The sequence below is a fragment of the Pseudomonas sp. Ag1 genome (genome assembly GCF_000278565.1).
GTDB lineage: Bacteria > Pseudomonadota > Gammaproteobacteria > Pseudomonadales > Pseudomonadaceae > Aquipseudomonas.
This window is the reverse complement of sequence record NZ_AKVH01000104.1, coordinates 1-56,573: the sequence shown is the minus strand read 5'-3', so window position 1 is coordinate 56,573 and position 56,573 is coordinate 1. Positions and strand designations below refer to the sequence as shown.

Genomic DNA, 56,573 nt, shown 5'->3' with positions numbered 1-56,573 from the left:
ATCCTGCGAGTGGAGCCCGGCAAGGTGCGGGTCGAGGATGCCCACGGCCAGCCGCCGACCATTCCGTTCTGGCTCGGCGAAGCACCGGGGCGCAGTGCCGAGTTGTCGTTTGCCGTGGCGCGTTTTCAGGGGCAACTGGACGCGCTGCTGGGCGCCACGCCGGGTAACCTGCAACCGGCGCTCGATTGGCTCACCGGCACCCTCGGCCTGAACCTGGCCAGCGCCGAACAACTGCTGGATTACCTGGCGCGGGCGCGGCTGGCGCTGAGCGCGCTGCCGTCCCAGGACACGTTGATCATGGAACGGTTTTTCGACGAGTCCGGCGGCACCCAATTGATCATCCACACGCCGTTCGGCAGTCGCATCAACCGCGCCTGGGGCCTGGCGCTGCGCAAGCGGTTTTGCCGCACCTTCAACTTCGAACTGCAAGCCGCCGCCAGCGAGGATGCGATCGTGTTGTCGCTGTCCACCAGTCACAGCTTTGAGCTGGATGAGGTGTGGCGCTACCTGAACAGCAACACGGCCGAGCACATCCTGATCCAGGCGGTACTGGATGCACCGCTGTTCGGCGTGCGCTGGCGCTGGAATGCCGGGGTGGCCCTGGCGTTGCCGCGCTACACCGGTGGGCGCAAGGTGGCGCCGCAGATCCAGCGCATGAAGAGTGAAGACCTGATCGCCAGTGTGTTCCCCGACCAGATCGCCTGCCTGGAAAACCTCGCCGGCGAGCGCGAAGTGCCCGAGCATCCGCTGGTGGAGCAAACCCTCGACGACTGCCTGCACGAGGCCATGGACAGCGAAGGCTGGCTGGCCCTGTTGCGGCGCATGGAGCGCGGCGAAATCCGCCTGATCAGCCGTGATCTGCCGGCGCCGTCGCCACTGGCAGCAGAGATTCTCAGCGCCCGCCCCTACACCTTTCTCGACGACGCTCCGCTGGAGGAGCGCCGCACCCAGGCCGTGCTCAACCGGCGCTGGAGCGATCCGCAAAGCACCGATGACCTTGGTGCGCTGGATACCGAAGCGATTGCCGGTGTGTGCGAGGAAGCCTGGCCGGCGCCCAATGGCCTGGACGAGATGCATGAAGCGCTGATGAGTTTGGCGTGCATTGCCGAATCGGAGGTCACGGCGCAGTGGGCAGAATGGCTGCAAGCCCTGGCCGACGGTGGGCGCGCCAGCCGATTGCAGATCGGTACCGGCCAGGCCGTTTGGGTCGCCCTGGAGCGCTTGAGCTGTTTGACGGCGATCTACCCGAATGACCTGCCGCTGTTGCCAGGTTTCGATGAGCCCTGGACCTTCGATGAAGCCTTGGTGGAAGTGCTGCGGGCGCGCCTGAGCGGTTATGGCCCATTGACGCTGATCGAGATCGCCGCGCCCCTGGCCTTGCCGATGGCCGACGTATCACAGGCACTCGCGCGGCTGGAGAGCGAAGGCTACGTGCTGCGCGGCCGTTTCAGCCCCGGCGCCAGCGCCGAACAATGGTGCGAACGCCACCTGCTGGCGCGCATTCACCGCTACACGGTCAAGCGCCTGCGCCGGGAAATCGAGCCGGTGGCGTTGCAGGATTTCATGCGTTTTCTGTTCGACTGGCAGCACCTGTCGAACGGTACCCGCGGCCAGGGCAGCGCGGTGTTACCGCAGATCGTCGCGCAGTTGGAAGGGTACGCCGCAGCCACTTCGGCCTGGGACAGCGATTTGCTCAGCGCACGAATCAAGGATTACGCGCCCCACTGGCTGGACGATTTGTGCCGCAACGGCAAAGTGGTGTGGACACGCCTGAGCAACAAGGCCGGCGCGACGGCCCTGCGCAGCACGCCAGTGGTGCTGTTGCCCCGCAGCCAGGTGCCATTGTGGAGTGGACTGACCGAAGCGCCGGACAGTACCGAGCTGTCGCCCAAGGCACAGAAAGTCCATCAGGCGCTGCGGGAAAACGGCGCGCTGTTTTTCGATGAATTGATCCACGAAGCCCATCTGCTGCGCAGCGAACTGGAAACCGCGTTGCAGGAACTGGTGGGCGCGGGGCTGGCGAACGCCGACAGTTTTGCCGGCCTGCGCGCCCTGACCACGCCGGCGAGCAAACGTCAGGCCCGCAGCAGTCGGCGCGGGCGTGGCGCGTTTGTCGGCGGGATGGACGATGCCGGGCGTTGGGCCCTGGTACGGCGGACGCCGGTGGCGGATGGCACACGTCCGGGGGCTCACTCGGCCGAGACGCTGGAGCATGTCGCGATGACCTTGCTGCGCCGCTACGGGGTGGTGTTCTGGCGCCTGCTGGAGCGCGAGGCGGACTGGCTGCCCAGTTGGCGCGAATTGCTGCGTACGTTCCACCGGCTGGAGGCCCGGGGCGAGATTCGTGGCGGGCGGTTTGTGAGTGGTTTGGCGGGGGAACAGTTTGCGTTGCCGGAAGCGATTCCGCTGCTGCGGGAAGTTCGGCGGCGGCCTCACGATGGAAGCTTGATTGCCGTGTGTGGGGCGGATCCGCTGAACCTGGTCGGTACGCTGCTGCCGGGTAGCAAGGTGCCGGCGTTGAGCGGTAATCGGCTGGTGTACCGGGATGGTTTGCCGGCGGCGGTGGAGATTGCCGGCAAGCAGCAGGTGTTGCTGGAGTTGGATCAGCAGGAGGCCGGGTTGGTGCGGGAAAAACTGATCAGACACTGACTTGTGCAGCGCCCGTAATGACGCCTTCGCGAGCAAGCCCGCTCCCACATTTGACCGCATTCCAAGGGTGGAACCGTATCGAATGTGGGAGCGGGCTTGCTCGCGAAGAGGCCGGCGGCCTCAACACAAAACTATTGGGTTCTTGGCTGCTCGGTAAGCACCACCGACGAAGGCACTTCTTCCTCCGGCTCATCCACCTGCTGCCCGACCCGCTGCGGCAGCATCACCTGCTGTGGATAAGTTTGCGCGAAGTGAACAAAGGCACAGTTATCCACAAGCTTTTTCAAGCGCTGGTTAAACGCGCGGCTCACCGCATATTGCCCGCCCGACACCGTGCGGAACTGCGCCGTCAGCACCACGCCGTTGAGGTCCATCTTGTCGACGCCAAATACCTCCAGCGGCCCTTGCAGGTTGTACTTGAGGAACACGTCGTCGCGGATCGACTGCCCCGCCTCGCGAATCAGTTCCACGGCCTTGTCGACATCGGTGTCGTAGGTGAACTGCACCGAGAAGAACGCATAGGCGAATTGCCGCGACTGGTTGGTGACGGCCTTGATCTGCCCGAACGGCACCGAATGCACAAACCCCTTGCCGTCCCGCAGGCGCAGGGTGCGGATGGTCAGCCCCTCGACGGTACCGGCGTGGCCGGAGTCGAGCACCACCCAATCGCCAATCGACAGGGTGTCTTCGATGATGATGAACAGCCCGGTGATTACATCCTGCACCAGTTGCTGGGAGCCAAAACCAATGGCCAGGCCCACCACCCCGGCGCCCGCCAGCAGCGGTGCGACGTTGATCCCCAGGTTGGCCATGGTGGTGATCGCGCAGATCACCACCAGGACGATTTTCACCGCGTTGCGCAGCAGCGGCAGGATGGTTTTCACCCGCGTGCTGGGCTGGCGGCTGGAGCGTTTGTTGACCGGGGGTTTCAATGCTTCCTGAATCGCCGTGTCGAGCACCACCCAGAACAGCCAGGTCACCAGCAGGATCAAACCGATGCTGCTCAGGGAATCACTGATGGCCCGGCCCACGGAGTTGCGCTGGGCAAACTCAAACAGCGAAACGCCCCAGATACGCCCGAGGATTTCGATAAAGGCGATGGCCATCACGATGCGCAACAGCGCGTGCAGCAGGCTGAGGAAACGCTCTTTGTAGGCGCTGCTGCGCTGCACCGCCACCGTGCTGCGGGACTGGAACAGGTGCTGCAACACCGTGCTGAGGAACACCGTGCCGATCAGCAGGATCGTGGTGAACAGCGCACAGCGCAGGGCTTTCTGGCTGTCGTCGCCGGCGCCGATCAGGTTGATCGCCGACACCAGCACCATCAGCAGGATCGGCCAATACCACAGGCCGGAAAACACCCGCAGGGATTGCTGCACCGCCGGGTGTTTCAGGCGCTGGGCCAGGGGCCGGTTGCGGATCAAATGCGCCACCGGACGGCGCAGGCGAATCACCAGCATGCCGAAGATCACCGAGGCAAACAGCCCGGTGAAGATCGCGACACTGGCGGTGATATTACCCCCCAGTTGGCGGGCGATCTGTGGGCTGGTCAGCGCATCGCTGAGGGCGGCAAGAAAGCCGATCAGGAACAGCGGCTTGGGGCAGTAGTCCCGAATAATCTTCACCGCAGGGCGCTTGTGGCCGACGTTGAACATGACGATCACGCACAACAGGATCGAGGTGGAGAAAATGCCGCTGCTGGTGGCGTAGGCAAAACACAGCGCCAGCGCACGGCCCACCGAGGTGGGCAGGAAGTGGCTGACGTAGAGCGTCAATGGCAGGCAGATAAGCGCTGGTATCGTGTAGGGAATCAGGTAACCCAGCAACGCCTGGAGGCGCTGGCGAGGTGCGATATGCCGTTGCAGGCTCAGGCGCTTGACGATAAAGCGCCCCAGCAGGGTCAGCGCGGCGAACGCGCCGATCCACACCCCGGACAACAACAGGAAATCCCCGGCTACGCTCCACGAGGAACGTTCGGACGGCTGGTTGACCAGCTTGTCCACCTCATCCGCCGCCCGGTCGGCCCGCAGCCGCCAGGCGTCGACCAGGTTCTGGTTGAGGTCGAGTTTGTCCTGCACATCATCGATGCTGGAGCTGATGGCGCCGAGCAGGCCGCCTTCTACCAACAGTTCCGGCTGGGCCGGGGCGGCAGGCGCTGGAGCCGCAGGGGCGGTGGCCGCTTGCAGCGCGCCGCTGCCGCAGAACAGCAGCGTGCCGAGCAGTAGCACAGTCTTTAAATTCAACAAAACACCGGGCTCCTTCAGAAGGGTCTGTAAGGAACTGACGGGTTTGACGCCTGATCGTTCCCCGCAGACTTCGATCCGTGCGCCCCAGGCAAATATCAAATGCCAATACCTGGCTTTTTCCGCACAAGCCGAGCCCCGAGACTGCGCTCCTGATTGAAACCCACCGGAGTTGCAGCCATGCCCATTGCCTTGCTCGCGCTGACCCTCAGCGCTTTTGCCATCGGGACGACCGAGTTCGTCATCGTTGGCCTGTTACCCACCATCGGCGCCGACCTTGGCGTCAGCCTGCCGTCCGCCGGCCTGCTGGTCAGCCTCTACGCCCTGGGCGTGGCCATCGGCGCGCCGGTACTCACCGCCCTCACCGGCAAAGTGCCACGCAAACTGCTGCTGTTGTCGCTGATGGTGCTGTTCACCCTCGGCAACCTGCTGGCCTGGCAAGCGCCGAGTTATGAGTCCCTGGTACTGGCACGGATCGTCACCGGCCTGGCCCACGGGGTGTTCTTCTCGATTGGCTCCACGATCGCCACAAGCCTGGTGCCCAAGGAAAAAGCCGCCAGCGCGATTGCCATCATGTTTACCGGCCTGACCGTGGCGTTGGTGACCGGTGTGCCACTGGGGACGTTTATCGGCCAGCACTTCGGCTGGCGCGAAACCTTCCTCGCCGTCTCGGCCCTGGGCTTGATCGCGTTTATCGGCAGCCTGCTCTACGTACCGAAAAACATCGCCCACAGCAAACCCGCGTCACTGTTGCAACAACTGCAAGTATTAAAACAACCACGGCTGCTGCTGGTGTACGCCATGACGGCGGTGGGTTACGGCGGCTCGTTCATCGCGTTCACCTACCTGGCGCCAATCCTTCAGGACATCTCCGGCTTCAGCGCCGGCACCGTCAGCCTGGTGTTGCTGGTGTATGGCATCTCGGTGGCCATCGGTAATATCTGGGGCGGCAAGCTGGCCGACAAACGCGGCCCGATCAGCGCCCTGAAAATCATCTTTGCCCTGCTCGCTGCCGTGTTGTTTGTACTGACCTTTACCGCAGGCAACCCATGGCTGGCCCTGGCCACTGTGCTGGTGTGGGGCGCGGTCGCTTTCGGCAACGTGCCGGGCTTGCAGGTGTATGTGGTGCGCCAGGCGGAACATCACACGCCGAATGCGGTGGACGTGGCCTCGGGCCTGAACATCGCGGCGTTCAACTTGGGGATTGCCGGTGGCGCGTGGGCCGGCGGCCTGATCGTCGCCCACATGGGCTTGATCCACACGGCGTGGATTGGCGGCTCGGTGGTGTTGGTGGCCTTGGCGCTGACGGCCTGGAGCGGGCGCCTTGACCGGCTGGGGCCGGTGTATGCCGAGAGCTCGACCCGGGTGGTTGGCGGGCACTGATCCCGCAGCGACAAAGAACCCAATGTGGGAGCGGGCTTGCTCGCGAAAGCGGTGTGTCAGTCAACAGAGATATCGACTGACCCACCGCTTTCGCGAGCAAGCCCGCTCCCACATTTTGAGAGGTGCCGTCTGTAGGACCGTCGAAACTTTCTCCCGATCCTCACAGTCATCCAAAAACGGAGGTCACCACACAGTTAACCCACGGGAGTCATCATGGCCGCGATTCATATCGGCATTTCCGGCTGGCGCTACACGCCCTGGCGGGGGGATTTCTACCCCGAGGGCCTGACCCAGAAGCGCGAGCTGCAGTTTGCCTCACGGGCGGTCAACAGCATCGAGATCAACGGCTCGTTCTACGCGCTGCAAACACCCAAGCGCTACGCCGAGTGGTATGGCGACACGCCTGAAGGGTTTGTGTTCAGCGTCAAGGCGCCGCGCTATATCACGCATATCCTGCGGTTGCGGGAGGTGCACAAGCCGATGGCGAATTTCTTCGCCTCCGGGGTGCTGGAACTCAAGGAAAAGCTCGGGCCGATCCTCTGGCAGTTCCCGCCCAGTTTCAAATTCGACCCGCCGTTGTTTGAAGCCTTTCTCGCCGAATTACCCACTACTACCCAGCAGGCCGCCGCCCTCGCCCGCGAGCATGAGCCGCGCCTGAACGGCAAGGCGAGCCTGCAAGCCCGCGGTAAAAAGCCGCTGCGCCATGCGGTGGAGATTCGCCACAAGAGTTTCGCCGTGCCGGAGTTTGTCGAGATGCTCGACAAGCAGGGCGTGGCCCTGGTGGTGGCCGACACAGCCGGCAAGTGGCCGTACCTGGAAGACGTCACGGCCAACTTTGTGTACCTGCGCCTGCATGGGGACAAAGCGCTGTATGCCAGCGGCTATACGTCCGAAGCGCTCAAGCGCTGGGGCGATCGCATCGAACGCTGGAGCCACGGCAAACAACCCGCCGATGCACAGTTGATCGACCCGAAGCACAAACCCCGCGCCCGCAAGCAGCGCGAGGTGTTTTGCTACTTCGATAACGACATCAAGGTGCGCGCGCCCTTCGACGCGCGCCAATTACTGCAGCGTTTTGGCCTGGATCAGGCACTGGCCACCGAACCCGGCAAGTTGCCGGACACGGGGGTGCTGTCATGACCCATCCGGAACTGATGCCAACCACGCCCAGCGAAACCATCACCCGCTTCAGGGTGCTGACGGTCAATACCCACAAGGGCTTCACCGCGCTCAACCGGCGCTTCATCCTGCCCGAGTTGCGCGAGGCGATCCGCAGCGTGGCCGCCGACGTGGTGTTCCTCCAGGAAATCCACGGCACCCACGAGCGCCATCCCAAGCGCTACAGCAACTGGCCGAGCATGCCGCAGTACGAGTTCCTCGCCGACAGTATCTGGCCGCAATACGCCTACGGTCGCAACGCGGTGTATCCCCATGGCGACCACGGTAATGCGTTGCTGTCGAAATTCCAGATCATCCGCTACGACAATCTCGACATCTCCCAGAGCGGGCACGAAAGTCGCGGGCTGCTGCATTGCGTGCTGCGCTTGCCGGGCAACGTGCAGGACGTGCATGCCATCTGCGTGCACCTGGGGCTGCGGGAAGTCCATCGCCAGCAGCAACTGCGCCTGATCGCGCAGCGGGTCGCCGAGATTCCCGCCGACGCGCCGGTGATTGTCGCCGGTGATTTCAATGACTGGCGCCAGCGCGCCGATCTCGCCCACTGCGGGCTGCGGGAAGTGTTTATCGAAACCCACGGCAAGCCGGCCCGCACCTTCCCGGCGCGCCTGCCGCTGCTGCCGCTGGACCGCATCTATGTGCGCAACCTCAAGGTGCATCAGCCCCAAGTCCTGACCAGCCGCCCGTGGTCACACTTGTCGGACCATGCGCCGCTGTCGGTGGAGATCGAGCTATGAACAGCGCACCACTGGAAAAGGTCGCGGTGGAACACATCGCGACCGACCAACCGCCGGACGATGCCGTGGCCCGGGATCTGGATTACGGCTGGCAGAGCGGTAACCAGATCGAGTTGCTGGAGAACGGCGAGGCCTACTTTCCCAAAGTGTTCGAGGCGATGCGCCAGGCCCAGCGGGAGATCTTGCTGGAGACCTTTATCCTTTTCGAAGACAAGGTCGGCCACGAGCTCAAAGGCATTTTGATCGAGGCGGCGCAGCGTGGCGTCAAGGTCGTCGCCAGCCTCGATGGCTTTGGTTGTGGCGAGCTGACACCGGGGTTTCTCAGCGAATTGAGCCAGGCCGGCGTGACCGTGCAGATGTTCGACCCGGCGAGCAAGACATTGGGTTTTCGCACCAACTGGTTTCGCCGCTTGCACCGCAAGATTGTGGTGGTGGATGCCAATGTGGCGTTTATCGGCGGGATCAATTTCTCGGCGGATCACCTGGGGGATTTCGGCCCCGAGGCCAAGCAGGATTATGCCGTGCAGGTGCAGGGCCCGGCAGTCGCCGACCTGCATCATTTCGCCCTCGCACAAAGTGGCCGGCGTGTGCGCAAGCGGCGCGGCTGGCGGCGCGAGCAACGCCCGTCGCCATGGGCTGCCGGCGAAGGCGATGGCCTGGTACGGCTGATCTACCGGGACAATCTGCAACACCGTACCGATATCGAAGAGGCCTACCTGCACGCCCTGCGCAAGGCCGAGCGGCGGGTGGTGATCGCCAACGCCTATTTCTTTCCCGGCTACCGCCTGCTGCGGGAAATTCGTAATGCCGCGCGGCGCGGCGTGCACGTGCAGTTGATCATGCAGGGCCAGCCGGATGTGCTGCTGGCCAAGCTGGCGGCACGCATGCTCTATGACTATTTGCTCAAGGAAGGCGTGGTGATCCACGAGTACTGCCAGCGTCCGTTGCACGGCAAGGTGGCGCTGGTGGATGAAGAGTGGAGCACGGTGGGTTCGAGCAATCTCGACCCGTTGAGCCTGTCACTGAACCTGGAGGCGAATGTGCTGGTTCGTGATCGTGCCTTCAACCAGCAGTTGTTCGAGCGCCTGGAATATCTGAGCCAGAACCACTGCAAGACCATGCCGGAAAACCGCGCGCCTCGCGGCTGGTTCTGGCGGGTGACCGTAGGTTTCGTGGTGTTCCATGTGCTGCGGCATTTTCCGTCGTGGACCGGCTGGTTGCCGGCCCACAAGCCGAGGTTGAAACCCTTCGTTCTTGAGGAGCGTGCGGATCATGACCCAAGCTCGCATCGCTGAAGAAAGCGCTCGCCCCGGCTTCTTGAAACGCTGGAAAAAACCGCTGACGGTGGTGTTTTTCCTGGTGCTGATCGTGTTGTTCACCCTGCTCGCCCGGCGTATCGACTGGAGCGAAGTGCTCGACACCCTGGGCGACTTCAAGCTGCGCACGCTGCTCATCGCGGGTGCGCTGACCCTGTGCAGTTTCCTGGTGTATTCGTGCTTCGACCTGATCGGCCGCACCTACATCCGCCAGCCGTTGGGCTGGAAGCAGATTTTGCCGGTGGGCATCATCAGCTATGCGTTCAACCTCAACCTGAGCGCGTGGGTAGGTGGCATCGCCATGCGCTATCGGTTGTATTCCCGACTCGGGGTGAGCAACGGGAACATCGCGAAGATCCTTGGCTTGAGCCTGGCCACCAACTGGTTCGGCTACATGGCGATCGCCGGCGCGGTATTCAGCAGCGGGCTGGTGACATTGCCGCCGGGGTGGAAGCTCAGCAGCGGTGCGTTGCAAGGCGTCGGCGTGCTGTTGGTACTGGCGAGCCTGGGTTACCTGCTGGCCTGTCGCTTGTCGAAAAAGCGCGCATGGTCGATACGCGGGATTGAAATCAGCCTGCCGTCGCTGCGCATGGCAGTGTTGCAGTTGGCGCTCGGCGCGCTGAACTGGTCGCTGATGGCAGCAGTGATTTTTACCCTGCTGCCCAAGCAGCTGGATTACCCCGTGGTGCTCGGGGTGTTGCTGATCAGCAGCATTGCCGGGGTGGTCACGCATATCCCGGCAGGGCTGGGTGTGCTGGAGGCAGTGTTCATTGCCTTGCTGCAGCACGAAGCGTCCCGCGGCAGTCTGCTCGCGGGGCTGATCGCCTACCGCGCGATCTACTTCATCCTGCCGTTGCTGGTGGCCCTGGTGATGTACCTCGCGGTCGAAGCCAAGGCCAAGGCATTGCGCGTGAAGAAAACGCCTACGACTGGATGATGCTCAAGCGCTCGCCCACCACCATCTCGGTAATCCAGTCCACCAGGATCGAGGTGTAGGCCTGCTGGGAAACCGGATCACTCAGGGAATGATCCGCACCGTCGATAATCCGGTGAGTCAGCGAATGCGTCTGCTGGCAGGCGGCGCGGTAGCTCATGATGGTGGCGTGGGGCACGTGGTCGTCGGTCTCCGACTCCACGATCAACACATCACCGGTAAACGCCGCGCAAGCATGCAGGGCGCGATTGGTTTCGGCGTGCACAAAGGTGCCGCGATAATCCATCAGGTCGGCTTTATCGAGGTCGCGCTTGGGCTTGAGCCATTCCTGGTCGCGGTACAGCGCCGGCACCCGCAAAGCCAGCCAGCGCACGGGGCGCAGCGAAGTGAGGATGGCGGCCAGGTAACCGCCGTAGCTGGTGCCCACCACCGCCACCGCCGAGGTGTCGATGGCCGGGTGTGACAACAGGCGGTCGTAGGCCGCGAGCAGGTCGCGCAGGTTGTCTTCGCGGGTGACGCGGGATAACGGAATGCCGTTGCCGGCATGGCCGCGCAGGTCGAATGTAAGGCATACACAACCGAGCCCGGCGATACCCTTGGCGCGTTCCAGGTCACGCTCCTGGCTCCCGCCCCAGCCGTGCACAAACAACACCCCCGGTACTTTCGATTTGGGACTGAGGAAGGTCCCGCTCATCTGTTCGTCGTCGATATCAATGGCAATGGTTTCGCTTCTAGCCGTCATAGGATTTGACCGTCACGTACTTGAGAAGAAAGTCGCTGTTTTCTGCCGGGCCCCGGTACACCTCGATCGCGTCAGCCGGCAGTGGCTGGTCGACGTAGGTTTCTACCGACGAGACATAAATCGCCCGCAGCCCGGGATTGTTGACGAAGCTTTGCAGCGCCGCGACTTCCGCGCTGCTGGCCCCGCCCATGCGCCAGGATTGCTCGAGCACGCCGCTGCGGCGTTGGCCGTCGCTGTCCAGGCCCTGGGCGATGTCGTAATTGCGCCGCGAGGCGTAGAACCCGGGATAGGCCTCATCCGCCGCGTTATCGAAGACCTGCGCTTGCTGGATGGCCAGGCGCACGTCAGCGGGCAGGTCGAGCTTGAGCAGGTCTTCGTAGTAGCCCTGGACCACCAACAGGTTGGAACCACCATAGACCTCTTCGCCCTGCCCGTCCCGGGTCAGGTATTGATCGCCGCAGTAGCTGATGACGTGATCGCCGATAAAGCTCTGGCCGACACTGTGGGTGACCACGTCACTCAGGTCCTGCTCCAGCACCACGCCGTCGCTGAACAATTGCGCCGCATCAGGGCGCGCGAGGATGGCGTCGAACTCGTCGAGGCTGCGGATCACTTCCTGGCCGCGACCGGCGCAGGCATGCACAGGCTTGAGACGGATCGGCCCGGTGTACAGCAAATGGGTCGCCGCCGGCCGCGCATCTTCCAGGGCGTGCACACTCAACCCATCCAGCACCACATTGCGGATGCGCTCGGAAAAAAGCGGCGACCAGCCTTCGGGCGCAACCGCGTTTTTATTCAGCAAACCGTGGCTGATGGCCTTGGTGCAGATGAAATCGTGATCGACGTAGCCGCCCCACAAATCCTCAGGGCCTTTGACGCCGAATTGCCGCGCCTGGGCCGCGCCGACCAGCGTCTGAGTGGGCAATAGATAGAGGTCGCGCCCACTGTGCAGCTCAGGGTTATAGCTGCCGCCATATTTGAGCCCGAGGACGTGCGCCAGCCAACGGGCCAGGGCGCGGTTGGTCTCCACTTCGTGCAATGGCGCTTGCGGACGGATTGAATGCGCCACCACGATTTTTTTGCGATTTGTCGGGGTCATGCGTCCCCCTTGGCTCTGCTGCCATGTGTGTAAGGAAACGGTAGCAGGGATCAAGCCAAGGCGGCGTTTGTTTAAACGCGCGGGGAATCAATCAGTTGCGGGAAAAGCGATAGCACTTGGCCTGTTTTATTCTGCACGAAGTGCTCAAGGTGTCGCGGCGTTCTGCACGATTCAGGCTTGGGCCTTGGTTGGCGTCACGCCGAAACGGCTGCGGTAGTCGCTTGGCGCCAGCCCGGTGATTTTCTTGAAGGTGGCGCGGAAGGCGCCGGGGTCCTGGTAACCCACGGTCCAGGCAATGTGATCAATGGTGCCGTTGGTGAACTCGAGCATCTGCCGCGCCTTACCCACTCGCAGGTGCTGGCAGTATTCGGTGGGTTTCAACCCCGTAGCGGCGCGAAACCGTCGCAGGAAGGTGCGTTCCTCAAGTCCCGCCTCCTGCGCCATGGCAGCCAACGAAACATCCACCGCACCGCTGGCCTGCAGCCAATGTTGCACCTTGAGAATCGCAGCGTCGCCATGGGCAAGGATCGGCGCAAAGTTACTGCCGCACTCACTGGCGCTGTCACTGTGTTCGATCACCAGGAAACGCGCGGTGCTGGCAGCGATGCTCGGGCCGAGCAAACGGTCCACCAGGCGCAGGCCCAATTCGGACCAGGCCATGAGGCCGGCGGTGGTGATCAAGTCGCCGTCGTCGACGATGGGTTTGTCGGCTTCCAGGCGAATCGCCGGATAACGGGCGGCGAAGGTTTTCGCCGACGTCCAGTGCGTGGTGGCGCTGCGACCGTCCAACAGGCCGCTTTCCGCCATCAGGATCGAGCCCACGCACACCCCGCCCAGAATGGTCCCGGACCGATGTTGCTGGCGCAGCCAATCCAGCAATTCGGCGGACGCCTGGCCCTCGGAAAAGCCGGCAATGGAGGGTGGAATCAGCAAGGCCGTCAACCTATCCCCGCTACCGGGCTCGCTATCGAATACACGGGTCGGCGCACCGCCTGTTTCAGCCTGCCAATGGCTGATGCGCAGGGACGGCAGTTGCTCCGACTGATGCTCGGTCGCAATCCGGTTGGCGACCGCGAACAGGTCGGTCAAGCCATGCACGGCGGCCATTTGCGCACCGCTGTAGATCAGCACGCCGAGTTCGACGATCGCCATTGTCAGTTTTCCCTCTGTTATTGTCGGTGCGGCCAATCCCCAGGCGTCACGCCAGCCAGGATACTGGACGCATCAACCCTCACAAGGAAACCAACATGGCCAAGCAAGCGCTCATCCTAATCGATATCCAGAACGACTACTTCCCCCAGGGCAAGTGGCCGCTAGACGGAGTGGACGCGGCGGCAGACAAGGCGCAGCAAGTGCTACAGGCATTTCGCCAGGCAGGCGATACGGTGATTCACGTACGCCACGAATTCACCTCCGACGATGCCCCCTTCTTCACCCCGGGCTCGGAAGGTGCACACCTGCACCCCAAGGTGCTGAACCAGGCCGACGAGCCGGTGGTGCTCAAGCATTTCGTCAATGCGTTCCGCGAAACCAACCTGCGGGCCCTGCTGGAACAACGCAGCATCACCGAACTGGTGGTGGTGGGCAGCATGAGCCATATGTGCATCGACGGCGTGGTGCGCGCCGCGTCGGACCTGGGCTACACCGTGACCGTGATCCACGATGCCTGCGCCACGCGGGACCTGGAATTCAATGGCAGCGTCGTGCCGGCAGCCCAGGTGCATGCGGCGTTTATGTCGTCGCTGGGGTTTGCTTATGCGAGCGTGGTATCGGCGGAACAGTTCTTGTCCGCCGATTGACCTTCTCCGCGCTTACCGGGTAGCGATGATGAACAGGCGCGGAAACGGCAGCAACACAGTGCCATCGGCCAGCGCTGGATAAGCCTTGGTGATCCGCGCCAGGTACTCGTCGAGGAAGGCGTTCCTTTCTGACTCGGTCAGGGGCGCCAGGAACGGACGCAATGCCGACCCCTTGAACCACTCCACCACCGCGGCAGAACCTGCCAGCGGATGGTGGTAAGTGGTGCGCCATACATCCACGGTGGAACAGTGTTGGCTCAGCAACTCAAAGTAGTAGCTCGCGGTATGGCGTTCATTGTGTTTGACGCTGCCGATCTTTGCGGCCCACGGGCCGTCCGCCGCGACTTCCCGCGCCAGCTTGTGGGCCGGCTCGTCAAGATTGTCGGGCGTCTGCACCGCCAGGGTGCCGCCGGGAGTCAGTTGATTGACTAAATGCGGATACAGCGTGGCGTGATCAGGCAGCCATTGCAGCGACGCATTGGCGAGGATGACGTCGAATTTCTGCGCCGGGTTCCAGGCGCCAATATCAGCCAATTCGAAGTTCAACGCGGGCAGGCGCTTGCGGGCGTCGACCAGCATGTCATCGGAACTGTCCATGCCGGTGACCACTGCCTGCGGAAAGCGATCAGCCAGGACTTCAGTCGAATTGCCCGGGCCGCAACCCAGGTCGACGGCGGTGCGCACATCACCCTCAGGGATGGCCGCTACCAGATCCCGGACGGGACGAGTGCGCTGTTGTTCGAACATCGAGTATTGCTTGGCTGACCAGGTCATTGCGGCATTCCTTCTTCTGTGAGGAGTGAGGACAGCCTAAATCTTGTGATCCATGAGAACAAATGCCACGATTGATCATCTCCCATACCTGAAAAGTATTCCTATGCTGGAGCTCAGGCAGCTCAGGGCCTTCGTCGCGATTGCCGAAGAAGGCTATATCACCCGCGCGGCAGAACGACTGGGCATGCAGCAACCGCCGCTGACCCGCCTGTTGCAAAGTCTTGAAGCCGAGTCGGGTGTGGTGCTGATGGAGCGCCTGCCACGAGGCGTGCGCCCGACCACTGCGGGGCTGGCCTTGCTGGAAGAGGCGCGGCATATCTTGGCCAGCGTCGATGGTGTGGCCGACATTGTGCGCCGCGCCGCCCGAGGTGAACGCGGACGCCTGGCGATTGGTTTCACCAGCTCTGCCGCCTTGCATCCGTTTGTGCCCAGCGTACTGCGCCTGTTTCGGGAAACCTTTGTCGGCGTTTCAGTGGTACTGGAAGAAGCCGGTACCGGTGAACTGCTGGACGCGTTGCTGCACGAAAAGCTCGACGCGGCGTTCATTCGCTCGCCGCTGAGCGGGACGCAGGCGTTGCAGGACCAGCCAATTCTGGTGGAGCCAATGTTGCTGGCGCTGCCTACCGACCACCCACTGGCTATCAACCCGTCGACGCCGCTGCCATTGGCGGCATTGGCCACCGAGGCGTTTGTGCTGTATCGGCGCCGGGTAGGGCTTGGGTTGTATGACGCGATTCTGGTGGCGTGTCGCGAAGCGGGTTTCAGCCCGCAAGTTGTGCAAGAGGCGCCGCGCATGACGGCGACGTTGAGCCTGGTGGCTGCGGGGCTTGGGGTTTCGATTGTGCCTGCCTCAATGCAACGGTTGCGGGGCGACGGGATTGTTTATCGGGAGCTTTCGGAGTGCCGGAGCCTGGTGGCGCCGTTGCACCTGGCTACCCGGGTAGGTGATACGTCGTCGGTATTGGAGAGGTTTCGGGAGTTGGTGGTGAGCGCCGCTTCTACTGACGTTTAGCGGATTGCCGTGTCCGCAATGAAAAACCCCCGGGGCCAAGGCCACCGGGGGTTTTCTGGTGTTACGCGACAGTTCGGGGTCTCAAGCGACCTTAGAACGGAATATCATCATCAAAGCTGTCGAAGTCGGCTGCCGGCTGAGGAGCGGCCTGCTGTGGCGCTGGACGCGACTCACGCTGTGGCTGCTGGGTTGGCTGCGGACGGGACTGCTGCTGTGGACGCGGCGCCGAGTTGGACATGCCGCCCTGGCCCTGTTGGTCGCCCTGTGGACGGCCGCCCAGCAGTTGCATGGTGCCTTGCATGTCGACCACGATTTCGGTGGTGTAACGCTTGATGCCGTCTTTTTCCCACTCGCGGGTTTGCAGCTTGCCTTCGATGTAGACCTGCGAACCTTTGCGCAGGTATTCACCGGCGATCTCTGCAACCTTGCCGAACATCGACACACGGTGCCATTCGGTTTTCTCGACCTTCTGGCCGGTTTGCTTGTCGGTCCACTGTTCGCTGGTCGCCAGACTCAGGTTGGTCACGGCGTTACCGTTCGGCAAGTAGCGAACTTCGGGATCCTGGCCGCATGTACCGACCAATATGACTTTGTTAACCCCACGGGCCATAACGTTCTCCTAGGCTGGGCGCGCTGTCGGCACTGGGTTGACCAGTTGCTCGAGCGTCGCGCGATCCAATAATTCGGTGTCCAATTTGATGTAAATGGCCGCCTCTTCAGCAACCACGACTGCATCTGTTACCCCAACGACGGCCTTCAGGCGCTCTACCAGACCGGCTTCACGAATCGCTTCGGGCGATAACGGCAGACGCAGGCTTGTGACGTATGGGGGTTCGCGCATGGTAACAGCAAAGGCCAGCCAAAGTGCAGCCAGCCCGGCGCATCCAAGGAACACAACCGACAAACCGCCATGCTGGAACATCCAGCCGCCCATGATCCCGCCCAGTGCAGAACCGAGGAACTGGCTGGTGGAATACACGCCCATCGCCGTGCCTTTGCCGCCGGCCGGTGAAACCTTACTGATCAGCGAAGGCAGTGAAGCCTCCAGCAGGTTGAACGCGGTGAAGAACACCACCGTGCCGATCACCAGCGCCCGCAGGCTGTCGCCGAACTGCCAGAAGAATAGCTCAGTGAGCATCAATGTCGCGACGGCGCCCAGCAGAACTCGTTTCATTTTGCGTTTCTTCTCGCCGTAGATGATGAACGGGATCATGGCGAAGAACGAAATCAGCAGCGCGGTCAGGTACACCCACCAGTGCTGCTCCTTGGGCAGCCCGGCTTTTTGTACCAGGGCCAGGGGCAAGGCGACGAAGCTGCACATCAGCATTGCGTGTAATACGAAGATACCCAAATCCAGGCGCAACAGGTCCGGGTGCTTGAGTGTCGGCAGCAATGCCTGCTTGGCGACGCCCGACTCACGGTGCTGCAACGGCCCCGTGGAATGCGGAACCATGAAGGCGACGATCACGATGCCGAACAGCGCCATGCCACCCGTCGCCAGGAACAGACCGTGCAAGCCGAACGCGCGGGTCAGCAGCGGGCCGACTACCATCGCCACGGCGAATGAAAGACCGATGGTCATGCCGATCATCGCCATGGCCTTGGTACGGTGTTGTTCGCGGGTCAGGTCGGAGAGCAGTGCCATGACGGCGGCGGAAATCGCGCCGGCGCCTTGCAGGACGCGTCCGGCGATCACGCCCCAGATCGAGTCGGCATTGGCCGCAAGCACACTGCCCAGGGCGAAGACGATCAGGCCGAGGTAGATCACCGGCCGGCGGCCGATGCGGTCGGAAATGACGCCGAACGGAATCTGAAACAGCGCCTGGGTCAGGCCATAGGCGCCAATCGCCAGGCCGATCAGGGCCGGGGTCGCTCCTGCGAGATCCATTCCATAGGTTGCCAGCACCGGCAACACCATAAACATGCCAAGCATACGGAATGCGAACACCAGGGCCAGACCGCTTGCTGCGCGGGTCTCGCTGCCACTCATGCGTTCGCTGTGGGGATCGTGCATGGATAAACCTCGTGTGAACCGGCGGCGATTCTACCAGTCCCATCGATTGAGAGGGTATATGCGGCGCTTTGCCGCGCAGCTTTCATGTAAGGCTGCACCCGGCACTTTGACAGTGTATATTCATCCAGTCTTTAGCCGTATACTCCTGCATTATTTACGCCCGCCGTGCGAGGCCATCTTGGACAAGATCCTGATTCGTGGGGCTCGAACCCACAACCTGAAGAACATCGACCTGACCCTGCCACGGGACAAACTGATCGTCATCACCGGCTTGTCCGGGTCCGGCAAGTCGTCCCTGGCGTTTGACACGCTGTACGCCGAAGGCCAGCGCCGCTATGTGGAATCCCTGTCGGCCTATGCCCGCCAGTTCCTGTCGATGATGGAAAAGCCCGACGTCGACACCATTGAAGGCCTGTCGCCTGCGATTTCCATCGAACAGAAATCCACCTCCCACAACCCGCGTTCCACCGTGGGCACCATCACCGAGATCTACGACTACCTGCGCCTGCTGTATGCCCGCGTCGGTATTCCCCGCTGCCCGGACCACGACATTCCCCTGGAAGCCCAGACCGTCAGCCAGATGGTCGACCTGGTGCTGGCCCAGCCGGAAGGCGCCAAGCTGATGCTGCTGGCACCGGTGATTCGCGAGCGCAAGGGTGAACACCTTTCGGTCTTTGAAGAACTGCGTGCCCAGGGTTTCGTGCGTGCCCGCATCAACGGCAAGCTCTACGAGCTGGACGAAGCGCCGAAGCTGGATAAACAGAAAAAGCACTCGATTGATGTGGTCGTCGACCGTTTCAAGGTGCGTGCCGATTTGCAGCAGCGCCTGGCGGAGTCTTTCGAGACCGCGCTGAAGCTGGCAGACGGTATCGCCCTGGTGGCGCCGATGGACGACGAACCCGGGGAAGAAATCATCTTCTCCGCGCGCTTCGCCTGCCCGATCTGCGGCCATGCCATCAGCGAGCTGGAACCGAAGCTGTTTTCCTTCAACAACCCGGCCGGCGCTTGCCCGACCTGTGATGGCCTGGGGGTTAAGCAATTCTTCGACATCAAGCGCCTGGTCAACGGTGACCTCACACTGGCGGAGGGTGCGATACGTGGCTGGGACAGGCGTAACGTCTATTACTTCCAGATGCTGGGGTCGTTGGCTTCGCACTACAAGTTCAGCCTGGAAGTGCCGTTCAACGAACTGCCCGCCGAACAGCAGAAATTCATCCTGCATGGCAGCGGTTCACAAAACGTCGACTTCAAGTATTTGAACGACCGTGGCGATATCGTCAAACGCTCGCACCCGTTCGAAGGCATCGTGCCGAACCTGGAGCGGCGCTACCGCGAGACGGAGTCCGCCAGCGTGCGCGAGGAGCTGGCCAAGTTCCTCAGCACCCAGCCTTGCCCGGATTGCCGTGGCACACGCCTGCGCCGTGAGGCGCGGCATGTGTGGGTTGGCGAGAAGACCCTGCCGGCAGTGACCAACCTGCCGATTGGCGATGCCTGCGAATACTTCGGCACGCTGAAACTGACGGGCCGCCGCGGGGAAATTGCCGACAAGATCCTCAAGGAGATTCGTGAACGGCTGCAGTTCCTGGTCAACGTGGGCCTGGACTACCTGTCGCTGGACCGCAGTGCCGACACGCTTTCCGGCGGTGAAGCCCAGCGGATTCGCTTGGCCAGCCAGATCGGTGCCGGCCTGGTGGGCGTGTTGTACATCCTCGATGAACCGTCGATTGGATTGCATCAACGGGACAACGACCGCTTGCTGGGCACGCTGAAGCACCTGCGGGACATCGGCAATACGGTGATCGTGGTCGAGCACGATGAAGACGCGATTCGCCTGGCCGATTATGTGGTCGATATCGGCCCGGGAGCGGGCGTTCACGGTGGGCATATTGTCGCCGAGGGCACGCCGGCTGAAGTAATGGCGCATCCTGACTCGCTGACCGGTAAGTACCTGTCGGGTCGCGTGAAGATCGCCGTGCCGGCCAAACGCACCCCGCGCAACAAGAAGATGGCACTGCACCTCAAGGGCGCGCGTGGCAACAACCTGCGCAATGTCGACCTGGAGATCCCGCTGGGCCTGCTGACCTGTGTGACCGGTGTATCCGGTTCGGGCAAATCAACGCTGATCAACAACACGCTGTTCCCGTTGAGTGCCACTGCACTGAACGGCGCGACCACCCTGGAAGCCGCCGCTCACGACAGCATCAAGGGCCTGGAACACCTGGACAAGGTGGTCGATATCGACCAAAGCCCGATTGGCCGCACACCGCGCTCCAACCCGGCGACCTACACCGGGCTGTTCACGCCGATTCGCGAGCTGTTCGCCGGCGTGCCGGAATCGCGCTCCCGTGGCTACGGGCCTGGCCGGTTCTCGTTCAACGTCAAGGGCGGCCGCTGCGAAGCGTGCCAGGGCGATGGCTTGATCAAGGTGGAGATGCACTTCCTGCCGGACATCTACGTGCCGTGCGACGTGTGCAAGAGCAAGCGCTACAACCGCGAAACCCTGGAGATCAAGTACAAGGGCAAGAGCATCCACGAAACCCTCGAGATGACGATCGAGGAAGCGCGGGTGTTCTTCGACGCGGTACCGGCCCTGGCGCGCAAGCTGCAGACACTGATGGATGTTGGCCTGTCGTACATCAAGCTGGGTCAGTCGGCGACGACGCTGTCGGGTGGCGAGGCCCAGCGGGTCAAGCTGTCTCGCGAGCTGTCCAAGCGTGATACCGGCAAGACGCTGTACATCCTCGACGAGCCGACCACAGGCCTGCACTTCGCGGATATTCAGCAATTGCTGGATGTGCTGCATCGCCTGCGTGACCACGGCAATACGGTGGTAGTGATCGAGCACAATCTGGATGTGATCAAGACCGCCGACTGGCTGGTGGACCTGGGGCCGGAAGGCGGTTCCAAAGGTGGGCAGATCATTGCGGTCGGCACACCGGAGCAAGTCTCGGAGATGAAGCAGTCTCACACCGGCTTCTACCTCAAGCCTCTGCTGGCTCGCGACAAGGACTGATTGTTCAGCCCCACGAAAAAGCCCCTGTCACCGTGTAAGTGACAGGGGCTTTTTAGTAGCTGGAGGAATCAGAACTGCGATTGCAGGTAATTCTCCAGGCCAATCAGCTTGATCAGGCCCAACTGCTTTTCCAGCCAGTAGGTGTGATCCTCTTCGGTGTCATTCAACTGCACCCGCAGGATTTCCCGCGTGACGTAGTCGTTGTGCTGCTCGCAGAGCTCAATGCCCTTGCAGAGCGCGGCACGGACCTTGTACTCAAGGCGCAAGTCGCTGGCGAGCATCTCAGGCACCGTGGTGCCGGTATCCAGGTCGTCGGGACGCATACGGGGCGTGCCTTCGAGCATCAGGATACGGCGCATCAGTGCGTCGGCGTGCTGTGCCTCTTCTTCCATTTCATGGTTGATACGCTCGTAGAGCTCGGTAAAGCCCCAGTCTTCGTACATCCGCGAGTGAATGAAATATTGGTCACGAGCTGCCAGTTCGCCCGTCAGCAACGTGTTGAGGTAATCGATTACGTCGGGGTGACCTTGCATCGCCCTACATCTCCCTGCTTGAAAGTCTGTAGTTTGAACCATGATGACCCGGAGGTCACGGGACCAATGGCAGAAAAGTGAAGATTTCCGGTGAAAAGTAGCTTAAATAACGCAAAAACCGCCCAAATGAGGGCGGTTCTGCTTATCGTTTAGAGTCAGTTAAGCGATACACCCAGTGCAGATGCGATCCCTTCTCCATAAGCCGGGTCGGCCTTGAAGAAGTACTGCAACTGGCGCTGCACCACGTCGCTGGAAACACCCGCCATTGCGCCGGCGATATTGTTGATCAGCAGGGCTTTCTGCTCATCGTTCATCAGGCGGAACAGCGCGCCGGCATGGCTGTAGTAGTCGGTATCTTCGCGGTGATCGTAACGATCAGCCGCACCGCTCAGGGCCAAGGCTGGCTCGGCGTACTGAGGAGCCTGCTTCGGCGCATCGGCGTAGCTGTTTGGCTCGTAATTGGGGGCCGCACCACCATTGGAGCCGAATGCCATCGAACCATCACGCTGGTAGCTGTTGACTGGGCTGCGTGGCGCATTCACCGGCAGTTGCTGGTGATTGGTACCTACGCGGTAGCGATGGGCATCGGCGTAAGCGAACACGCGCCCTTGCAGCATGCGGTCTGGCGACAGGCCAACACCCGGGACCATGTTGCTTGGACCGAAAGCCGCCTGTTCAACTTCAGCGAAGTAGTTCAGCGGGTTGCGGTTCAGTTCCAGCTCACCCACTTCGATCAGCGGGAACTCTTTCTGCGACCAGGTCTTGGTCACGTCGAACGGGTTTTCGTAGTGAGCGTTGGCCTGGGCCTCAGTCATGATCTGAATGCACACGCGCCATTTCGGGAAGTCACCACGCTCAATAGCACCGAACAGATCGCGCTGAGCGTAATCAGGGTCGGTACCCGCCAGGCGTGCAGCGTCAGCCGGCGCCAGGTTCTTGATACCTTGCTTGGTCTTGTAGTGCCACTTCACCCAGTGACGCTCGCCTTTGGCGTTAATCAAGCTGTAGGTGTGACTGCCGAAGCCGTGCATGTGACGGTAGCCGTCCGGGATGCCACGGTCCGAAAACAGGATGGTGACCTGGTGCAGCGCCTCAGGGGAGTGCGACCAGAAGTCCCACATCATCTGTGCACTTTTCAGGTTGCTTTGCGGCAGGCGCTTTTGAGTGTGGATAAAGTCGGGAAACTTCAGCGGGTCGCGGATGAAGAACACCGGGGTGTTGTTACCAACGATGTCCCAGTTGCCTTCTTCGGTGTAGAACTTCAACGCGAAACCACGCGGGTCGCGCTCAGTATCAGCCGAACCACGCTCGCCACCCACCGTGGAGAAGCGCAGGAAAGTCGGGGTTTGCTTGCCCACAGAATCGAACAGCTTGGCGCTGGTGTACTGCGTGATGTCTTGAGTGACGGTGAAGGTACCGTAAGCGCCCGAGCCTTTGGCGTGTACACGACGCTCAGGAATGTTTTCACGGTTGAAGTGAGCGAGCTTCTCGATCAGGTGAAAGTCGTCGAGCAGCAGCGGGCCGCGTGGACCGGCGGAACGGGAATTCTGGTTATCCGCGACAGGTGCGCCGCTGGCGGTAGTAAGGGTTTTATTCTGGCTCATGCTCAATCTTCCTCAGGTCAGTCTTGGAACTGCCGGCTAATCGGCTTGGAGCGATTATTGACCAGGAAGATGACACCATCAAATTTATTAAATCATACCCACCGATAGAAATTAACTAACGATACATCCGAACGGATATCAAAAGTTGCTGCACGGGATGAACGTGTATTCGCTCGAGGTAATTCCAGTTTTCAACGCGCACAAAAAACCGGGCACTAGGCCCGGTTCTTCGTTACAGACTGACGTCTTACTCAGCGGATACAGCTTCACCGCCAACTGGACGATCGATCAGCTCAACGTACGCCATAGGCGCGTTGTCACCAGCGCGGAAACCGCACTTGAGGATGCGCAGGTAGCCACCCTCACGGGTAGCGTAACGCTTGCCCAGGTCGTTGAAGAGCTTACCAACGATAGCTTTCGAACGAGTACGGTCGAAAGCCAGACGGCGGTTAGCCAGGCTGTCTGTCTTGGCCAAAGTAATCAGCGGCTCAGCAACGCGACGCAGTTCTTTAGCTTTCGGCAGTGTAGTTTTGATCAGCTCGTGCTCGAACAGCGACACCGCCATGTTCTGGAACATAGCCTTACGGTGCGAGCTGGTACGGCTCAGGTGACGACCACTTTTACGATGACGCATGGTTCATTCCTTACCAAACTCACGTTCGGTGATTACGACGATCAGGCAGTCGCCTTGTCGTCCTTCTTAAGACTTGCAGGCGGCCAGTTGTCGAGGCGCATGCCGAGGGACAGACCGCGGGAGGCCAGAACGTCCTTGATTTCAGTCAAGGATTTCTTGCCCAGGTTCGGAGTCTTCAACAGTTCTACTTCGGTGCGCTGAATCAGATCACCGATGTAGTAAATGTTTTCCGCCTTAAGGCAGTTAGCCGAACGTACAGTCAGTTCCAGATCGTCAACCGGGCGAAGCAGGATCGGATCGATCTCGTCTTCCTGCTCGATTACCACTGGTTCGCTGTCACCCTTGAGGTCGACGAACGCAGCCAACTGCTGTTGCAGAATGGTTGCAGCGCGGCGGATAGCCTCTTCAGGATCCAGAGTACCGTTGGTTTCCAGATCAATAACCAGCTTGTCCAGGTTAGTACGCTGTTCGACACGGGCGTTTTCCACCACGTATGCGATACGGCGAACCGGGCTGAACGAAGAGTCGAGCTGCAAGCGACCAATGCTGCGGCTTTCGTCTTCATCGCTCTGACGCGAGTCGGCCGGTTCATAACCACGACCACGAGCTACGGTGAGCTTCATGTTCAGGGCGCCGTTAGACGCCAGGTTAGCGATTACGTGATCGGGATTAACGATCTCGACATCATGATCCAGCTGAATATCGGCAGCGGTAACCACCCCCGAACCCTTCTTCGACAAGGTCAGCGTAACTTCGTCACGGCCGTGCAGCTTGATAGCCAGACCTTTAAGGTTCAACAGGATTTCAATTACGTCTTCCTGTACACCTTCGATGGCGCTGTACTCGTGGAGCACACCGTCAATCTCGGCCTCGACTACTGCACAGCCGGGCATTGAGGACAACAGGATGCGGCGCAGCGCGTTGCCCAGGGTGTGGCCAAAACCACGCTCGAGAGGCTCGAGAGTGATCTTGGCGCGGGTTGGACTGACAACCTGCACATCAATGTGACGGGGTGTCAGGAACTCATTTACCGAAATCTGCATGGATGCACCTATTTTCTAGCCCTTACTTGGAGTAGAGCTCGACAATCAGGCTTTCGTTGATGTCGGCGGACAGATCACTGCGAGCAGGAACGTTCTTGAAAACGCCCGACTTCTTCTCAGTGTCTACTTCTACCCATTCTACGCGGCCACGTTGGGCACACAGATCGAGAGCTTGGACAATGCGAAGTTGATTTTTTGCTTTCTCGCGAATCGCGACCACGTCACCAGCACGAACCTGGTACGACGGGACGTTAACGGTTTGGCCGTTTACGCTGACGGATTTGTGCGATACCAGCTGACGGGATTCGGCACGAGTCGAACCAAAGCCCATACGGTATACAACGTTGTCCAGACGGCATTCGAGCAGTTGCAGCAGGTTTTCACCGGTTGCACCTTTCTTGCCAGCAGCTTCTTTGTAGTAGCCGCTGAACTGACGCTCGAGAACGCCGTAGATACGACGGACCTTCTGCTTTTCACGCAGTTGGGTGCCGTAGTCGGACTGGCGACCGCGGCGTTGGCCGTGGATACCAGGTGCTGCTTCAATGTTGCACTTCGATTCGATCGCGCGCACGCCGCTCTTCAGAAAGAGATCGGTGCCTTCACGACGAGCGAGTTTGCATTTTGGACCAATGTAACGAGCCATTCTTTACAATCTCCTGGATTACACGCGGCGCTTCTTCGGCGGACGGCACCCGTTGTGCGGGATTGGCGTCACGTCGGTGATGCTGGCGATCTTATAGCCACAGCCGTTCAATGCACGGACAGCAGACTCACGACCTGGACCTGGACCTTTGACGTTGACGTCGAGGTTTTTCAGGCCATATTCCAGCGCAGCTTGACCAGCACGTTCAGCAGCTACTTGAGCAGCAAACGGGGTGGACTTGCGGGAACCGCGGAAACCCGAACCACCGGAGGTAGCCCAAGAAAGCGCGTTACCTTGACGGTCGGTGATGGTCACGATTGTGTTGTTAAAAGATGCATGGATGTGGGCGATGCCATCAACCACTGTCTTTTTAACTTTTTTACGAGGACGAGCAGCAGGTTTTGCCATGATTAATTTCCTGTCGATTCGCGTGGGCGATTACTTGCGGATCGGCTTACGCGGACCTTTACGGGTACGCGCGTTAGTCTTGGTACGCTGACCGCGTACTGGAAGACCACGACGATGACGCAGACCACGGTAGCAACCGAGGTCCATCAAACGCTTGATTTTCATGTTGATTTCGCGACGCAGGTCACCTTCAGTGGTGAACTTCGCCACTTCGCCACGCAACAGCTCAATCTGCTCGTCGCTCAGATCCTTGATCTTTGCGGCTGGGTTTACCCCAGTATCTGCGCAAATTTTCTGCGCAGTAGTGCGACCAACACCATAGATGTAGGTCAGCGAGATAACAGTGTGCTTGTTATCTGGAATGTTAACGCCTGCAATACGGGCCATTCAGTGGGACTCCAATTGACAGCTACCTACGCCCCGGAAGCCAAGAAATAGGGCGCGAGATAATATCGCTGTAATAACAAATAATCAACCCGGCAGCGCACTAGCTGCCGGGCTTCAAGCGGATCACACTCAGCCTTGGCGCTGTTTGTGACGCGGTTCCGCGCTGCAAATTACTCGAACAACACCTTCGCGGCGAATAATCTTGCAGTTACGGCACAGCTTTTTCACCGATGCACGAACTTTCATCACCAACTCCTCGAACCTTATGGGTACTCAGCGCAACATGCCGCTGCCGTAACCCTTCAGGTTGGCTTTCTTCATCAGGGATTCGTACTGGTGCGAAACGAGGTGCGATTGTACTTGGGACATGAAGTCCATCACAACCACGACGACGATCAGCAACGAGGTCCCGCCAAGGTAGAACGGAACGTTTGCTGCAACCACCAGGAACTGGGGCAACAGGCAGACGGCCGTCATATATAGAGCACCGAACATGGTCAAGCGAGTCAGAACGCCATCAATGTAGCGCGCAGACTGCTCACCTGGACGAATACCCGGAATAAAGGCACCGGACTTCTTCAGGTTTTCCGCTACGTCTTTCGGATTGAACATCAACGCCGTATAGAAGAAGCAGAAGAAAATAATCCCTGCACTAAACAGCAGAATATTCAACGGCTGACCAGGAGCGATCGACTGCGAGATGTCCTGCAACCAGCCCATACCTTCAGACTGACCGAACCAGGCACCCAACGAAGCCGGAAACAGCAAAATGCTGCTCGCGAAAATGGCAGGAATAACCCCGGCCATGTTCACTTTCAGCGGCAGGTGGCTGGTCTGCGCGGCAAAGACCTTGCGGCCCTGCTGACGCTTGGCGTAGTGAACAGCAATACGACGCTGGCCACGCTCAATGAACACCACAAAACCGATAATCGCTACTGCCAACAAACCGATGGCAACCAGGGCGAAGATATTGATATCACCCTGACGTGCAGACTCGAAAGACTGCCCAATCGCTCTCGGAAGACCGGCAACGATACCTGCGAAAATCAACATCGAGATACCGTTACCAACACCACGCTCAGTAATCTGCTCACCCAGCCACATCATGAACATCGCACCAGCCACAAATGTGGATACCGCGACGAAATGGAAGCCAAAGTCACCAGTGAACGCAACACCCTGCCCGGCCAGGCCAACGGACATGCCGATAGCCTGGACCAGGGCGAGGATGACAGTGCCGTAGCGGGTGTACTGGCTTATCTTGCGACGGCCAGCTTCACCTTCCTTCTTCAACTGCTCCAACTGCGGACTGACGGCGGTCATCAGTTGCATGATGATCGATGCCGAGATGTACGGCATGATCCCCAGTGCAAAGATGCTCATCCGTTCCAGCGCGCCGCCGGAAAACATGTTGAACAAGCTAAGAATGGTCCCCTCATTCTGTCGAAACAGGTCTGCGAGTCGGTCCGGGTTGATACCTGGAACCGGGATGTGTGCGCCTATTCGGTAGACGATAATCGCCAGGAACAGAAAACGCAGACGAGCCCAAAGTTCAGACATACCGCCTTTGCCGAGCGCTGAGAGAGCACCTTGCTTAGCCATTTATTCCTCGAACTTGCCGCCAGCTGCTTCGATAGCCGAACGCGCACCTTTGGTGGCGCCGATTCCCTTGCCGATAGTGACAGCGCGAGTCACTTCACCGGACAGCATGATTTTCACACGCTGTACGTTGACGTTGATCACGTTGGCATCTTTCAGGGTCTGCACGGTAACGATGTCGCCTTCCACTTTGGCCAGCTCGGACAGACGCACTTCTGCGCGGTCCATGGCTTTCAGGGAAACGAAACCGAACTTCGGCAGGCGACGATGCAGCGGCTGTTGACCGCCTTCAAAGCCTGGAGCGATGGTGCCACCGGAGCGGGAGGACTGACCTTTGTGGCCACGGCCACCGGTCTTGCCCAAACCACTACCGATACCACGGCCCGGACGATGCTTTTCGCGACGGGAACCCGGCGCTGGACTCAGATCATTGAGTTTCATCGAATTAACCCTCGACACGCAGCATGTAGTAAGCCTTGTTGATCATCCCGCGATTCTCGGGAGTATCAAGTACTTCTACAGTGTGACCGATGCGACGCAGACCCAAACCCTTAACGCACAATTTGTGGTTAGGGATGCGGCCGGTCATGCTTTTGATCAGCGTTACTTTAACGGTAGCCATGATCAGAAGATCTCCTTGACGCTTTTGCCACGCTTGGCGGCAATGGATTCAGGAGACTGCATTGCTTTCAAACCCTTGAAAGTGGCGTGAACCACGTTCACCGGGTTAGTCGAGCCGTAGCACTTGGCCAGAACGTTCTGAACGCCAGCAACTTCGAGGACAGCACGCATAGCGCCGCCAGCGATGATACCGGTACCTTCAGAGGCAGGCTGCATGTACACCTTCGAAGCGCCGTGAGCGGACTTCATTGCGTACTGCAGAGTGGTGCCGTTCAGATCAACTTGGATCATGTTGCGACGAGCAGCTTCCATTGCCTTCTGGATCGCAGCAGGCACTTCACGTGACTTGCCACGGCCGAAGCCAACGCGTCCTTTACCATCACCTACCACGGTCAACGCGGTGAAAGTGAAGATACGGCCGCCTTTAACGGTTTTGGCTACGCGGTTAACTTGAACCAGCTTCTCAATGTAGCCTTCGTCGCGCTTTTGGTCGTTATTTGACATAACTTAGAACTCCAGCCCAGCTTCACGAGCAGCATCAGCCAGCGCTTTCACGCGGCCGTGGTACTTGAAGCCAGAGCGGTCGAAAGCCACTTGCGAGACGCCGGCGGCCTTAGCACGCGTAGCGACCAGCTGGCCAACCTTAGTGGCCGCGTCGATGTTGCCAGTGGCACCATCACGCAGTTCTTTATCCAAAGTCGAGGCGCTTGCCAGGACTTTGTTGCCGTCGGCCGAGATGACCTGGGCGTAGATGTGCTGCGACGAGCGGAACACGCAGAGACGCACGACTTCGAGTTCGTGCATTTTCAGGCGTGCTTTGCGAGCGCGACGCAGTCGAGTAACTTTTTTGTCGGTCATTTGCTATGCCCTACTTCTTCTTGGCTTCTTTACGACGGACGACTTCGTCCGCGTAGCGCACACCTTTGCCTTTGTACGGCTCTGGTGGACGGAAGTCGCGGATCTCAGCGGCCACCTGACCTACCAGCTGCTTATCAATACCCTTGATCAGGATATCGGTTTGGCTAGGGGTCTCAGCGGTGATGCCTTCCGGCAGTTCGTAATCCACTGGGTGCGAGAAGCCAAGGGCCAGGTTCAGAACCGTGCCTTTTGCTTGCGCTTTGTAACCAACACCGACCAGCTGGAGCTTGCGCTCGAAGCCTTGGCTTACGCCTTGGACCATGTTGTTTACCAACGCACGAGTGGTACCGGCCATTGCGCGAGTTTGTTGATCGCCATTGCGAGCAGCGAAACGCAGCTCACCAGCTTCTTCAACGATCTCAACGGACGAATGGATGTTCAGTTCCAGAGTGCCCTTGGCACCCTTCACCGAAAGCTGTTGGCCTGCGAATTTTACTTCGACACCGGCTGGCAGCTTAACGGGGTTCTTAGCGACGCGTGACATGCTTATCCCCCCTTAGAACACAGTGCAAAGAACTTCGCCGCCGACACCGGCAGCGCGCGCAGCACGATCCGTCATCACACCTTTGTTGGTGGAGACGATAGACACACCGAGACCGCCACGAACTTTTGGCAGATCATCAACGGACTTGTACTGACGCAGGCCTGGACGGCTAACGCGCTTCACTTCTTCGATGACCGGACGGCCTTCGAAGTACTTCAGCTCGATGGACAGCAGTGGTTTGATTTCGCTGCTGATCTGATAACCCGCAATGTAGCCTTCGTCTTTCAGGACTTTGGCAACAGCAACCTTCAACGTGGAAGATGGCATGCTTACGACGGACTTTTCAGCCATCTGGGCATTACGGATACGAGTTAGCATGTCCGCTAACGGGTCCTGCATACTCATGGCTAGACGCTCCTAATACAAAAAAATTAGCCTTGCGGCCATTACGTGTCGCCGAGAATCTCCGAGCACAAAACACACGGGCTCAGGCGAGCCGCGTATTTTAGACACACTCCGGAAATGAAACAAGCCCCAAAAGGGGCTTGTTCCAGATTCTAGGCCACCGGTGGTCAGTATCTTGCGATCCTGGCCACCGAGACTTCGAACGTACTTACCAGCTGGCTTTAACCAGACCTGGTACGTCACCACGCATTGCCGCTTCACGCAGTTTGTTACGGCCGAGGCCGAACTTGCGGTAAACGCCGTGTGGACGACCGGTCAGGCGGCAGCGGTTACGCATGCGCGAAGCGCTTGCGTCACGTGGCTGCTTCTGCAGAGCAACTGTAGCTTCCCAACGCGCTTCTGGACTTGCGTTCAGATCAACGATGATTGCTTTCAGTGCTGCACGCTTCTTGGCGTACTTGGCAACCGTGAGCTGACGCTTCAGCTCGCGGTTTTTCATGCTCATCTTGGCCATGGTCCTACTCCAATCAGTTGCGGAACGGGAATTTGAACGCACGCAGCAGAGCGCGGCCTTCATCATCGTTCTTGGCAGTGGTGGTCAGGGTGATGTCCAGACCGCGGAGAGCATCGATCTTGTCGTAGTCGATTTCCGGGAAGATGATCTGCTCTTTAACGCCCATGCTGTAGTTACCACGACCATCGAAGGACTTGGCATTCAGGCCGCGGAAGTCGCGGACCCGAGGCAGGGAGATCGACAGCAGACGATCCAGGAATTCGTACATACGCTCACGGCGCAGAGTCACTTTGACGCCGATCGGCCATCCTTCACGGACTTTAAAGCCAGCGATGGATTTGCGAGCGTAGGTCACAACGACTTTTTGGCCGGTGATCTTTTCCAGGTCAGCAACAGCGTGCTCGATGACTTTTTTGTCGCCGATCGCTTCGCCCAGACCCATGTTCAGGGTGATTTTGGTAACGCGCGGAACTTCCATCACGTTCGAAAGCTTAAGTTCTTCCTTAAGTTTCGGTGCGATTTCCTTCCGGTAAATCTCTTTTAGTCGTGCCATGGTCTTCTACCTAGCAGTGTTCAAGCATCAACCGCTTTTTGGGTCGACTTGAAGACACGAATTTTCTTACCGTCTTCTACTTTGAAACCAACGCGGTCAGCCTTGTTGGTTTCGCCGTTGAAGATGGCGACGTTAGAAGCGTGCAGTGGCGCTTCTTTCTCGACGATACCGCCTTGTACGCCCGACATCGGGTTAGGCTTGGTATGACGCTTGACCAGGTTCAGACCACCAACGACCAGACGGTCATCAGCAAGAACCTTCAGCACCTTACCGCGCTTACCTTTGTCTTTGCCGGCGATCACGATGATCTCGTCGTCACGACGAATCTTTTGCATGTCGGATCTCCTTACAGCACTTCTGGGGCGAGCGAGACGATCTTCATGAACTTCTCAGTACGAAGTTCACGGGTCACTGGCCCAAAGATACGGGTGCCGATCGGCTCTTGCTTGTTGTTCAGAAGAACAGCAGCGTTGCCATCAAAGCGGATAATGGAGCCATCTGCACGGCGTACGCCGTGACGAGTGCGGACTACAACAGCAGTCATCACTTGGCCTTTTTTCACTTTACCGCGAGGAATTGCTTCCTTCACGGTAACTTTGATGATGTCACCGATACCAGCGTAACGACGATGGGAGCCACCCAGCACCTTGATGCACATAACGCGGCGTGCGCCGCTGTTATCGGCCACATCGAGCATGGATTGAGTCTGAATCATATAATTTCTCCGACCCCTAGTCCTTAGACTTCCACAGCGCGTTCGAGAACATCAACCAGGGCCCAAGACTTGGTCTTGGCCAACGGACGAGTTTCACGAATAGTGACTTTGTCGCCGATGTGGCACTGGTTGGTTTCGTCGTGCGCGTGCAGCTTAGTCGAACGCTTAACGTATTTACCGTAGATCGGGTGCTTAACGCGACGCTCGATCAAAACGGTGATGGTTTTGTCCATCTTGTCGCTGACAACACGGCCAGTCAGCGTACGGACAGTCTTTTCGGCTTCAGCCATGATCACTTACCTGCCTGCTGGTTGAGCACAGTCTTCACGCGAGCAATGTCACGCTTAACTTGCGAGAGCAGATGAGACTGCCCCAACTGGCCAGTTGCTTTCTGCATACGCAGATTGAACTGGTCGCGCAGCAGGCCGAGCAGTTGCTCGTTCAGCTGCTGTGCGGATTTTTCACGAAGTTCATTCGCTTTCATCACATCACCGTCCGTTTAACAAAGGAGGTGGCGAGCGGCAGCTTTGCAGCAGCCAGGGCGAAAGCCTCACGCGCCAGCTCTTCAGTAACACCCTCGATTTCATACAGGACTTTGCCTGGCTGAATCTGGGCAACCCAATATTCCACGTTACCCTTACCTTTACCCATCCGAACTTCGAGGGGCTTTTTGGAGATAGGCTTGTCCGGGAATACACGGATCCAGATCTTGCCGCCACGTTTAACGTGACGGGTCAGTGCACGACGCGCTGACTCGATCTGACGAGCGGTGAGACGACCACGAGCTACAGACTTCAGCGCATATTCGCCGAAGCTGACTTTGCTACCGCGCTGAGCCAGACCACGGTTGTGGCCTGTCATCTGCTTGCGGAACTTCGTACGCTTTGGTTGCAACATTTGGCGTACCCCTTACTTAGCAGCTTTTTTACGAGGCGCTGGTGCTTGTGGTTTCAGTTCTTCTTGGCGACCACCAATTACTTCGCCTTTGAAGATCCAAACCTTTACACCGATCACACCGTAGGTGGTGTGAGCTTCGTAGTTGGCATAGTCGATGTCGGCACGCAGGGTGTGCAGTGGCACACGACCTTCGCGATACCATTCAGTACGTGCGATTTCAGCACCGCCGAGACGACCGCTCACTTGGATTTTGATGCCTTTGGCACCAATGCGCATGGCGTTCTGTACTGCGCGCTTCATAGCGCGACGGAACATAACGCGACGCTCCAGCTGCTGAGCTACGCTCTGCGCAACCAGCATACCGTCGAGCTCCGGCTTGCGGATCTCTTCGATATTGATGTGCACAGGCACACCCATTTGCTTGGTCAGGTCCTGACGCAGCTTCTCAACATCTTCACCTTTCTTCCCGATAACGATACCTGGACGAGCGGTGTGGATTGTGATACGTGCAGTTTGAGCAGGACGATGGATATCGATACGGCTCACGGACGCGCTTTTTAGTTTGTCTTGGAGATACTCACGCACCTTCAGATCAGCGAACAAGTAGTCCGCATAAGTCCGACCGTCTGCGTACCAGACGGAGGTGTGCTCCTTGACGATTCCCAGGCGAATGCCAATGGGATGTACTTTCTGACCCATCTCTTCGACTCCGTTACTTGTCAGCAACCTTGACAGTGATATGGCAAGACCGCTTGACGATGCGATCAGCTCGGCCTTTGGCACGAGGCATGATGCGCTTCAGCGAACGCCCTTCGTTGACGAAAACGGTGCTGACCTTCAGGTCATCAACGTCTGCGCCTTCGTTGTGCTCGGCGTTGGCTACGGCCGACTCCAGCACTTTCTTGATGATCTCGGCGGCTTTCTTACTGCTGAAAGCCAACAGGTTGAGCGCTTCGCCCACCTTCTTCCCGCGGATCTGGTCGGCGACCAAGCGGGCTTTCTGGGCGGAGATTCGAGCGCCCGACAACTTAGCGGCTACTTCCATCGTTCCTTACCCCTTAACGCTTGGCTTTCTTGTCTGCCACGTGCCCACGATATGTGCGGGTACCGGCAAACTCGCCTAGTTTGTGGCCGACCATGTCTTCGTTCACGAGAACTGGAACATGTTGACGACCGTTATGCACTGCAATGGTCAGACCGACCATTTGTGGCAGGATCATCGAACGACGCGACCAGGTTTTCACCGGTTTGCGATCGTTCTTTTCCGCCGCCACTTCGATCTTCTTCAGTAGGTGAAGATCAATAAAAGGACCTTTTTTCAGAGAACGTGGCACTGTCGTATCCCTCTATTTACTTGCGACGACGGACGATCATTTTGTCGGTACGCTTATTACCACGAGTCTTCGCGCCCTTAGTCGGGAAGCCCCATGGCGATACCGGATGACGACCACCAGAGGTACGACCTTCACCACCACCGTGTGGGTGGTCAACCGGGTTCATGGCAACACCACGAACGGTTGGGCGAACGCCACGCCAGCGTTTGGCACCAGCTTTACCCAGCGAACGCAGGCTGTGCTCGGAGTTCGAGACTTCGCCCAGGGTCGCACGGCATTCAGCCAATACTTTACGCATTTCACCAGAGCGCAGACGCAGGGTCACGTAGACACCTTCACGAGCGATCAGCTGAGCCGAAGCACCAGCGGAACGAGCGATTTGCGCGCCTTTACCCGGCTTCAATTCGATGCCGTGTACGGTGCTACCAACTGGAATGTTGCGCAGTTGCAGAGCGTTGCCCGGCTTGATCGGTGCCAAAGCACCTGCGATCAGCTGGTCACCAGCACTCACGCCTTTAGGGGCGATGATGTAGCGACGCTCGCCATCTGCGTACAGCAGCAGAGCGATGTGAGCAGTACGGTTTGGATCGTATTCGATACGCTCGACAGTGGCAGCGATGCCATCTTTGTCGTTGCGACGGAAGTCGACCAGACGATAATGCTGCTTATGGCCACCACCGATGTGACGAGTGGTAATACGACCATTGTTGTTACGACCACCAGTCTTCGATTTCTTCTCGAGCAGCGGTGCGTGAGGAGCGCCTTTATGCAGCTCCTGGTTGACCACCTTGACCACAAAACGGCGGCCAGGGGAAGTCGGTTTGCATTTAACGATTGCCATGATGCACCCCTTCCTTACTCAGCACTGCTGCTGAAATCGAGATCTTGGCCTGGCTGAAGGGAGATAACTGCCTTCTTCCAGTCATTACGCTTGCCCAGACCGCGAGCAGTGCGCTTGCTCTTACCCAGAACATTCAGGGTAGTAACACGCTCTACTTTCACGCTGAACAGGCTTTCGACGGCCTTCTTGATTTCCAGCTTGGTTGCGTCAGTTGCAACCTTGAAAACGAACTGGCCTTTCTTGTCAGCCAGAACCGTAGCCTTTTCGGAAACGTGCGGGCCAAGCAGAACTTTAAATACGCGTTCCTGGTTCATCCCAGCAGCTCCTCGAATTTCTTCACGGCCGACACGGTGATCAACACCTTGTCGTATGCGATCAGACTAACTGGATCGGAACCTTGCACGTCACGTACATCAACGTGTGGCAGGTTGCGAGCAGCCAGGTACAGGTTCTGATCAACAGCTTCAGACACGATCAGGACGTCAGTCAGGCCCATGCCGTTCAGCTTGTTCAGCAGATCTTTGGTTTTCGGCGCTTCAACAGCGAAGTCCTGAACCACGACCAGACGATCAGTACGCACGAGTTCAGCAAGGATGGAGCGCAGTGCTGCGCGATACATCTTCTTGTTGAGCTTCTGGGTGTGATCCTGTGGACGTGCTGCGAAAGTGGTACCGCCGCCACGCCAGATTGGGCTACGGATAGTACCGGCACGAGCGCGGCCAGTACCTTTCTGACGCCAAGGGCGCTTACCGCCACCACGAACGTCGGAACGGGTCTTTTGCTGCTTGCTACCTTGACGGCCGCCGGCCATGTAGGCCACGACTGCTTGGTGAACCAGCGTCTCGTTGAATTCGCCGCCAAATGTCAGTTCGGAAACTTCGATCGCTTGAGCGTCATTTACGTTTAATTGCATGTCAGCTTCCCCTTAACCGCGAGCCTTGGCCGCTGGACGTACAACCAGGTTGCCGCCAGTAGCGCCAGGAACAGCACCCTTGACCAACAACAGATTGCGTTCAGCGTCGACGCGCACTACTTCGAGGGACTGCACGGTCACGCGCTCAGCGCCCATATGACCGGACATTTTTTTGCCCTTGAATACACGACCAGGAGTCTGGCACTGGCCAATAGAGCCCGGGACGCGGTGGGAAACGGAGTTACCGTGAGTGTTGTCTTGGCCACGGAAATTCCAACGCTTGATCGTACCCTGGAAGCCTTTACCCTTGGACTGACCGGTTACATCAACCAGTTGACCAGCGGCGAAGATTTCAGCGTTGATCAGATCGCCAGCCTGGTAGTCGCCGTCTTCAAGACGGAACTCCATGACAGTACGACCAGCTGCAACGTTTGCTTTAGCGAAGTGACCTGCTTGAGCAGCAGTCACACGCGAAGCACGACGCTCGCCGACAGTGACTTGCACTGCACGATAGCCATCGGTTTCTTCAGTTTTAAACTGGGTGACGCGATTCGGTTCGATCTCAATGACCGTGACCGGAATGGAGACACCTTCTTCGGTGAAAATACGGGTCATACCGCATTTACGACCGACTACACCAATAGTCATGTTGTAAACCTCATGAGTGTACGGGGCTTTCACCCGCTATGGCCGCCCATTTCAGAGCGTTACACGACTAAGACCCAAGTCTTAGCCGAGGCTGATCTGTACTTCCACACCGGCCGCCAGATCAAGCTTCATAAGTGCATCAACGGTTTTATCCGTTGGCAGGACGATGTCCAGCACGCGCTTATGAGTACGGATCTCGTACTGGTCACGCGCGTCTTTGTTGACGTGCGGGGAGACCAGAACGGTGAACCGCTCTTTACGGGTAGGCAGTGGAATTGGACCACGCACTTGAGCACCAGTACGTTTCGCGGTTTCCACGATTTCCTGGGTGGATTGGTCGATCAGTTTGTGGTCAAAAGCCTTCAACCTGATACGAATTTGCTGATTTGCCATTGGATTTCAGACTCCGGCTGCTATTCCCAGCGAGCGCAACACGCCCGTTAAAAGGAGGCGCAATTCTATAGACGCCCCATATGGGTGTCAACTCAATAAAAAAGCCCCCGCTGAGCGGGGGCTTTTTCAAGTCATCACTTATTAAGCGATGATTTTGGCTACGACGCCAGCGCCGACGGTACGACCGCCTTCACGGATAGCGAAACGCAGACCATCTTCCATTGCGATGGTTTTGATCAGGGTGACAACCATTTTGATGTTGTCGCCTGGCATTACCATTTCAACGCCTTCCGGCAGTTCGCAGTTACCGGTCACGTCAGTGGTCCGGAAGTAGAACTGTGGACGGTAGCCTTTGAAGAACGGAGTGTGACGACCGCCTTCTTCTTTGCTCAACACGTACACTTCAGCTTCGAAGGTAGTGTGCGGCTTAACCGAACCTGGCTTGACCAGAACCTGGCCACGCTCAACGTCGTCACGCTTGGTACCACGCAGCAGAACGCCGCAGTTCTCGCCTGCACGACCTTCGTCGAGCAGTTTACGGAACATTTCAACACCGGTGCAGGTGGTGACGGTAGTGTCACGCAGACCAACGATTTCCAGTGGATCTTGAACCTTAACGATACCGCGCTCGATACGACCAGTCACAACAGTACCACGACCGGAGATCGAGAATACGTCTTCGATTGGCATCAGGAACGGCTTGTCGATAACACGAACTGGATCTGGGATGTAGCTGTCCAGAGTCTCAACCAGTTTACGAACGGCAGTGGTGCCCATTTCGTTGTCGTCAAGACCGTCCAGAGCCATACGAGCAGAACCGATGATGATCGGAGTGTCGTCGCCTGGGAAGTCGTAAGTGCTCAGCAGATCGCGCACTTCCATCTCAACCAGTTCCAGCAGCTCAGCGTCGTCTACCAGGTCAGCCTTGTTCAGGAAAACCACGATGTACGGAACGCCTACCTGACGGGACAGCAGGATGTGCTCACGGGTTTGTGGCATCGGACCATCAGCGGCCGAGCAAACCAGGATCGCGCCGTCCATCTGGGCAGCACCGGTGATCATGTTCTTCACATAGTCAGCGTGACCTGGGCAGTCAACGTGAGCGTAGTGACGGATCAGCGAGTTGTATTCAACGTGCGCGGTGTTGATGGTGATACCACGAGCTTTTTCTTCTGGTGCGCTGTCGATCTTGTCGAAGTCAACACGAGCCGAACCGAAAACTTCGGAGCAGACGCGAGTCAGAGCAGCGGTCAGAGTGGTTTTACCGTGGTCAACGTGGCCGATAGTGCCAACGTTTACGTGCGGTAGGGAACGATCAAATTTTTCTTTAGCCACGACAATTAACTCCTTGCCTAAAGGACTGAATCAGCCTTGTTTTTTGGATACAGTTTCAGCGATGTGCGCCGGAGCTGTGTTGTATTTTTTGAATTCCATAGAGTAGCTTGCGCGACCCTGAGACATGGAACGAACGTCGGTCGCATAACCGAACATCTCGCCCAACGGAACCTCGGCACGAATCACTTTGCCGGAAACCGTATCTTCCATACCCAAGATCATGCCGCGACGACGGTTAAGGTCGCCCATCACGTCACCCATGTAGTCTTCAGGCGTAACGACTTCTACTGCCATGATCGGCTCAAGCAACTCACCACCGCCCTTCTGGGCCAGTTGCTTGGTAGCCATGGAAGCAGCCACCTTAAACGCCATCTCGTTGGAGTCGACGTCGTGGTAAGAACCGTCAAAAACGGTCGCCTTCAGGCCGATGAGCGGATAGCCGGCAACAACACCGTTCTTCATCTGCTCTTCGATACCCTTCTGGATAGCCGGGATGTATTCCTTAGGAACAACACCGCCCACTACTTCGTTCACGAATTGCAGACCTTCCTGACCTTCATCAGCAGGAGCAAAACGGATCCAGCAATGGCCGAACTGGCCACGACCGCCGGACTGACGAACGAATTTGCCTTCGATTTCGCAGTTCTTCGTGATGCGCTCACGATAGGAAACCTGAGGCTTACCGATGTTGGCTTCGACGTTGAACTCACGGCGCATCCGGTCAACCAGGATGTCCAGGTGAAGCTCGCCCATGCCGGAGATGATCGTTTGACCAGTCTCTTCATCAGTCTTGACGCGGAAAGATGGATCTTCCTGAGCAAGCTTGCCCAGAGCGATACCCATTTTTTCCTGGTCATCCTTGGTCTTAGGCTCAACGGCAACCGAAATAACCGGCTCCGGGAAGTCCATGCGAACCAGGATGATTGGCTTGGCAGCGTCGCACAAGGTCTCACCAGTGGTGACGTCCTTCATGCCGATCAGGGCCGCGATGTCACCAGCGCGTACTTCCTTGATCTCTTCACGGGCGTTTGCGTGCATTTGCACCATACGACCCACACGCTCTTTCTTGCCTTTAACCGAGTTGATCACGCCGTCGCCGGAGGCCAACACGCCCGAGTAAACGCGGACGAAGGTCAAAGTACCCACGAATGGGTCAGTAGCGATCTTGAACGCCAGAGCCGAGAACGGCTCGCTGTCATCGGCGTGACGCTCCATCTCTTCTTCCTCGTTATCAGGGTTGGTACCCTTGATAGCAGGAATGTCGGTTGGAGCAGGCAGGTAGTCGATAACGGCGTCGAGAACCAGGGGAACACCCTTGTTCTTGAAGGAAGAACCGCAAACAGCCAGAACGATCTCACCAGCGATAGTACGCTGACGCAGAGCGGCCTTGATTTCCACGTTGGTGAGTTCTTCACCTTCGAGGTACTTGTTCATCAGCTCTTCGCTGGCTTCGGCAGCAGCCTCAACCATGTTGTTACGCCACTCGTCAGCCAGCTCCTGCAGTTCTGCAGGGATAGGCTTACGAACAGGAACCATGCCTTTGTCAGCGTCATTCCAGTAAACAGCTTCCATGTTGATCAGATCGATCTGACCCTGGAAGTTGTCTTCGGAACCGATAGCCAACTGGATTGGCACCGGAGTGTGACCCAGACGCTGTTTGATCTGACCGATCACGCGCAGGAAGTTGGCACCAGCACGGTCCATCTTGTTTACGTAAACAAGACGTGGAACGCCGTACTTGTTGGCCTGACGCCATACGGTTTCCGACTGAGGCTCAACACCCGAAGTACCGCAGAACACAACGACAGCGCCGTCGAGTACACGCAGGGAACGCTCAACTTCAATGGTGAAGTCTACGTGGCCCGGGGTATCGATTACGTTGAAGCGGTGCTCGTCCTTGTACTGCTTCTCGGAACCTTTCCAGAAGGCGGTAATAGCAGCAGAAGTAATGGTAATACCACGCTCCTGCTCCTGAACCATCCAGTCTGTGGTCGCGGCGCCGTCATGCACCTCGCCCATTTTGTGACTTTTGCCGGTGTAAAACAGTACGCGCTCGGTGGTGGTGGTTTTACCAGCATCCACGTGAGCAACGATACCGATGTTACGGTAGCGGCTAATCGGAGTAGTACGAGCCATAAAGCCCTCGCAAAATTAGTGAAGCTAGAATTAGAAGCGGTAGTGCGAGAAAGCTTTGTTGGCTTCAGCCATACGGTGCACGTCTTCACGCTTCTTAACAGCAGCACCTTTACCTTCAGCAGCGTCCAACAGTTCGCCAGCCAAACGCAGGGCCATAGACTTCTCGCCGCGCTTACGGGCGAAGTCTACCAACCAGCGCATTGCCAAAGCGTTACGACGGGACGGGCGAACTTCAACCGGAACCTGGTAAGTAGCACCGCCTACACGGCGCGACTTCACTTCGACCAGCGGAGCGATGGCGTCGAGAGCTTTCTCGAAGATTTCCAGGGGGTCGCTGTTCTTGCGTTCTTTAACCTTTTCCAGCGCGCCATAAACGATACGCTCGGCAACGGCTTTCTTGCCGCTTTCCATTACGTGGTTCATGAACTTGGCCAGGATTTGGCTTCCGTATTTTGGATCGTCAAGCACTTCGCGCTTGGCTGCTACGCGTCTTCTTGGCATGGATAAGCCCTCAAACGGTCTTCAGGTTCGCTCGGAATCGGTGCCCTTTCGGGACGCCTCCGACCTTACTCTTATCGACTCAGAAAATAAGATGATTCAGTTTTACAAAAAGCCGCTACTACTTAGGCTTCTTGGTACCGTACTTCGAACGACCCTGGTTACGACCTTTAACGCCGGAAGTATCCAAGGAGCCGCGTACGGTGTGGTAACGAACACCTGGCAAGTCTTTTACACGACCGCCGCGGATCAGTACCACGCTGTGCTCTTGCAGGTTGTGACCTTCACCGCCGATGTACGAGGAAACCTCGAAACCGTTGGTCAGGCGCACACGGCATACTTTACGCAGTGCCGAGTTAGGTTTTTTCGGCGTAGTGGTATACACGCGAGTGCATACGCCACGACGTTGCGGGCAGTTCTGCAGCGCAGGCACGTCGGATTTCTCGACGATACGCTTACGCGGCTGACGTACCAGCTGGTTGATAGTTGCCATCTACTAGCTCCACTGTTGTCTTGCGACGCTATTGTCTTGCAAGAAAAGCAAAATGGCAGGAACGAATTCCCGCCAAATTTAGGGGTACAAGAGTCTAAAGAGGATCTTGTCCCCAGTCAAGGCAAGGCCCCGACCTCCCCTTCCATCGAACCGGGACAAATCTGTCTCGATCCGACGAACGGGGCTGCCAGGGCCCGGTCTTATTTACCGCAGAACTCAGTTACCGCTTGAGTTCAGCGCTTCGGTCAGTGCAGCTTCCACTTCACTGGCGCTTACGCGCAACGGCTTGTCGAGTTCACGGCGACGCTTACGCTCGCTGTGGTAGGCCAAACCGGTACCGGCCGGGATCAGACGACCCACAACCACGTTTTCTTTCAGGCCGCGCAGGTAATCGCGCTTGCCGGTTACCGCTGCTTCGGTCAGTACGCGAGTGGTCTCCTGGAAGGAGGCCGCCGAGATGAACGACTCAGTGGACAGCGACGCCTTGGTGATACCCAGCAACACACGAGTGAACTTGGAAACGAATTTCTCGTCGTTCGCCAGGCGCTCGTTCTCTACCAGTACGTGAGTCAGTTCCATCTGGTCGCCCTTGATGAAACTCGAATCGCCGGATTCAGCGATTTCAACTTTACGCAGCATCTGACGCAGGATGGTCTCGATGTGCTTATCGTTGATCTTCACGCCTTGCAGACGGTAAACGTCCTGGATCTCGTTAACGATGTACTTGGCCAGCGCACTCACACCCAGCAGACGCAGGATGTCGTGTGGATCGCTCGGGCCGTCGGAGATAACTTCGCCGCGGTTTACCTGTTCGCCTTCGAAGACGTTCAGGTGACGCCACTTCGGAATCAGCTCTTCGTACGGATCGCTACCGTCGTTCGGGGTGATAACCAGGCGGCGCTTGCCCTTGGTCTCTTTACCGAACGCGATGGTGCCGCTGACTTCAGCCAGAATCGACGCTTCTTTCGGGCGACGAGCTTCGAACAAGTCGGCAACACGCGGCAGACCACCGGTGATGTCACGGGTCTTCGAAGTTTCTTGCGGGATACGAGCGATAACATCACCGATCGCGATCTTCGCACCATCCGCAACACCGACCAGGGCGTTGGCTGGCAGGAAGTACTGAGCGATAACGTCAGTGCCTGGCAGCAACAGATCCTTGCCGTTGTCATCAACCATCTTCACGGCAGGACGGATATCTTTGCCTGCAGCTGGACGATCTTTGGCGTCGAGTACTTCAATGTTGGTCATACCGGTCAATTCGTCAGTCTGACGCTTGATCGTGATGCCTTCTTCCATGCCCACGTAGGTCACGGTACCTTTCATTTCGGTAACGATTGGGTGAGTGTGCGGATCCCACTTGGCCACGATTGCGCCAGCGTCGACCTTGTCACCTTCTTTAACCGAAATCACAGCACCGTACGGCAGCTTGTAACGCTCGCGCTCACGACCGTAGTCATCAGCGATTGCCAGCTCACCGGAACGGGACACAGCAACCAGGTGGCCATCCACTCGCTCAACGTGCTTCAGGTTGTGCAGACGGACGGTACCGCCATTCTTCACCTGAACGCTGTCGGCTGCGGAGGTCCGGCTTGCCGCACCACCGATGTGGAACGTACGCATGGTCAGCTGGGTACCCGGCTCACCGATGGACTGGGCAGCGATAACGCCGACCGCTTCGCCGATGTTCACCTGGTGACCACGAGCCAAGTCACGGCCGTAGCACTTGGCGCAAATGCCATAGCGGGTTTCGCAGCTGATCGGCGAGCGAACAATCACTTCGTCGATGCTGTTGAGTTCGATGAACTCGACCCACTTCTCGTCTACCAGGGTGCCGGCAGGAACGATGACTTCCTCGGTACCTGGCTTGAATACGTCACGGGCGATTACTCGGCCCAATACGCGCTCACCCAACGGCTCTACAACGTCGCCGCCTTCGATGTGCGGAGTCATCAGCAGACCGTGTTCGGTGCCGCAGTCAACTTCAGTCACAACCAAGTCTTGCGCAACGTCTACCAGACGACGAGTCAGGTAACCGGAGTTAGCGGTTTTCAACGCGGTATCCGCCAGACCTTTACGAGCACCGTGAGTCGAGATGAAGTACTGAAGTACGCTCAAACCTTCACGGAAGTTCGCAGTAATCGGCGTTTCGATGATGGAACCGTCCGGCTTGGCCATCAGGCCACGCATACCGGCGAGCTGACGGATCTGCGCAGCAGAACCCCGTGCGCCCGAGTCGGCCATCATGTACATCGAGTTGAACGACTCTTGATCGACTTCCACGCCATGACGGTCGATAACACGCTCTTTCGAGAGGTTCGACATCATCGCCTTCGACACTTCGTCGTTGGCCTTGGACCAAAGGTCGATCACTTTGTTGTACTTCTCGCCCTGGGTTACCAGGCCGGAGGCGTACTGGCTTTCGATCTCTTTCACTTCATCGGTGGCAGCACCGATGATGGCGGCTTTCTCGTCCGGGATAACGAAGTCGTTAACACCGATGGAAACGCCGGAAATGGTCGAATAAGCAAAACCGGTGTACATCAACTGGTCAGCGAAGATAACGGTCTCTTTCAAACCAACCACGCGGTAGCACTGGTTGATCAGCTTGGAGATCGCCTTTTTCTTCATTGGCTGGTTGACCACGTCGTACGACAGGCCTGGTGGAACAACCTGGAACAACAGCGCACGGCCGACAGTGGTGTCGACAATACGGGTGTTCTTGACGCTGCCACCGTCACGATCGTTGATGGTTTCGTGGATGCGGACTTTAACCTTGGCGTGCAGTGCGGCTTCGCCGGCACGGAACACACGGTCAACTTCCTGCAGATCCGCGAACACACGACCTTCGCCCTTGGCGTTGATCGCTTCACGAGTCATGTAGTACAGACCCAATACAACGTCCTGCGACGGAACGATGATTGGCTCACCGTTGGCTGGCGACAGAATGTTGTTGGTCGACATCATCAACGCACGCGCTTCCAGCTGGGCTTCCAGCGTCAGCGGTACGTGCACGGCCATTTGGTCGCCGTCGAAGTCGGCGTTGTACGCAGCACAGACCAGAGGGTGCAGCTGGATAGCCTTACCTTCGATCAGTACCGGTTCAAACGCCTGGATACCCAGACGGTGAAGGGTCGGTGCACGGTTGAGGAGAACCGGGTGTTCACGGATCACTTCAGCGAGAACGTCCCAAACCTCAGGCAGTTCGCGCTCGACCATTTTCTTGGCGGCCTTGATGGTAGTCGCGAGACCACGCATTTCAAGCTTGCCGAAAATGAACGGCTTGAACAGCTCGAGAGCCATCTTCTTCGGCAGACCGCACTGGTGCAGACGCAGGGTCGGGCCTACGGTAATTACCGAACGACCGGAGTAGTCAACACGCTTACCGAGCAAGTTCTGACGGAAACGACCTTGCTTACCCTTGATCATGTCAGCCAGGGATTTCAGAGGACGCTTGTTCGAACCGGTGATAGCGCGGCCACGACGACCGTTGTCGAGCAGGGCATCGACAGCTTCTTGCAACATACGCTTTTCGTTGCGCACGATGATGTCCGGAGCGGACAGGTCGAGCAGACGCTTCAAGCGGTTGTTACGGTTGATCACGCGACGGTACAGGTCGTTGAGGTCGGAAGTCGCGAAGCGACCGCCATCCAACGGCACCAGCGGACGCAGGTCTGGCGGCAGAACCGGCAGAACGGTCAGCACCATCCACTCTGGCAAGTTGCCGGAACCCTGGAAGGCTTCCATCAACTTCAGACGCTTGGACAGTTTCTTGATCTTGGTTTCGGAGTTGGTTTGCGGAATTTCTTCACGCAGACGGCCAATCTCGTGTTCCAGGTCGATAGCGTGCAGCAGTTCGCGGACAGCTTCGGCACCCATGCGGGCATCGAAATCGTCGCCGAACTCTTCCAGCGCTTCGAAGTACTGCTCGTCGTTCAGCAGCTGACCCTTTTCAAGGGTGGTCATGCCTGGATCGATAACGACATAGCTCTCGAAGTAGAGAACGCGCTCGATATCACGCAGGGTCATGTCCATCAGCAAGCCGATACGGGACGGCAGTGATTTCAGGAACCAGATGTGGGCAACCGGCGAAGCCAGCTCGATGTGCGCCATGCGCTCACGACGAACCTTGGCCAGTGCAACTTCAACGCCACACTTCTCGCAGATCACACCACGGTGCTTCAAGCGCTTGTACTTACCGCACAGGCACTCGTAATCCTTTACCGGGCCAAAGATCTTGGCGCAGAACAGGCCGTCACGCTCTGGTTTGAACGTACGGTAGTTGATGGTTTCCGGCTTTTTAACTTCACCGAACGACCACGAACGGATCATCTCAGGCGATGCCAACCCAATACGGATGGCGTCGAACTCTTCGACTTGACCCTGGTTTTTCAGCAAATTCAGTAGGTCTTTCAAGGCCTTTCCTCCTGGCGGAGCAGAGAGCGGGCTAAACAGCCCCGCTCTCGATTCGCGTCACGTGTTATTCGGTTTCCAGATCGATATCGATGCCGAGGGAACGAATTTCTTTGATCAACACGTTGAAAGACTCGGGCATGCCCGGCTCCATACGGTGATCGCCGTCCACGATGTTTTTGTACATCTTGGTCCGACCGTTCACATCGTCCGACTTCACTGTGAGCATTTCTTGCAGAGTGTAAGCAGCACCGTATGCTTCCAGTGCCCAGACCTCCATCTCCCCGAAACGCTGACCACCGAACTGAGCCTTACCACCCAGCGGCTGCTGGGTAACCAGGCTGTACGAACCGGTAGAACGAGCGTGCATCTTGTCGTCTACCAAGTGGTTCAGCTTCAGCATGTACATGTAGCCAACAGTAACCGGGCGCTCAAACTTGTTGCCGGTACGGCCGTCGAACAGCTGCATCTGGCCGCTTTCTGGCAGGTCTGCCAGTTTCAGCATGGCCTTGATTTCGCTTTCCTTGGCACCGTCGAACACCGGGGTAGCCATTGGAACGCCGCCGCGCAGGTTCTTCGCCAGATCCAGGATTTCCTGGTCGGAGAAGGTGTCCAGCTCTTCGTTGCGACCGCCGATCTCGTTGTAGATCTCGTGCAGGAACTTGCGCAGGTCTGCGACCTTGCGCTGCTCTTCGATCATACGGTTGATCTTCTCGCCCAGACCTTTGGCCGCGAGGCCCAGGTGGGTTTCAAGGATCTGACCAACGTTCATACGCGAAGGTACGCCCAACGGGTTGAGGACGACATCGACCGGGGTGCCATTGGCATCGTGCGGCATGTCTTCAACCGGCATGATCACGGAGACCACACCTTTGTTACCGTGACGACCGGCCATCTTGTCGCCCGGCTGGATGCGGCGACGGATTGCCAGGTAAACCTTGACGATTTTCAGCACGCCTGGAGCCAGGTCATCGCCCTGCTGCAGTTTGCGCTTCTTGTCTTCGAACTTGTCGTCCAGCAGACGGCGACGATCGACGATGTAGGCCTGGGCCTTCTCGAGCTGCTCGTTCAGAGCATCTTCAGCCATGCGCAGTTTGAACCACTGCCCGTGCTCAAGACCGTCGAGTACTTCGTCGGTGATGTCCTGACCTTTCTTCAGACCTGCGCCGCCTTCAGCCTTGTGGCCTACCAGGGCGGAACGCAGACGTTCGAAGGTCGCGCCTTCAACGATACGGAACTCTTCGTTCAGATCCTTGCGGATCTCGTCGAGTTGGGTCTTCTCGATGGACAGCGCACGAGCATCACGCTCAACGCCGTCACGGGTGAAGACCTGTACGTCGATGACAGTGCCCTTGGTACCGGTAGGTACACGCAAGGAAGTGTCTTTAACGTCGCTGGCTTTTTCACCGAAGATGGCACGCAACAGCTTCTCTTCCGGAGTCAGTTGGGTCTCGCCTTTCGGAGTGACCTTCCCTACCAGAATGTCGCCTGCGCCAACTTCAGCACCTACGTAAACGATACCGGCTTCGTCCAGCTTGTTCAGTGCAGCTTCACCCACGTTCGGGATGTCTGCAGTGATTTCCTCTGGCCCAAGCTTGGTGTCACGCGCCACACAGGTCAGTTCCTGAATGTGGATCGTGGTGAAGCGATCTTCCTGAACCACACGCTCGGACAGGCAGATGGAGTCTTCGAAGTTGTAACCGTTCCAGGCCATGAACGCGATGCGCATGTTCTGACCCAGTGCCAGCTCACCCATATCGGTGGACGGACCGTCTGCCATGATGTCGCTGCGCTGAACCCGATCACCCTTGCTGACCAGCGGACGCTGGTTGATGCAGGTGTTCTGGTTGGAGCGGGTGTACTTGGTCAGGTTGTAGATGTCGACACCGGCTTCGCCAGTTTCAACTTCGTCATCGGCAACACGAACCACGATACGGCTGGCATCAACGGAGTCGATCACGCCGCCACGACGAGCCACGACGCAAACGCCGGAGTCACGGGCTACGTTACGCTCCATGCCGGTACCTACCAGCGGCTTGTCAGCGCGCAGGGTCGGTACAGCTTGACGCTGCATGTTGGAACCCATCAACGCACGGTTGGCGTCATCGTGTTCCAGGAACGGGATCAGCGACGCTGCAACCGAAACTACCTGCTTCGGCGATACGTCCATCAAGGTGACGTCTTCCGGCGCCTTGACGGTGAACTCGTTCAAGTGACGAACAGCTACCAGCTCGTCGATCAGCATTTTCTTGTCGTTCATCGTGGCCGAAGCCTGAGCGATCACGTGATCAGCTTCTTCGATGGCGGACAGGAACACGATCTCGTCGGTGACCAGCGCGTCTTTCACCACGCGGTACGGGCTCTCGAGGAAGCCATACTGGTTGGTGCGCGCATAGGCAGCCAGGGAGTTGATCAGACCGATGTTCGGACCTTCCGGCGTTTCAATCGGGCATACACGACCGTAGTGAGTCGGGTGTACGTCACGAACTTCAAAGCCTGCACGCTCACGAGTCAGACCGCCCGGGCCCAGTGCGGAAACACGGCGCTTGTGGGTGATCTCGGAAAGCGGGTTGTTCTGGTCCATGAACTGCGAGAGCTGGCTGGAACCGAAGAACTCTTTCACCGCCGCTGCCACTGGCTTGGCGTTGATCAGGTCTTGCGGCATCAGGCCTTCGCTTTCGGCCATCGACAGACGCTCTTTGACCGCACGCTCAACACGTACCAGGCCAACGCGGAACTGGTTCTCGGCCATTTCGCCTACGCAGCGAACACGACGGTTACCCAGGTGGTCGATGTCATCGACGATGCCTTTGCCGTTACGGATGTCGACCAGGGTCTTCAGTACCGCGACGATGTCTTCCTTGCACAGCACGCCCGAACCTTCGATCTCGGTACGACCGATACGACGGTTGAACTTCATCCGGCCGACCGCAGACAGGTCATAGCGCTCAGGGCTGAAGAACAGGTTGTTGAACAGGGTCTCGGCAGCGTCTTTGGTTGGTGGCTCGCCAGGACGCATCATGCGATAGATCTCGACCAGCGCTTCCAATTGGTTGCTGGTGGAGTCGATCTTCAGGGTGTCGGAGACGAACGGGCCGCAGTCGATGTCGTTGGTGTACAGGGTCTCGATGCGAACAACCTGGGACTTGGCGATTTTCGCCAGGATCTCGGTGTTCAGCTCGGTGTTGCATTCAGCCAGGATTTCGCCGGTGGCCGGGTGCACGATGACCTTGGCGGTGGTGCGACCCAGGACGTAGTCCAGAGGCACTTCCAGCGTCTTGATACCGGCTTTTTCGATCTGGTTGATGTGGCGCGCGGTAATACGGCGGCCGGCTTCAACGATGACCTTGCCTTTGTCGTCCTGGATGTCCAGAACGGCAATCTCACCACGCAGGCGCTGAGGCACCAGCTCCAGGCTGAGGGTTTCGCCGCTCAGGTGGAATACGTTAGTGGTGTAGAAAGCGTCCAGCACTTGCTCAGTGGTATAGCCGAGCGCGCGCAGCAGTACCGAGGCCGGCAGCTTGCGACGACGGTCGATACGCACGAACACGCAGTCTTTCGGATCGAACTCGAAGTCCAACCACGAACCGCGGTACGGAATGATCCGCGCGGAGTACAGGAGCTTGCCGGAGCTGTGCGTCTTGCCGCGGTCGTGGTCAAAGAACACGCCCGGGGAACGGTGCAGCTGGGAAACGATAACGCGCTCGGTACCGTTGATAACGAAGGTACCGTTCTCAGTCATCAGGGGGATTTCACCCATGTAGACTTCTTGCTCTTTGATGTCCTTGATCGCTTTGTTCGACGACTCTTTGTCGAAGATGATCAGACGGACTTTTACCCGCAAAGGTACGGCGTACGTAACACCGCGCAACACGCATTCTTTGACATCAAATGCCGGTTCGCCCAGGCGATAACCGACGTACTCCAGCGCAGCATTGCCGGAGTAGCTGATGATCGGGAAAACGGATTTGAAGGCCGCATGCAGGCCCACGTCGCGGAACTGATCTTTGGTCGCTCCCGCCTGCAAGAATTCACGATACGAATCCAGCTGGATAGCCAGAAGGTACGGGACATCCATGACGTCCGGCAACTTGCTAAAGTCCTTGCGGATACGTTTTTTCTCAGTATATGAGTAAGCCATCAGCGTTCCCCAGCTTGGTCACCTGCTTGTTTGGCCCCTCCCGACGGGAGCAGCCAGAAAATCTTGCAAACCCCATGGTTTGCGCCACCGCATCGGGTGGTTACAGCGCGTTATAGGCGACGACCGAGTCGATTGCCAATAACGGAAAAAGGCCGGTGGCAAGAGCCACCAGCCATCAGCCTTCAGCTTAACGCTTGGGCTGGAGACGCAAGGTCGATGCTTACTTCAGCTCGACTTTAGCGCCTGCTTCTTCCAGCACTGCTTTAGCTTTGTCAGCTGCGTCTTTCGACACTGCTTCCAGAACCTGGGCAGGGGCGCCGTCAACTACTGCCTTGGCTTCTTTCAGGCCCAGACCGGTCAGTTCACGTACTGCCTTGATCACGTTTACTTTCTTCTCGCCAGCTTCCAGCAGCATGACGTTGAATTCGGTTTGCTCTTCAGCAGCAACAGCGGCAACAGCTGGGCCAGCCGAAGCAGCGGCAGCGGAAACACCGAATTTTTCTTCGAAAGCTTTGATCAGCTCAACAACCTGCAGAACCGACATTTCAGCTACGGCGTTGAGGATATCGTCTTGGGAGATAGACATTGCTGTAATTCCTGAATTGGGGGACGGCCTACGCGGCCATCGAAATAAACAAAAATACGCGAGAGGAGATGCTCAGCCTTAGGCTGCGGCAGCTTCTTTTTGCTCGCGAACTGCGGCCAGAGTACGAGCCAACTTGCTGGTAGCGCCTTGAATCACGCTCATCAGCTGAGAAATAGCTTCGTTACGGGTCGGCAGTGTTGCCAGTACGTCGATTTGGTTAGCTGCGAGGAACTTGCCCTCGAACGCAGCTGCCTTGATCTCGAACTTATCCTGACCCTTGGCGAATTCCTTGAACAAACGGGCAGCAGCGCCAGGATGTTCCTTGGAGAACGCAATCAGGGTCGGGCCGGTGAACACGTCGTTGAGGACACTGTATTCAGTGTCAGCAACAGCGCGCTTGAGCAGGGTGTTACGTACAACACGTACGTATACGCCAGCTTCACGAGCCTCTTTACGGAGTCCGGTCATAGCGCTTACTGTCACACCACGGGCATCAGCCACGACAGCGGACAGAGCAGCTTTGGCAGCCTCGTTGACTTCAGCGACGATGGCCTTCTTGTCTTCGAGATTAATTGCCACGGGTTTAACTCCTGCTTGTTACCGTTTCATCTGGCCTGGGCCGGATGTCGTTTTGGTGTCTGATTCGGTAAGGAACCGGGAGCACCATCTGCGTAGGCTTGTGGTTTAAGACTTGCGTCGCCTACGGTCTTGGATAGCCCCCGCCAGGCAGGGACCCCAATCTTTCAATTGGCGCAATTACTTGCGCCAATTTGTGTCTTATACGTCCAGCGAGCCTTGGTCGATGACCAGACCTGGGCCCATAGTGGTGCTCAGGGTAACGCGCTTGACGTAGATACCTTTCGAGGAAGCTGGCTTGATACGCTTCAGATCAGCGATCAGGGCTTCAACGTTTTCCTTCAGCTTGACGGCATCAAAGCCGACTTTGCCAACGGAGGTGTGAATGATGCCGTTTTTGTCGGTGCGATAACGAACCTGACCAGCCTTGGCGTTTTTAACCGCGGTAGCTACGTCTGGAGTCACGGTGCCGACTTTAGGGTTAGGCATCAGACCACGTGGACCAAGGATCTGACCCAGCTGACCTACAACGCGCATTGCATCCGGGGAAGCAATTACGACGTCATAGTTCAGGTCGCCGCCTTTCATTTCGGCAGCCAGGTCGTCCATGCCAACGCGATCGGCGCCGGCGGCCAGAGCAGCTTCAGCTGCTGGGCCTTGGGTGAAGACAGCTACACGTACGGTCTTGCCAGTACCGTGTGGCAGCACAGTAGCGCTACGAACGACCTGGTCGGATTTACGTGGGTCAACGCCCAGGTTTACAGCAACGTCAACAGACTCGCTGAACTTGACAGTCGACAGCTCGGTCAGCAGAGCAGCAGCGTCTACAAAATTGTAGGACTTGCCCGCTTCGATTTTGCCGGCGATAGCCTTTTGGCGCTTGGTCAGCTTAGCCATTACACACCCTCCACGTTAAGGCCCATGCTACGAGCAGAACCGGCGATGGTACGCACGGCTGCATCCATATCAGCTGCAGTCAGATCCGCGTTTTTGGTTTTCGCGATTTCTTCCAGCTGAGCACGGGTCACGGTGCCAACCTTAACGGTGTTAGGACGAGCGGAACCGCTAGTCAGACCAGCAGCTTTCTTCAACAGAACCGAAGCCGGGGTCGACTTGGTTTCGAAGGTGAAGCTACGGTCGCTGTATACAGTGATGATCACTGGAGTCGGCAGACCTGGCTCAATACCCTGAGTACGGGCGTTGAAGGCCTTGCAGAATTCCATGATGTTCACGCCGTGCTGACCCAGAGCTGGACCAACAGGTGGGCTTGGGTTGGCCTGAGCGGCCTTCACTTGCAGCTTGATGTAAGCGGTAATCTTCTTGGCCATGAGGCACTCCAATTACGGGTTCGAACGCCTCGAAAGGCTCCCCGGTTACTTGCGCGTTTATCCCAGTGACGACAAAACCCCACAGCCTAAGGCTGCGGGGTTGGGATGCTTGCTCAGCTAGACTTTTTCGACCTGGCTGAACTCTAGCTCTACCGGAGTAGAGCGACCGAAAATGAGCACTGCCACTTGGATCCGGCTCTTTTCGTAGTTAACTTCTTCGACGGTGCCGTTAAAATCAGCGAACGGACCATCTGTGACACGAACAACCTCACCCGGCTCGAACAACGTCTTCGGCTTGGGCTTGTCGCTACCATCAGCAACGCGACGCAGAATTGCTTCTGCTTCTTTGTCAGTGATCGGAGCAGGCTTATCAGCGGTACCGCCGATGAAACCCATGACGCGAGGAGTGTCCTTGACCAAGTGCCAAGTACCCTCATTCATGTCCATTTGAACCAGCACGTAGCCAGGGAAGAACTTACGTTCGCTTTTGCGTTTCTGGCCATTACGCATTTCAACCACTTCTTCAGTGGGAACCAGAATTTCGCCGAAGCCATCTTCCATGCCTGCCAGCTTTACGCGCTCTAGCAAAGAGCGCATGACATGCTTCTCGTAACCCGAGTAAGCATGCACAACGTACCAACGCTTAGCCACGGGACACCCTTAGCCAACAATCAAGGAAACAAGCCAGCCGAGCAGGGAATCAAGCCCCCACAACAGCAACGCCATAACCAGAACAACAGCTACCACGATCAACGTGGTCTGCGTGGTTTCTTGGCGAGTCGGCCAAACGACTTTACGGATCTCGGTACGAGCTTCCTTCACCAGGACCGCAAACGACTTGCCTTTTGCAGTCTGCAGGCCAACAAAGGCAGCAACAGCAGCAAGGGCGAGCAATGCGAGGACACGGTACAGGATTGGCGACCCAGAGTAGTACTGGTTACCAACAACGCCTACAACCACAACAGCGACTACTACAAGCCACTTGAGCAGATCGAAGCGAGAGCCTTGAGCTTCAGCCTTAGGAGTCATCTATGAAGATCCTGTGAAAAGAAAGCCAGACACACCAAGTGAATCTGGCAGGTCAGGAGGGAATCGAACCCCCAACCTACGGTTTTGGAGACCGTCGCTCTGCCAATTGAGCTACTGACCTAAAACAAAATCAGGCCGACAATTATGCCGATCTGAAAAAGACTTTACAACAACAAACCCCTGCAGACCTGAAACCCACCCAAACAAAACAGCGAAAGAGGGCATATTCAACCGGAGGTAGCTGTTAAAACAAAGGCAGATATTTTCATATCTGCCTTGTTATATGGAGCTCTTGAGCGGATTTGAACCGCTGACCTCACCCTTACCAAGGGTGTGCTCTACCAACTGAGCTACAAGAGCGAAAAAACTTGCACAACCTGCAAACTTGGAGCGGGTAGCGGGAATCGAACCCGCATCATCAGCTTGGAAGGCTGAGGTTCTACCACTAAACTATACCCGCGGAGCTTGCAGCTCACGCTAAAATGGTGGAGGGGGAAGGATTCGAACCTTCGAAGTCGTAGACGTCAGATTTACAGTCTGATCCCTTTGGCCGCTCGGGAACCCCTCCTAAGCGAGCCGGCATTCTACATCATGCCAGCCTTCTGTCAAGCATTTTCTCATTAAAAAATATGAGGTTAGCTGCGTTGACCTTCGCTTCACCCTGTCGACCTAGAAGGTCTTCACTGCGAAGCGGGCGCCATTCTATGCAAACTATTCGAAGGTTGCAATGCCTTCGCACGGCATTATTTTATGTTTTAACTCATTGAATTCATTAACAAGGTTTTCAAAGGGCAGATCATCGGCCAGACGCCTGCTTTCAGGGGCCACTCGCAGCCAATATCCCGACGCATCAGGCAGGTTCAGAGACTGCAGCCTGACCTTGATATCCAGGCTCGTGAGGCGCTGCTCAACGGATTGAGCCTCTTTCTGATCAGGCAAACCGCCGATATACAAGCACATCGCCTGCGCATCAGGCGCTTTTGCCCTGTCTCGCCGAACCATCGCATCAGCCGATTCGCTCAACAGGCGGATATCTTGCTGAGAACCACGATAGAGAGCCAAAGGCGTGACATCTTTAGCGCGCAGAGGGGCCTCCTGCTGATGCCAGATGTAATAGAAGACATTGAGGACCAGCAAAAGCAGAAACAGCCAACGCATAAAAACCTCAGGACAAAGGGCACGCCATCGCCAAGCCAACAAAAACCAGATCAGGGACAAGCCTACCGTGAGGCACAGCGTCAGCCACGAGCTCAGCGTCCCCACCGGTAAGGAAGACGGTAAAATCGCTCCCCCAATAGCTTCGAGCCAACTCCAGCTGGGTCAACACAAAACCCCTCAGCATGAGCGTACAGCCGCGCTCTACCGCCTCCACAGTTGTGCGCCCTGGAGACAGCGCCTCAAGAGCCCGTTCAGCGGCGATATCGTCATAGCGTATTTTGCGGGTATGTGTTCGAAGCTGATTACGCATCAGCGGCATCCCCGGACAAATGAAACCGCCGAGATGCTCACCGTCTGCGGAAATGAAGTCCGCTGTTGCGGCGGTGCCAAAATCGAGCACCAGGCACGCGCCCGACGCCAGCTGAAACCCACCCAGCATCGCGAGCCAACGATCCAGTCCCAGGCGCTCGAAATCTTCGTACCCGTTCCGCACCCCACCCATCTGCCTCGCCGAAGCAGCACACAGCACCTTGACGCCAAATGCCTCGACCAGGGTAGCGACCAGTTGACTTGTCTCATCCGAAGCGCGAACACTCACCAGCCGGCAGTCTTTTAACGCGAGCCCCGGGAGCGCGAACAGGCTGTCGATCAGCGAGGCATCAGACCCAACGACACCTTCGGCAAAGATACGAGCCTTATCCGACTCAAGTACCCGCCATTTGATAAAGCTATTCCCACAGTCGAGCTCAAGAATCATCACGCAACCTCAGGCTTAGCTCACCACCGCTATATACTTTCTCAACACCATCCACGCTCAACCGCAATGCACCTTGCCCATCGACCCCCAGCACCACGCCGTCAATCTGGTTCACGCCCGCGATGAGCGATACAGGCCGGCCCTGCCATAAATGGCTTTGCTCCCACTCACCCTGAATTGCCGAAAAGCCAGATGCCTGGTGACGCTCAAGATAAGCCTGCAGCTGCACTCCAAGACGCGCTACCAGGTAGTTGCGATCAACAGCACTGCCGCTCTCCAACTGTACGGAGCTCCATTGCTGATCGACCTCATCCGCCTTCTGCATGTTCACGTTGATGCCGATACCAATAACGACGTGACAGACGTCAGCGGGATCCCCGACCAGTTCCAGGAGAATTCCGGCGATCTTTTTCTGCCCGACCAAAACGTCATTTGGCCACTTCAACCCTGCACCACGAACACCCGCGTCGCGCAGCGCCTGCATAACTGCAAGTCCGACCACCAGGCTTAGCCCTTCCAACTGACGCATGCCGCCTTCGATCCGCATCACAAGGCTGTAGTAGACGTTTTGAGCGAAAGGACTGACCCACTTTCGTCCGCGCCTTCCCCTGCCTGCAGTTTGCTGTTCTGAAAGCACAAGAAATGGCGCAGTGCGACCCGATTCAATCAGCCGCAATGCCTCGGCATTGGTAGAGTCAATGGAGTCAGAGATATGAACAGGCCATGCAGGAACAGGTACATGCCGAGCTATTTCATCGGCACTTAACAGTATCAGGGGCGCAGCCAACTGATACCCCCTGCCGCGCACTTTATGGATAGGTAGACCCAATTCCGCCTCGAGATGCTGAAGCTGCTTCCATACAGCACTGCGACTGACACCCAAGGCAGCACCGAGCGCCTCCCCGGAGTGGAATCGACCATCTTTTAGAAGTTTCAACAACGTCAGCATGCAGGTCTCGCCTCACAATGAGGCACGCATGATAGCCATGCATTAGGCCATTGCATAGAAAGGCAGGACGTTAGCATTGAAGATGCTTGAAATTCGACCGCCCAAATTTTCCGACCGCCCAAAACAAAACCCCTGACTGCATAAGCAATCAGGGGTTCTGGAATTTAATCTTGACGATGACCTACTCTCACATGGG

61 protein-coding genes and 4 tRNA genes (1 of these 65 running past the window's edge) are annotated in these 56,573 nt (G+C 57.9%); 9 read left to right on the top strand and 56 right to left on the bottom strand.

Going from position 1 to position 56,573, the window contains the following annotated elements; all coding sequences use genetic code 11:
• Positions 1–2,649, top strand: partial view of an Lhr family helicase gene (locus A462_RS12055; protein WP_008436462.1) — the 3' portion only. 1,632 nt of this gene lie to the left of the window's left edge; 2,649 of the gene's 4,281 nt are visible here — the last part of the coding sequence; its start codon lies beyond the left edge, outside the window; the stop codon is at positions 2,647–2,649.
• A 131-nt stretch (positions 2,650–2,780) separates the two neighbouring features.
• Here the strand turns inward: A462_RS12055 and A462_RS12060 are convergent, their stop codons facing one another.
• Positions 2,781–4,895, bottom strand: coding sequence for a mechanosensitive ion channel family protein (locus A462_RS12060; RefSeq protein ID WP_008436461.1), 2,115 nt, complete (start codon positions 4,893–4,895; stop codon positions 2,781–2,783).
• Positions 4,896–5,072: 177 nt separating this feature from the next.
• On the opposite strand from A462_RS12060, the gene A462_RS12065 reads away from it, so the two are divergent.
• From A462_RS12065 to A462_RS12085, 5 genes are all read left to right on the top strand, one after another.
• Positions 5,073–6,275: an MFS transporter gene (locus A462_RS12065; RefSeq protein ID WP_008436460.1), complete on the top strand. Its 1,203-nt coding sequence runs from the start codon at positions 5,073–5,075 to the stop codon at positions 6,273–6,275.
• A gap of 213 nt (positions 6,276–6,488) precedes the next feature.
• A complete protein-coding gene (locus A462_RS12070) occupies positions 6,489–7,415 on the top strand; it encodes a DUF72 domain-containing protein (RefSeq protein WP_008436459.1) in 927 nt (308 codons plus the stop codon).
• Positions 7,412–8,188, top strand: coding sequence for an endonuclease/exonuclease/phosphatase family protein (locus A462_RS12075; RefSeq protein ID WP_008436458.1), 777 nt, complete (start codon positions 7,412–7,414; stop codon positions 8,186–8,188). The genes A462_RS12070 and A462_RS12075 overlap by 4 nt, the downstream gene beginning before the upstream one ends.
• Positions 8,185–9,483, top strand: coding sequence for a cardiolipin synthase ClsB (gene clsB / locus A462_RS12080; RefSeq protein ID WP_008436456.1), 1,299 nt, complete (start codon positions 8,185–8,187; stop codon positions 9,481–9,483). Before A462_RS12075 ends, clsB begins: the two co-directional genes overlap by 4 nt.
• Positions 9,461–10,441, top strand: a complete 981-nt coding sequence (locus tag A462_RS12085; RefSeq protein WP_003210030.1) for a lysylphosphatidylglycerol synthase domain-containing protein — start codon at positions 9,461–9,463, stop codon at positions 10,439–10,441. Before clsB ends, A462_RS12085 begins: the two co-directional genes overlap by 23 nt.
• Here A462_RS12085 and A462_RS12090 read toward each other — a convergent pair.
• The 3 genes from A462_RS12090 to A462_RS12100 all read right to left on the bottom strand — a co-directional run bounded on the left by A462_RS12090 (position 10,428) and on the right by A462_RS12100 (position 13,431).
• Complete coding sequence (locus tag A462_RS12090) at positions 10,428–11,180, bottom strand: alpha/beta hydrolase family protein (RefSeq protein WP_003210032.1); 753 nt, start codon at positions 11,178–11,180, stop codon at positions 10,428–10,430. The genes A462_RS12085 and A462_RS12090 overlap by 14 nt on opposite strands.
• Complete coding sequence (locus A462_RS12095) at positions 11,170–12,279, bottom strand: DUF3182 family protein (protein WP_008436454.1); 1,110 nt, start codon at positions 12,277–12,279, stop codon at positions 11,170–11,172. The genes A462_RS12090 and A462_RS12095 overlap by 11 nt, the downstream gene beginning before the upstream one ends.
• Before the next feature lie 171 nt (positions 12,280–12,450).
• On the bottom strand, positions 12,451–13,431 hold the full coding sequence (locus A462_RS12100) for a GlxA family transcriptional regulator (RefSeq protein WP_008436451.1): 981 nt from the start codon (positions 13,429–13,431) through the stop codon (positions 12,451–12,453).
• 95 nt (positions 13,432–13,526) lie between these two features.
• Here A462_RS12100 and A462_RS12105 point away from each other — a divergent pair, with 95 nt between their 5' ends.
• On the top strand, positions 13,527–14,078 hold the full coding sequence (locus A462_RS12105; RefSeq protein WP_008436449.1) for a cysteine hydrolase family protein: 552 nt from the start codon (positions 13,527–13,529) through the stop codon (positions 14,076–14,078).
• A 12-nt stretch (positions 14,079–14,090) separates the two neighbouring features.
• Here the strand turns inward: A462_RS12105 and tam are convergent, their stop codons facing one another.
• Positions 14,091–14,852: a trans-aconitate 2-methyltransferase gene (gene tam, locus A462_RS12110; RefSeq protein ID WP_008436440.1), complete on the bottom strand. Its 762-nt coding sequence runs from the start codon at positions 14,850–14,852 to the stop codon at positions 14,091–14,093.
• A 103-nt stretch (positions 14,853–14,955) separates the two neighbouring features.
• On the opposite strand from tam, the gene A462_RS12115 reads away from it, so the two are divergent.
• A complete protein-coding gene (locus A462_RS12115; protein WP_008436438.1) occupies positions 14,956–15,864 on the top strand; it encodes a LysR family transcriptional regulator in 909 nt (302 codons plus the stop codon).
• A gap of 91 nt (positions 15,865–15,955) precedes the next feature.
• Here the strand turns inward: A462_RS12115 and A462_RS12120 are convergent, their stop codons facing one another.
• Together A462_RS12120 and A462_RS12125 are read right to left on the bottom strand one after the other, a co-directional pair.
• A complete protein-coding gene (locus tag A462_RS12120) occupies positions 15,956–16,474 on the bottom strand; it encodes a single-stranded DNA-binding protein (RefSeq protein ID WP_003210042.1) in 519 nt (172 codons plus the stop codon).
• Between the two features lie 9 nt (positions 16,475–16,483).
• Positions 16,484–17,878, bottom strand: coding sequence for an MFS transporter (locus A462_RS12125; RefSeq protein WP_008436436.1), 1,395 nt, complete (start codon positions 17,876–17,878; stop codon positions 16,484–16,486).
• Positions 17,879–18,056: 178 nt separating this feature from the next.
• On the opposite strand from A462_RS12125, the gene uvrA reads away from it, so the two are divergent.
• Positions 18,057–20,891, top strand: a complete 2,835-nt coding sequence (gene uvrA, locus A462_RS12130) for an excinuclease ABC subunit UvrA (RefSeq protein WP_003210046.1) — start codon at positions 18,057–18,059, stop codon at positions 20,889–20,891.
• A 68-nt stretch (positions 20,892–20,959) separates the two neighbouring features.
• Here uvrA and bfr read toward each other — a convergent pair whose 3' ends face one another.
• The 49 genes from bfr to birA form a co-directional block, all read right to left on the bottom strand.
• Positions 20,960–21,424 carry a bacterioferritin gene (gene bfr / locus A462_RS12135; RefSeq protein WP_003210048.1) on the bottom strand — a complete coding sequence of 155 codons (465 nt, stop codon included), beginning with the start codon at positions 21,422–21,424 and terminating at the stop codon, positions 20,960–20,962.
• Positions 21,425–21,579: 155 nt separating this feature from the next.
• Positions 21,580–23,028 (bottom strand): catalase, encoded by a 1,449-nt coding sequence (locus A462_RS12140; RefSeq protein WP_008436430.1) that lies wholly within the window; start codon positions 23,026–23,028, stop codon positions 21,580–21,582.
• Between the two features lie 247 nt (positions 23,029–23,275).
• Positions 23,276–23,662, bottom strand: coding sequence for a 50S ribosomal protein L17 (gene rplQ / locus A462_RS12145; protein ID WP_003210053.1), 387 nt, complete (start codon positions 23,660–23,662; stop codon positions 23,276–23,278).
• A gap of 41 nt (positions 23,663–23,703) precedes the next feature.
• On the bottom strand, positions 23,704–24,705 hold the full coding sequence (locus A462_RS12150; protein ID WP_003176403.1) for a DNA-directed RNA polymerase subunit alpha: 1,002 nt from the start codon (positions 24,703–24,705) through the stop codon (positions 23,704–23,706).
• A 22-nt stretch (positions 24,706–24,727) separates the two neighbouring features.
• Positions 24,728–25,348 (bottom strand): 30S ribosomal protein S4, encoded by a 621-nt coding sequence (gene rpsD, locus A462_RS12155; RefSeq protein WP_003210056.1) that lies wholly within the window; start codon positions 25,346–25,348, stop codon positions 24,728–24,730.
• Positions 25,349–25,366: 18 nt separating this feature from the next.
• A complete protein-coding gene (gene rpsK / locus A462_RS12160) occupies positions 25,367–25,756 on the bottom strand; it encodes a 30S ribosomal protein S11 (RefSeq protein ID WP_002555466.1) in 390 nt (129 codons plus the stop codon).
• Positions 25,757–25,786: 30 nt separating this feature from the next.
• Positions 25,787–26,143 (bottom strand): 30S ribosomal protein S13, encoded by a 357-nt coding sequence (rpsM, locus tag A462_RS12165; protein WP_003210063.1) that lies wholly within the window; start codon positions 26,141–26,143, stop codon positions 25,787–25,789.
• A 129-nt stretch (positions 26,144–26,272) separates the two neighbouring features.
• The gene (gene rpmJ / locus A462_RS33500) at positions 26,273–26,389 is read right to left on the bottom strand and encodes a 50S ribosomal protein L36 (protein ID WP_002555468.1); all 117 of its coding nucleotides are present in this window, start codon (positions 26,387–26,389) and stop codon (positions 26,273–26,275) included.
• Positions 26,390–26,416: 27 nt separating this feature from the next.
• Positions 26,417–27,745: a preprotein translocase subunit SecY gene (gene secY / locus A462_RS12170; RefSeq protein ID WP_003210064.1), complete on the bottom strand. Its 1,329-nt coding sequence runs from the start codon at positions 27,743–27,745 to the stop codon at positions 26,417–26,419.
• Positions 27,746–28,183, bottom strand: a complete 438-nt coding sequence (gene rplO, locus A462_RS12175; RefSeq protein ID WP_003210066.1) for a 50S ribosomal protein L15 — start codon at positions 28,181–28,183, stop codon at positions 27,746–27,748. It lies immediately after the preceding gene.
• 4 nt (positions 28,184–28,187) lie between these two features.
• Complete coding sequence (rpmD, locus tag A462_RS12180) at positions 28,188–28,364, bottom strand: 50S ribosomal protein L30 (protein WP_003186033.1); 177 nt, start codon at positions 28,362–28,364, stop codon at positions 28,188–28,190.
• Between the two features lie 2 nt (positions 28,365–28,366).
• Entirely contained in the window at positions 28,367–28,867 is a 501-nt protein-coding gene (rpsE, locus tag A462_RS12185; RefSeq protein ID WP_003186035.1) for a 30S ribosomal protein S5, read from the bottom strand.
• 3 nt (positions 28,868–28,870) lie between these two features.
• Complete coding sequence (gene rplR, locus A462_RS12190; RefSeq protein WP_003186037.1) at positions 28,871–29,221, bottom strand: 50S ribosomal protein L18; 351 nt, start codon at positions 29,219–29,221, stop codon at positions 28,871–28,873.
• Between the two features lie 10 nt (positions 29,222–29,231).
• Positions 29,232–29,765, bottom strand: coding sequence for a 50S ribosomal protein L6 (gene rplF / locus A462_RS12195; protein ID WP_003176412.1), 534 nt, complete (start codon positions 29,763–29,765; stop codon positions 29,232–29,234).
• A 12-nt stretch (positions 29,766–29,777) separates the two neighbouring features.
• Positions 29,778–30,170, bottom strand: coding sequence for a 30S ribosomal protein S8 (rpsH, locus tag A462_RS12200; protein WP_003186040.1), 393 nt, complete (start codon positions 30,168–30,170; stop codon positions 29,778–29,780).
• A gap of 208 nt (positions 30,171–30,378) precedes the next feature.
• Complete coding sequence (rpsN, locus tag A462_RS12205) at positions 30,379–30,684, bottom strand: 30S ribosomal protein S14 (protein ID WP_003176414.1); 306 nt, start codon at positions 30,682–30,684, stop codon at positions 30,379–30,381.
• Between the two features lie 13 nt (positions 30,685–30,697).
• Complete coding sequence (gene rplE / locus A462_RS12210) at positions 30,698–31,237, bottom strand: 50S ribosomal protein L5 (RefSeq protein ID WP_003210069.1); 540 nt, start codon at positions 31,235–31,237, stop codon at positions 30,698–30,700.
• Positions 31,238–31,257: 20 nt separating this feature from the next.
• Positions 31,258–31,572 carry a 50S ribosomal protein L24 gene (gene rplX, locus A462_RS12215; protein WP_007896770.1) on the bottom strand — a complete coding sequence of 105 codons (315 nt, stop codon included), beginning with the start codon at positions 31,570–31,572 and terminating at the stop codon, positions 31,258–31,260.
• A gap of 11 nt (positions 31,573–31,583) precedes the next feature.
• Positions 31,584–31,952: a 50S ribosomal protein L14 gene (gene rplN, locus A462_RS12220; RefSeq protein ID WP_002555479.1), complete on the bottom strand. Its 369-nt coding sequence runs from the start codon at positions 31,950–31,952 to the stop codon at positions 31,584–31,586.
• 23 nt (positions 31,953–31,975) lie between these two features.
• Complete coding sequence (rpsQ, locus tag A462_RS12225) at positions 31,976–32,242, bottom strand: 30S ribosomal protein S17 (RefSeq protein ID WP_003176419.1); 267 nt, start codon at positions 32,240–32,242, stop codon at positions 31,976–31,978.
• A 2-nt stretch (positions 32,243–32,244) separates the two neighbouring features.
• Positions 32,245–32,436, bottom strand: a complete 192-nt coding sequence (rpmC, locus tag A462_RS12230; RefSeq protein WP_002555481.1) for a 50S ribosomal protein L29 — start codon at positions 32,434–32,436, stop codon at positions 32,245–32,247.
• Positions 32,436–32,849: a 50S ribosomal protein L16 gene (gene rplP / locus A462_RS12235; RefSeq protein ID WP_003210075.1), complete on the bottom strand. Its 414-nt coding sequence runs from the start codon at positions 32,847–32,849 to the stop codon at positions 32,436–32,438. The genes rpmC and rplP overlap by 1 nt, the downstream gene beginning before the upstream one ends.
• Before the next feature lie 12 nt (positions 32,850–32,861).
• A complete protein-coding gene (rpsC, locus tag A462_RS12240; protein ID WP_003176422.1) occupies positions 32,862–33,548 on the bottom strand; it encodes a 30S ribosomal protein S3 in 687 nt (228 codons plus the stop codon).
• A gap of 13 nt (positions 33,549–33,561) precedes the next feature.
• Positions 33,562–33,894 (bottom strand): 50S ribosomal protein L22, encoded by a 333-nt coding sequence (rplV, locus tag A462_RS12245; protein ID WP_003210077.1) that lies wholly within the window; start codon positions 33,892–33,894, stop codon positions 33,562–33,564.
• A 13-nt stretch (positions 33,895–33,907) separates the two neighbouring features.
• A complete protein-coding gene (gene rpsS / locus A462_RS12250; RefSeq protein WP_002555486.1) occupies positions 33,908–34,183 on the bottom strand; it encodes a 30S ribosomal protein S19 in 276 nt (91 codons plus the stop codon).
• 16 nt (positions 34,184–34,199) lie between these two features.
• The gene (gene rplB / locus A462_RS12255; protein ID WP_003210080.1) at positions 34,200–35,024 is read right to left on the bottom strand and encodes a 50S ribosomal protein L2; all 825 of its coding nucleotides are present in this window, start codon (positions 35,022–35,024) and stop codon (positions 34,200–34,202) included.
• Between the two features lie 14 nt (positions 35,025–35,038).
• The gene (gene rplW / locus A462_RS12260; RefSeq protein WP_002555488.1) at positions 35,039–35,338 is read right to left on the bottom strand and encodes a 50S ribosomal protein L23; all 300 of its coding nucleotides are present in this window, start codon (positions 35,336–35,338) and stop codon (positions 35,039–35,041) included.
• Positions 35,335–35,937: a 50S ribosomal protein L4 gene (gene rplD / locus A462_RS12265; protein WP_003210082.1), complete on the bottom strand. Its 603-nt coding sequence runs from the start codon at positions 35,935–35,937 to the stop codon at positions 35,335–35,337. Before rplD ends, rplW begins: the two co-directional genes overlap by 4 nt.
• Before the next feature lie 12 nt (positions 35,938–35,949).
• A complete protein-coding gene (rplC, locus tag A462_RS12270; protein WP_003194649.1) occupies positions 35,950–36,585 on the bottom strand; it encodes a 50S ribosomal protein L3 in 636 nt (211 codons plus the stop codon).
• 81 nt (positions 36,586–36,666) lie between these two features.
• A complete protein-coding gene (gene rpsJ / locus A462_RS12275) occupies positions 36,667–36,978 on the bottom strand; it encodes a 30S ribosomal protein S10 (protein ID WP_003210084.1) in 312 nt (103 codons plus the stop codon).
• Between the two features lie 141 nt (positions 36,979–37,119).
• Entirely contained in the window at positions 37,120–38,313 is a 1,194-nt protein-coding gene (tuf, locus tag A462_RS12280; RefSeq protein ID WP_003210085.1) for an elongation factor Tu, read from the bottom strand.
• A gap of 30 nt (positions 38,314–38,343) precedes the next feature.
• Positions 38,344–40,449, bottom strand: coding sequence for an elongation factor G (gene fusA, locus A462_RS12285; protein ID WP_003210087.1), 2,106 nt, complete (start codon positions 40,447–40,449; stop codon positions 38,344–38,346).
• A gap of 30 nt (positions 40,450–40,479) precedes the next feature.
• A complete protein-coding gene (gene rpsG / locus A462_RS12290) occupies positions 40,480–40,950 on the bottom strand; it encodes a 30S ribosomal protein S7 (RefSeq protein WP_002555493.1) in 471 nt (156 codons plus the stop codon).
• Positions 40,951–41,068: 118 nt separating this feature from the next.
• A complete protein-coding gene (rpsL, locus tag A462_RS12295; RefSeq protein ID WP_002555494.1) occupies positions 41,069–41,440 on the bottom strand; it encodes a 30S ribosomal protein S12 in 372 nt (123 codons plus the stop codon).
• A gap of 216 nt (positions 41,441–41,656) precedes the next feature.
• Positions 41,657–45,856, bottom strand: a complete 4,200-nt coding sequence (gene rpoC / locus A462_RS12300; protein ID WP_003210090.1) for a DNA-directed RNA polymerase subunit beta' — start codon at positions 45,854–45,856, stop codon at positions 41,657–41,659.
• Positions 45,857–45,920: 64 nt separating this feature from the next.
• Positions 45,921–49,994 (bottom strand): DNA-directed RNA polymerase subunit beta, encoded by a 4,074-nt coding sequence (gene rpoB / locus A462_RS12305; protein ID WP_008436421.1) that lies wholly within the window; start codon positions 49,992–49,994, stop codon positions 45,921–45,923.
• A gap of 220 nt (positions 49,995–50,214) precedes the next feature.
• A complete protein-coding gene (rplL, locus tag A462_RS12310; protein WP_003210093.1) occupies positions 50,215–50,580 on the bottom strand; it encodes a 50S ribosomal protein L7/L12 in 366 nt (121 codons plus the stop codon).
• Positions 50,581–50,658: 78 nt separating this feature from the next.
• On the bottom strand, positions 50,659–51,159 hold the full coding sequence (gene rplJ / locus A462_RS12315; protein WP_003210095.1) for a 50S ribosomal protein L10: 501 nt from the start codon (positions 51,157–51,159) through the stop codon (positions 50,659–50,661).
• Between the two features lie 198 nt (positions 51,160–51,357).
• Positions 51,358–52,053, bottom strand: a complete 696-nt coding sequence (gene rplA, locus A462_RS12320) for a 50S ribosomal protein L1 (RefSeq protein WP_003176434.1) — start codon at positions 52,051–52,053, stop codon at positions 51,358–51,360.
• Entirely contained in the window at positions 52,053–52,484 is a 432-nt protein-coding gene (gene rplK, locus A462_RS12325; RefSeq protein ID WP_003210097.1) for a 50S ribosomal protein L11, read from the bottom strand. The genes rplA and rplK overlap by 1 nt, the downstream gene beginning before the upstream one ends.
• Before the next feature lie 117 nt (positions 52,485–52,601).
• Positions 52,602–53,135 (bottom strand): transcription termination/antitermination protein NusG, encoded by a 534-nt coding sequence (gene nusG, locus A462_RS12330; RefSeq protein ID WP_003176436.1) that lies wholly within the window; start codon positions 53,133–53,135, stop codon positions 52,602–52,604.
• 9 nt (positions 53,136–53,144) lie between these two features.
• The gene (gene secE, locus A462_RS12335; RefSeq protein ID WP_003210099.1) at positions 53,145–53,513 is read right to left on the bottom strand and encodes a preprotein translocase subunit SecE; all 369 of its coding nucleotides are present in this window, start codon (positions 53,511–53,513) and stop codon (positions 53,145–53,147) included.
• Positions 53,514–53,558: 45 nt separating this feature from the next.
• A tRNA-Trp gene (locus A462_RS12340) sits at positions 53,559–53,634 on the bottom strand.
• A 163-nt stretch (positions 53,635–53,797) separates the two neighbouring features.
• Positions 53,798–53,873, bottom strand: a tRNA-Thr gene (locus A462_RS12345).
• Positions 53,874–53,899: 26 nt separating this feature from the next.
• Positions 53,900–53,973: transfer RNA gene (locus tag A462_RS12350), tRNA-Gly, on the bottom strand.
• A 23-nt stretch (positions 53,974–53,996) separates the two neighbouring features.
• Positions 53,997–54,081 (bottom strand) — tRNA-Tyr (locus A462_RS12355).
• A 143-nt stretch (positions 54,082–54,224) separates the two neighbouring features.
• On the bottom strand, positions 54,225–54,671 hold the full coding sequence (locus A462_RS12360) for a hypothetical protein (protein WP_008436417.1): 447 nt from the start codon (positions 54,669–54,671) through the stop codon (positions 54,225–54,227).
• Between the two features lie 7 nt (positions 54,672–54,678).
• The gene (locus A462_RS12365; RefSeq protein ID WP_008436414.1) at positions 54,679–55,428 is read right to left on the bottom strand and encodes a pantothenate kinase; all 750 of its coding nucleotides are present in this window, start codon (positions 55,426–55,428) and stop codon (positions 54,679–54,681) included.
• Positions 55,418–56,377 carry a bifunctional biotin--[acetyl-CoA-carboxylase] ligase/biotin operon repressor BirA gene (gene birA / locus A462_RS12370; protein WP_003210105.1) on the bottom strand — a complete coding sequence of 320 codons (960 nt, stop codon included), beginning with the start codon at positions 56,375–56,377 and terminating at the stop codon, positions 55,418–55,420. Before birA ends, A462_RS12365 begins: the two co-directional genes overlap by 11 nt.
• Between the last annotated feature and the right edge of the window lie 196 nt (positions 56,378–56,573).

Bases quoted from the DNA above. Each gene is read 5' to 3' on its own strand.
- A462_RS12065 (WP_008436460.1), top strand. From the start codon at position 5,073: ATGCCCATTGCCTTGCTCGCGCTGACCCTCAGCGCTTTTGCCATCGGG.
- A462_RS12070 (WP_008436459.1), top strand. From the start codon at position 6,489: ATGGCCGCGATTCATATCGGCATTTCCGGCTGGCGCTACACGCCCTGG.
- A462_RS12075 (WP_008436458.1), top strand. From the start codon at position 7,412: ATGACCCATCCGGAACTGATGCCAACCACGCCCAGCGAAACCATCACC.
- clsB (WP_008436456.1), top strand. From the start codon at position 8,185: ATGAACAGCGCACCACTGGAAAAGGTCGCGGTGGAACACATCGCGACC.
- A462_RS12085 (WP_003210030.1), top strand. From the start codon at position 9,461: ATGACCCAAGCTCGCATCGCTGAAGAAAGCGCTCGCCCCGGCTTCTTG.
- A462_RS12090 (WP_003210032.1), bottom strand. From the start codon at position 11,180: ATGACGGCTAGAAGCGAAACCATTGCCATTGATATCGACGACGAACAG.
- A462_RS12095 (WP_008436454.1), bottom strand. From the start codon at position 12,279: ATGACCCCGACAAATCGCAAAAAAATCGTGGTGGCGCATTCAATCCGT.
- A462_RS12100 (WP_008436451.1), bottom strand. From the start codon at position 13,431: ATGGCGATCGTCGAACTCGGCGTGCTGATCTACAGCGGTGCGCAAATG.
- A462_RS12105 (WP_008436449.1), top strand. From the start codon at position 13,527: ATGGCCAAGCAAGCGCTCATCCTAATCGATATCCAGAACGACTACTTC.
- tam (WP_008436440.1), bottom strand. From the start codon at position 14,852: ATGACCTGGTCAGCCAAGCAATACTCGATGTTCGAACAACAGCGCACT.
- A462_RS12115 (WP_008436438.1), top strand. From the start codon at position 14,956: ATGCTGGAGCTCAGGCAGCTCAGGGCCTTCGTCGCGATTGCCGAAGAA.
- A462_RS12120 (WP_003210042.1), bottom strand. From the start codon at position 16,474: ATGGCCCGTGGGGTTAACAAAGTCATATTGGTCGGTACATGCGGCCAG.
- A462_RS12125 (WP_008436436.1), bottom strand. From the start codon at position 17,878: ATGCACGATCCCCACAGCGAACGCATGAGTGGCAGCGAGACCCGCGCA.
- bfr (WP_003210048.1), bottom strand. From the start codon at position 21,424: ATGCAAGGTCACCCCGACGTAATCGATTACCTCAACACGTTGCTGACG.
- A462_RS12140 (WP_008436430.1), bottom strand. From the start codon at position 23,028: ATGAGCCAGAATAAAACCCTTACTACCGCCAGCGGCGCACCTGTCGCG.
- rplQ (WP_003210053.1), bottom strand. From the start codon at position 23,662: ATGCGTCATCGTAAAAGTGGTCGTCACCTGAGCCGTACCAGCTCGCAC.
- A462_RS12150 (WP_003176403.1), bottom strand. From the start codon at position 24,705: ATGCAGATTTCGGTAAATGAGTTCCTGACACCCCGTCACATTGATGTG.
- rpsD (WP_003210056.1), bottom strand. From the start codon at position 25,348: ATGGCTCGTTACATTGGTCCAAAATGCAAACTCGCTCGTCGTGAAGGC.
- rpsK (WP_002555466.1), bottom strand. From the start codon at position 25,756: ATGGCAAAACCTGCTGCTCGTCCTCGTAAAAAAGTTAAAAAGACAGTG.
- rpsM (WP_003210063.1), bottom strand. From the start codon at position 26,143: ATGGCCCGTATTGCAGGCGTTAACATTCCAGATAACAAGCACACTGTT.
- rpmJ (WP_002555468.1), bottom strand. From the start codon at position 26,389: ATGAAAGTTCGTGCATCGGTGAAAAAGCTGTGCCGTAACTGCAAGATT.
- secY (WP_003210064.1), bottom strand. From the start codon at position 27,745: ATGGCTAAGCAAGGTGCTCTCTCAGCGCTCGGCAAAGGCGGTATGTCT.
- rplO (WP_003210066.1), bottom strand. From the start codon at position 28,183: ATGAAACTCAATGATCTGAGTCCAGCGCCGGGTTCCCGTCGCGAAAAG.
- rpmD (WP_003186033.1), bottom strand. From the start codon at position 28,364: ATGGCTACCGTTAAAGTAACGCTGATCAAAAGCATGACCGGCCGCATC.
- rpsE (WP_003186035.1), bottom strand. From the start codon at position 28,867: ATGTCAAATAACGACCAAAAGCGCGACGAAGGCTACATTGAGAAGCTG.
- rplR (WP_003186037.1), bottom strand. From the start codon at position 29,221: ATGACCGACAAAAAAGTTACTCGACTGCGTCGCGCTCGCAAAGCACGC.
- rplF (WP_003176412.1), bottom strand. From the start codon at position 29,765: ATGTCACGCGTCGCTAAGAACCCCGTTAAGCTGCCAGCCGGTGTCGAA.
- rpsH (WP_003186040.1), bottom strand. From the start codon at position 30,170: ATGAGTATGCAGGACCCGTTAGCGGACATGCTAACTCGTATCCGTAAT.
- rpsN (WP_003176414.1), bottom strand. From the start codon at position 30,684: ATGGCCAAGATGAGCATGAAAAACCGCGAGCTGAAGCGTCAGCTCACG.
- rplE (WP_003210069.1), bottom strand. From the start codon at position 31,237: ATGGCACGACTAAAAGAGATTTACCGGAAGGAAATCGCACCGAAACTT.
- rplX (WP_007896770.1), bottom strand. From the start codon at position 31,572: ATGCAAAAGATTCGTCGTGACGACGAGATCATCGTGATCGCCGGCAAA.
- rplN (WP_002555479.1), bottom strand. From the start codon at position 31,952: ATGATTCAGACTCAATCCATGCTCGATGTGGCCGATAACAGCGGCGCA.
- rpsQ (WP_003176419.1), bottom strand. From the start codon at position 32,242: ATGGCTGAAGCCGAAAAGACTGTCCGTACGCTGACTGGCCGTGTTGTC.
- rpmC (WP_002555481.1), bottom strand. From the start codon at position 32,436: ATGAAAGCGAATGAACTTCGTGAAAAATCCGCACAGCAGCTGAACGAG.
- rplP (WP_003210075.1), bottom strand. From the start codon at position 32,849: ATGTTGCAACCAAAGCGTACGAAGTTCCGCAAGCAGATGACAGGCCAC.
- rpsC (WP_003176422.1), bottom strand. From the start codon at position 33,548: ATGGGTCAGAAAGTACATCCCATTGGCATTCGCCTGGGAATCGTCAAG.
- rplV (WP_003210077.1), bottom strand. From the start codon at position 33,894: ATGGAAGTAGCCGCTAAGTTGTCGGGCGCTCGAATCTCCGCCCAGAAA.
- rplB (WP_003210080.1), bottom strand. From the start codon at position 35,024: ATGGCAATCGTTAAATGCAAACCGACTTCCCCTGGCCGCCGTTTTGTG.
- rplW (WP_002555488.1), bottom strand. From the start codon at position 35,338: ATGAACCAGGAACGCGTATTTAAAGTTCTGCTTGGCCCGCACGTTTCC.
- rplD (WP_003210082.1), bottom strand. From the start codon at position 35,937: ATGCAATTAAACGTAAATGACGCTCAAGCGATCGAAGTTTCCGAACTG.
- rplC (WP_003194649.1), bottom strand. From the start codon at position 36,585: ATGACTATTGGTGTAGTCGGTCGTAAATGCGGTATGACCCGTATTTTC.
- rpsJ (WP_003210084.1), bottom strand. From the start codon at position 36,978: ATGGCAAATCAGCAAATTCGTATCAGGTTGAAGGCTTTTGACCACAAA.
- fusA (WP_003210087.1), bottom strand. From the start codon at position 40,449: ATGGCTCGTACTACTCCGATTAGCCGCTACCGTAACATCGGTATCGTT.
- rpsG (WP_002555493.1), bottom strand. From the start codon at position 40,950: ATGCCAAGAAGACGCGTAGCAGCCAAGCGCGAAGTGCTTGACGATCCA.
- rpsL (WP_002555494.1), bottom strand. From the start codon at position 41,440: ATGGCAACTATCAACCAGCTGGTACGTCAGCCGCGTAAGCGTATCGTC.
- rpoB (WP_008436421.1), bottom strand. From the start codon at position 49,994: ATGGCTTACTCATATACTGAGAAAAAACGTATCCGCAAGGACTTTAGC.
- rplL (WP_003210093.1), bottom strand. From the start codon at position 50,580: ATGTCTATCTCCCAAGACGATATCCTCAACGCCGTAGCTGAAATGTCG.
- rplA (WP_003176434.1), bottom strand. From the start codon at position 52,053: ATGGCTAAGCTGACCAAGCGCCAAAAGGCTATCGCCGGCAAAATCGAA.
- rplK (WP_003210097.1), bottom strand. From the start codon at position 52,484: ATGGCCAAGAAGATTACCGCTTACATCAAGCTGCAAGTGAAGGCCGCT.
- secE (WP_003210099.1), bottom strand. From the start codon at position 53,513: ATGACTCCTAAGGCTGAAGCTCAAGGCTCTCGCTTCGATCTGCTCAAG.
- A462_RS12360 (WP_008436417.1), bottom strand. From the start codon at position 54,671: ATGCGTTGGCTGTTTCTGCTTTTGCTGGTCCTCAATGTCTTCTATTAC.
- A462_RS12365 (WP_008436414.1), bottom strand. From the start codon at position 55,428: ATGATTCTTGAGCTCGACTGTGGGAATAGCTTTATCAAATGGCGGGTA.
- birA (WP_003210105.1), bottom strand. From the start codon at position 56,377: ATGCTGACGTTGTTGAAACTTCTAAAAGATGGTCGATTCCACTCCGGG.